The sequence below is a fragment of the Actinomadura sp. NPDC048955 genome, assembly GCF_040649435.1.
Classification (GTDB): domain Bacteria; phylum Actinomycetota; class Actinomycetes; order Streptosporangiales; family Streptosporangiaceae; genus Spirillospora; species Spirillospora luteofluorescens.
The window spans coordinates 1-56514 of the sequence record NZ_JBEZJI010000053.1 but is presented as its reverse complement, the minus strand read 5'-3'; the positions used below and the strand labels follow the sequence as shown (position 1 = coordinate 56514).

Below are 56514 nucleotides of genomic sequence, written 5' to 3'. Positions count from 1 at the left end.
ACGTTCGGTCGACCTCGTCGTAGGGCCTGACGCACGCCCCGTGGCGGTGGGCGCCCGCGCCGCCCGGGCGACGACCTTCCGGGTCGGCTCCGGCGGCGCGGTCTCGCACGCCGCGGATCGCGCGCTCCTGGACGGCGCCCCCTCCGGCTCCGGATTCGTCACCGTCGGCCTGAGCGACAGCGGCGACACCACCGACGCGCGATGGCACGCCGCCCGCGGAGACGGCACCGCCACCGTGGTCACCTGCGCCGACCTCCTCGCGTCCGAACAGGACACCGAGCCGGTCCACATCGCCCCCAACCTCACCGGCCACAGCGGCGGCCATCTGAGCGACGATCTCCTGCTCCTCGAAATGGAGGACGCCTATGACGAGATCGAGACCGAGCTCTTCGGCGCGGAGCGCTGGCGCCCGTCCAGCCACTGGCTGGTGAGCTCCGGAAGGCCGCTGGGGATGATCGCCTATCCCGACCAGAGCCACCCTGACGACCTCACCCCGGCCGTGCCGTTCAGAGACGGGACGTGGCTGACCCATGGACGTGACGTGCTCTACCGCTGGGGCCTCGACCGCTGAGCGAGGCGGGCCGTTCCGAAGCCGATCCGGCTCACACGGTCGACTCATCGCCCATCACTCCTGGACATTGCCAGGCTCTCGAATCCAGGTTTCCGTACACCGGCCGGCGTAGCCGCGGCCGACGCCGGAGGTCACGCCCGGTGGACGGGGTCTCGAACCGTCCGCCCATGGTCCGCATCTCATCCTGCATGTGCGGATTGTTCGGGATGGTGCGCTCGCCGTTCGCGGCCGACCCGGGTCGGGCGTCGGACGTGTTCGTCATGCTGGGCGCGCTCGCCGAGGAACGGGGGACCGGCTCGGCCGGCCTGGCGCTGCTCGGCGCCCAGCCGGGGCTCGGCGGGGCCGGCGGCGCGGGCTGCCGGGTGGTGAGCGGGCGCGGCGGGTTCTCGGGGGTCTGGCGGCCGGAGCTCCTGTCCGAGCTCGACCGCGCCGCCGTGGCCATCGGGCACACCCGCCGGGCGGCGCCGGGCTCCCCGGCCGAGATCATCGGGGTCGCCCAGGCCCTGGCCGGACGGGGCGCGCTGGCGTGGGTCGAGCGCGACCGCCCCACCGAGGTGCACCTGGCGCGCGGGGCGCTCAGCCCGCTGACCATGGCGGTGGACACCGACCAGAACATCTACTGGGCGTCCGAGCCGCGCTGGTTCCGGGAGGTCGAGCGGCACACCCGGGTCCGGTTCGCCACCGTCGTGCTGCTGCGCGAGGGCGCCTACCTGAAGGTCGGCATGGAGCGCCGCCCCGGGCGGCGCGACCTGCCCGAGGTCCTCGCGACGGCCTTCGCGCCCGCGGCGCGAGAGACCGGAACCGGCCCGCGCGCCGGGACGGGCTTCACCCCGGCCGGCGCCGAAGGGGACCGCGCCGGCCTGCTCCGGCGCGTGGTGGAGCGGGCGGGCGGCACCGGCGGTCTGCTGACCGTCGCCTGAACCGGCCCTCGGGGGAGCGGCGTGGCCCCCCGAGGGCTCCGGCTCGTCTCAGAGGCGCTCGACGACGTAGTCGACGCAGGCGGTCAGCGCCTCGACGTCGCCCGGGTCGATCGCGGGGAACATGCCGATGCGCAGCTGGTTGCGGCCCAGCTTGCGGTACGGCTCGGTGTCGACGATGCCGTTGGCGCGCAGCGTCTTGGCCACGGCGGCCGCGTCCACGTCGTCGTTGAAGTCGATCGTGCCGACGACCTGCGAACGCTGCGCCGGGTCGACCACGAACGGCGCCGTGTAGGACGTCTTCTCGGCCCACGTGTACAGCCGCTGGGACGAGTCGGCCGTGCGGGACGTCGTCCAGCCGAGGCCGCCCTGACCGTTCATCCACTCGATCTGCTCGGCGAACAGCAGCAGCGTGGCCACGGCCGGGGTGTTGTACGTCTGGTCCTTGGCGGAGTTGTCGACGACCGTCTTCAGGTTGAAGAACTCCGGGACGTACCGGTCGGACATGGCGATCTCGTCGATCCGCTCAAGCGCCGCCGGGGACGCGAGCGCGACCCACAGGCCGCCGTCGGCCGCGAAGCACTTCTGCGGCGCGAAGTAGTAGACGTCGGTCTCGGACACGTCCACGGGCAGGCCGCCCGCGCCGGACGTGGCGTCCACCAGGACGAGGCCGTCCCGCGCGGTCGTGCCCGCCGGGCGCCTGATCGGCATGGCGACGCCGGTCGAGGTCTCGTTGTGGGTGAGCGCGTAGACGTCCACGTCCTCCTCGGCGGACGCCTCGGGGTGCGTTCCGGGCGGGCTGGAGATGACGGTGGGGTCGCCCAGCCAGGGCGCGCCGGTGGTGACCTTGGCGAACTTGCTGGAGAACTCGCCGAAGGTCAGGTGCTGCGACCGCTGGCGGACGAGGCCGAACGCGGCCGCGTCCCAGAACGCCGTGGTGCCGCCGTTGCTGAGCAGGACCTCGTACCCCTCGGGCAGCGAGAAGAGCTCGGCCAGCCCCTCCCGGACGCGGCCGACGAGGGACTTCACCGGCTTCTGCCGGTGCGAGGTGCCCATGTAGGTCGAGCCGGACTCGGCGAGGGCGGCGAGCTGCTCGGGACGGACCTTGGAGGGACCGCACCCGAAACGGCCGTCGGCGGGCCTGAGATCGGCGGGAATGTCGATGGTGGGATTCGCGCTGTCGGTCACTCACCCGAGGCTATCTGACCTGCGGTGGAGATCGTGGGCCGAGTTCACATGCCGAGACGCCGGCGGCGCCAGGCCCAGGTCAGCAGGGCTACCAGGCCGACGGCGCAGGCGCCGCCGACGACGGCCGGAGGGTAGATCCAGGCGTCGCCCCTGGAGCGCGCCTCCACGGCCGTGGTGGCGGAGTCGTAGGTGAGGAACGCCAGGAAGAGCGCGGCGACCGCGACGGCGATCCGCCCGGCGACGGCGTTGGTGGCGCGGCGGCGCTCCTCGCGCTCCGCGTCGAACCGCCTCAGCGTCTGCGCCGCCTCCGCCGCCTCCGAAACGGGGACCGCGGGGCGGGCGACCGTGCCCGCCGCGGCGCCGGCCGCGGGGCCGATGTCGCCCTCGAGCGGTTCGTCGTCTCCGGCGGGGGCTTCTCTCATGGCGCCCATGATGACAAAGTGGCCGGGTTTCGGAAACCGGCGCATGATCAGTAAAAGGTTTCGATCCGATCGGCCTTTCGCCGCGTCCAAATCTGAAACGGGCACGGAAGGCGCGACTCGGGGGAGCGGCCGGGCAGAGGCGGGCGAGACACGGGAATGAGGCGTGGCGCATGGCGGGCGACGGCGACCGGATCCTGAGCGAGGATCGGCTGCGCGGGGTCCTCGACCTGTTCGAACGCCTTCGGGAGCGGCCGGCGTGGCGGTGGCGGGAGCGGCTGCGCCCCCTGCTCCTGCTGCTCGGGCCGGAGCGCGCCGCCTCCCACGCCGCCGAGATGCTCAAGTCCCGCTGCGAGGACGAGCGGGCCCCGGTGTCGCACATCGCTGCCGACACGCCCGCCTCCGACGTCGCGGGCGTGCTGCGCGAGGCCAAGCGCGAGCTGTCGCAGCCGAGCAGCCGCGCCCGGGGCGAGCCTGCGCTGCGGTTCCCGCTGCTGGAGATGGCGCTGTGGCTGCGCGACCTGCGGGAGATCCGGCTGGCCGGCGACCGCCCGCCGCCGCGCGGCGCGTCCTCGTCCGAGCGCGAGAACCACCTGCTCGTCCGGCGGCTGACGCACCCGCCGGTCGGGGACAACGAGAACGCGCGCCGCCGCGAGCTCAACCGGGTGATCCGGCGGCGCGGGCGGGACGTCCTGCGCGACCTCGAAGAGGTGCCCGGCAGGCGCGCCACCTTCTTATCGTTCCTGGAGCAGATCGCTCCCATCGGCATCGCGGTCGTCGCGCTGATCAGCGCCGGGACGGCGGCGGCGCTCGACCTCGCCTCCGCGGTGTTCGCGGCCGTCATCGGCCTGGCGTTCGTGACCGTCCAGATCGTCGCCCGGACGCGCGGCTGGTACGGGGTGCGGCGGTTCGGCTGGTTCCTGCGCCAGCCCTACGTCGACCGCGACTCCACCGGCTTCCTCGGGTTCGCGCTCGGCGTGTTCGACCCCCGCCCGGTCGAGCCGGACGACCACGGCGAGCAGCTCGACCTGCTGCTGGTCGCCGCGTTCCTGGAGGACCTGCGCCGCAACTACCGGCGCGACTACCGGCGGGCCGCGTGGGCTCGGGTCCGGTACCCGGTGCTGATCTTCGAGCACCTGTCCGCCGGGCATCCCGGGGTGGCGTTCGTGGAGCTGGCCGAGCGGGTCCGCGCCGACGGCCAGGCGAGCGGGCGGCTGCCCGGGTTCGACCCGCTCATCGTCGTCGCCGGGGTCGACCCGGACGCCCCCGCGGGCGCCGACCCGTCCGGGCCCCGGCTGCTGGAGCGGCTCGCGCGGGCCGTCCGGGTGGACGTGGCGTCGGACGAGCCGCAGAGCGTCATCGCCGCGCGCGGCCTGTGGGACCGCTACACCCGCGAGCAGCGGCGCCTCGGCGCCCTCGGCTCGCGCCGCGACCTGCGCGTGGACATCACCCGCGACCCCGGCGGCGACCTGCCGCCGGTGCGGCCGGTGCGGCGCCGCCCCCGGCTCGCCCATCCGGCGCTGCCGTGGATCGCCATGGTCGCGGTCGCCGCCGCGTCCGTCTCCGTCATCTCCGTGCAGGTGGAGCGGTACTGCTCGCCGTTCGACATCAGGCGGATGGAGAACGGCGAGTGCGTCGGGATCACCGACGGCTCGTACCGCTTCGGCAAGGACTCCGGCGGCAAGAACAACGACAACCGGCTCAACAAGGTCCTCCACCAGATCGAGTCGCTGAACGACCACGTCATGGAGTCCGGCACCCGGTACGCGACCGTGGTCTACCTCGGCCCGGTGACCGCCGACCCCGCGATCAAGAACAAGCGGATCGACCTGCTCGCGGGGGTGCAGGGCGAGCTGATCGGGCTGGCGATGGCGCAGAAGCGGTTCAACGACGCGGCCGAGGGAGACGACCTGCGGCTGCGGGTGCTGGTCGCCAACGCGGGCGCCAAGTTCCGCTACGCCGAGGACGTCGCCGGGCAGATCCGCGCGCGGGCGCTGAAGGACCGCACCATCGTCGCCGTGATCGGGTTCGAGCAGAGCCGCCGGCAGACCCAGCAGGCGATCAAGCTGCTGGCCAAGTCGGCGCTGCCCCTCATCGGCACCGCCAACAGCTTCGACGGGACGGCGCTGCTCGAAGGGGACGCGGGCTACTCGCCGTACTATTTCCGGCTCGCGTCCCCCAACGCCCGGACCGCCCGGCACGCCGCGTACTGGGCGCGGCGCGGCGACGTCGGCGGCAGGAAGGCGGATGACGCGGTCGTCATCTACGACGGCGACGAGGACGACGTCTACAGCGCGAACCTGGCGGCCGACTTCCAGCGGTCGTTCCGGCCGGGAAAGGCGCTGATGCGCCCGTACCGGGATCCGGGCGAGCTGAACAAGTCCGTCAGGGAGGTGTGCCAGAAGCGGCAGCCCGACCTGTTCTACTACGCGGGGCGGTCGGACGAGTTCCGCTCGTTCATCAATGTGCTGGAGCTGTTCTGCCCGAAGGAACCGAAGCCGCTGGTTCTCGCAGACGACGAGATCGCCAAGTACGTCAGCGACAACGCCGGCGAACTCGGCCGCAGGGGCACCTTCGACCTGTACTTCACGCCGCTGGCCGCGCGGGAGGCGTGGACGCGGCGCTGGATCGGCGACCAGCCCCTGCAGCCGTTCTACTCCGACTACGACCCGGCCCTGAAGGAGATGACCGACGACGACGCGTCCGGGCAGCGGCCGTCCATCACCCGCGCCGCCGTGAGCTACGACGCGGCGACCCTCCTGGCGACCGTGGCGAGCAGGGTGTACTGGCAGGAGAGGGCGCTGCCGTCGGCGGGCTCGGTGTTCGCCGCGCTCAACGACCCCGACCACGACGTCCTGCCCAAGGGAGCGAGCGGCGCGCTGCGGTTCGGTCCCCGCAGCGGCGGCCACCAGGTGGTCGACCGGCCGGTGATCCTCGCGACGATCCAGCGGGACGGGACGACGCAGGTCACGCAGGTGTGCGGCCGCCTCGTCCCCGGCGGCCCCGGCGGGGCCGACTGCCCGCCGGAGGACGAGGGGGCGGGCGCCCCGGAGAAGTGACCCGGGCACGGCAAAGGCCCCCGGTTCGACCGGGGGCCTCAGGCGCGTGGGGTGCGGGGGGCGGGCCGGATCAGCCGCCCTGGCGCTTGAGGACCTCCGCCGCGCCGGCGACCTCGTCGAGGGAGCGGCTGCCGGGGCCGGTGTAGCGGGCGCTCGGCCGGACGAGGCGGCCGGTGCGCTTCTGCTCCAGGATGTGCGCCGCCCACCCGGCGGTGCGGCCGCAGGTGAACATCGCGGGCATCATCGAGGTCGGGACCTCAGCGAAGTCGAGGATGACCGCGGCCCAGAACTCGACGTTCGTCTCGATCGGACGGTCCGGGCGGCGCTCGCGCAGTTCGGCCAGGGCCGCGTCCTCCAGGGCCTTGGCGGCCTCGAAGCGGGGCGCGCCCAGTTCCTTGGCGGTGCGGCGCAGCACGCGGGCGCGCGGGTCCTCGGCGCGGTACACGCGGTGCCCGAAGCCCATCAGCCGGTCGCCGGAGTCGAGGATGTCGGTGACGACCTTGCGGGCGTCGCCGAGCTGCTCGACCTTCTCGATCATCGGCAGGACGCGGGCGGGGGCGCCGCCGTGCAGGGGCCCCGACATGGCGCCGATCGCGCCGGACATGCTGGCCGCGACGTCCGCGCCGGTGGAGGCGATGACGCGCGCGGTGAAGGTGGAGGCGTTCATGCCGTGCTCGGCGGCCGAGACCCAGTACGCGTCGATGGCCCGGACGTGCTTGGGGTCGGGCTCACCGCGCCAGCGGACCATGAACCGCTCGGTGATGGTTCCGGACTCGTCGATCCGGTGCTGCGGGACCATCGGCTTGCCGACGCCCCGCGCGGACTGCGCCACGAACGACAGCGCCGTCACCGACACGCGGGCGAGGTCGGCGCGGGCCTCCTCGTCGGAGATGTCGAGCAGCGGCCTCATCCCGTACGCGGTGGCGAGGGTGGGGAGGGAGCTCTGCACGTCGACCCGCACGTCGCCGGAGGTGACCGGGAGCAGGTGCGGGTCGGCGGGGGCCAGGCCCGGGGTGAAGCTGTCGTCCACGAGGAGGCCCCAGGCGTCGCCGAAGGAGACACGCCCGACGAGTTCCTCGATGTCGACGCCCCGGTAGCGGAGGGCGCCGCCCTCCTTGTCCGGTTCCGCGATCTCCGTCTCGAAGGCGACGACTCCTTCGAGACCGGGTTTGAAGTCGGACATGTGTCGTCCTGCCTTTCGTCCCGTGTGATAAGGCGGTGCCGTGCCATTGAACCCTGCCCGCCTTACTGACCAGTACCCCGGGGTCCTGCAAGTTGCACAGGGCCCGGAAGTGAGAGGCTCTGACGCTGTGGATTCCCCAACGCCGGACCCCGCACGGCTCCGCAGATCCTACGAGGTGGGCGAATTGTCCGAGTCGGCGCTCCCCGCCGAACCGCTCGCCCTGTTCGCCGCCTGGTTCGCCGAGGTGCACGCCTCCGGGCTGGCCGAGCCGAACGCGATGATCCTCGCGACGGCCTCCGGCGACGGGGTCCCGAGCGCCCGGACGGTCCTGCTCAAGGGCTACGGGCCGCAGGGATTCCGGTTCTTCACGAACCTGACCTCCCACAAGGGCCGCGACCTCGCGGAGAACCCGCGCGCGGCGCTGGTGTTCCCGTGGCATCCCCTGTACCGGCAGGTGCGGGTCGCGGGACCGGTGCACGAGCTCCCGCGCGAGGAGACGGCCGCCTACTTCCGGACCCGCCCGTACGGGTCCCGGATCGGCGCGTGGGCGAGCGAGGACCAGTCGGGCGTCATCCCGGGGCGCGAGGTGCTGGAGCGCCGCTACGCCGACGCGGCCGAGCGCTGGCCGGATCCGGCCTCCGGAGAGGCCGGGGCGCCGGAGGGGGACACGGCCGGCGCCGTCCCGCTGCCGGACTTCTGGGGCGGCTACCGCGTCGTGCCCGAGTCGATCGAGTTCTGGCAGGGCCGCCGCGACCGGCTCCACGACCGGATCCGCTACCGGCGGGCGGCCCCCGGGGACGCGGAGGGATGGGCGGTGGAGAGACTGGCTCCGTGACACCGCCGGTTGGAACGGTCCGCCGCAGGCGCCTGCGGGGGCTCGCGATCGACACCCGGCCGCTGGGCCACCCGGCCTACCGGCGGCTGTGGCTGGGGCAGGGCGTGTCGTTCGTCGGGTTCCAGGTCACCGCCGTCGCCGTCCCCGTCCAGGTCTACGACATGACCCGCTCGTCGTTCTGGGTGGGCGCCCTCGGCGTCGCCAACCTCGTCCCGCTGATCGTGTTCGGGCTGTGGGGCGGCGCGGTGGCCGACCACATGGACCGCCGCAGGCTGCTGTTCATCTCGTCCTGCGTCATGTGGGCGGCGACGCTGCTGCTGCTCGTCCAGGCGCTGCTGGACGTCGGCAGCCTCGCGCTGATCATGGGCGTGGTGGCGGTCCAGGCGGTCGGGTTCGCGGTGTCCTCGCCCACCCGCAGCGCGATCATCCCCCGGCTGATCGACCGGCCGCTCGTCCCGGCCGCCAACACCCTCAACTTCACCGCGAGCCAGTTCGGGATGCTGTCCGGGCCGCTGTTCGCCGGCGTCCTGCTGGCCCACTGGCACTACGCGGCGGCCTACGCCCTCGACGCCGTGCTGTTCACCGTCGTGCTGTACGCGGCGCTCCGGCTCCCGCCGATCCCGCCGCTCGGCGACATCACCGGCACGCCCGGCCTGCGGTCGGTCTTCGACGGGCTCCGCTACCTGGCCACGCAGCCGGTGCTCCTGATGTCGTTCGCGGTGGACGTCATCGCGATGGCGGTCGCCATGCCGCGCGCCCTCTTCCCCGAGGCGGCCGAGACCCGGTTCGGCGGCGAAGGCGCGGTCGGCTACCTTTTCGCCGCGATCGCGGTCGGCGCGTTCCTCGGCGGGCTGTCGTCCGGCTGGATCGGGCGGATCCACCGGCAGGGGATCGCGCTCGTGGCGTCCATCGCCGTCTGGGGGCTCGCCGTCGCGGCCGCCGGGCTGGCCGGCCGCCTCTGGCTCGCGGTCGTCCTGCTCGCCGTCGGAGGCGCGGCCGACCTGGTGTCGTCGGTCTTCCGCCAGTCCATGCTCCAGACGTACGCCCCCGACCGGATGCGCGGACGGCTCCAGGGCGTCTTCACCGTCGTCGTCGCGGGCGGCCCCCGGCTCGGGGACGTCCGGGCGGGGGCGACCGCGAGCGCCGTGGGGGCGACCGCCTCCTGGGTCGGCGGGGGCCTGGCCTGCGCCGCGCTGGTCATCGCGGCGGGGTTCGCCGTCCCCGCACTCCTCCGCTACGACACCCGCACCGCCGAGACCGTCCATGCGGGGCCGGTGCCGGTGGAGGACTGAGCCGCCGTCAGCCGAGGGCCGAGGCGGCGATCCTCAGGTCGTTCAGCAGGCCCTGGTAGACGTCCTCGCGGTCCTCGGCGCGCAGAACGGCCGACGGATGGATCGTCGCGAGGAGGCGCGCGACGCCCTCGCCGGGCGGCTCGTCGGCGATCTCCCGCGCGGCGGCCGGGGTGCCGATCGTCTCCAGTCCGGGCATCGGGAGCAGCCGCCCGCGCTGCCGGGTCACCCGGAACGACGAGCCGAGCAGCGCCCTGCCCGCCGTCGCCCCCAGCGCCACGACGACGTCCGGGTCCAGGAGCCGCAGCTCCGCGAGGAGCCAGGGGCGGCACGCCCGCATCTCGCCGGCGTTCGGCGGCTCGTGGATGCGCCGCTTGCCGCCCGCCTGCCGCTTGAACTTGAAGTGCTTGACGGCGTTGGTGACGTAGACGTCGCCGCGCTCGATCCCGGCCTCCTCCAGCGCCCGGTCGAGGACGCGCCCCGCGGGGCCGACGAACGGACGTCCCGCGCGGTCCTCCTGGTCGCCGGGCTGCTCGCCGATGAGCAGCATCCGCCCGCCGGGGGAGCCCTCGCCGAAGACCGTCCGAGTGGCGTCCCGGTAGAGCCCGCAGCCCCGGCAGCCGGCCGCGGCACGGCGCAGCGCCTCCAGGTCGGCCCGCTCCTCGGGCGTCCCGGGCAGGAAAGGTTCCGCGTCAGGGGAAGGTTTCGCGTTCATCTCGCGTTTCCCCGTACCCGGCTTCAGGGGGATATTCGCAGGGCCCGGCGACGTGGGGTCCGAGCAAGTAGACTCTTGCCCATAAGACTGGAGGGAGCTGTGACCTCACACGGCCTGATCGATACCACGGAGATGTATCTCCGGACGGTCTTCGAGCTGGAGGAGGAGGGGATCATCCCCCTTCGCGCGCGCATCGCCGAGCGGCTCTCCCAGAGCGGTCCGACGGTGAGCCAGACGGTCGCGCGCATGGAGCGCGACGGGCTCCTGCGGGTCGAGGGCGACCGGCACCTCGAGCTGACCGACAGCGGGCGCGGTCTCGCCACGCGCGTCATGCGCAAGCACCGCCTCGCCGAATGCCTCCTGGTGAACGTCATCGGACTGCCCTGGGAGGACGTCCACATCGAGGCGTGCCGGTGGGAGCACGTGATGTCGGAGGACGTCGAGCGCCGCCTGGTCGCGCTGCTGGACAACCCGACCACCTGCCCGCACGGCAACCCGATCCCCGGTCTGGACGAGCTCGGCGGGCACGGCGACGACGCCGACGAGGCGCCGCTGGCGGTGATGACCGCGGTGGCGAGCCCCCAGGGCGCGGGCGCGGTGATCCGGCGGATCAGCGAGCAGGTGCAGAGCGACAGCGACCTGATGCTTAGACTCAAGCAGATAGGGATACAACCGGGACGAGAGGTGATTCTCCGGGCGACCGACGACGGGGTACGGGTGATCGGTGACGACGAGGACGACAGTCCCGCGACGGAACTCTCACGCGGCATCGCCGAGCACGTTTTCGTCAGTAGGCGCTGACACGGCCGGTGTGTGCACCCCCGCCTCGACGGTCTATACCGAAGATCTCCATAACATCGCGTCTTTCGGGCGTATCCCGGCGGCGGGTTCGTCGTTCAATACGACGAGGCAACCACGTAGGACGTCCGTGCCGCGACGCGCGGTGATCATCGGGGCGAGGATCGGGACTGGTATCGGGATGGGGAGATGAACCACTGGGGGGAAGCGCCTGACGAGGCGCACCTGCCGCCCGAGACCGTCCTCGCGCAGATGGAGATGGCGGTCATCGTCTGCGACCGCTTCAGCAACATCATCTACGGCAACTCCTTCGCCCGGCAGCTCTTCGGCTTCGGCGGCGACGCGATCATCGGCCACTCCATCCTGTCGCTCGGCATCGCCGAGGAGGACCACGAGCAGGCCACCGAGCTCGCCAAGCACGTCCTCAAGGGCGGCGTGTGGGAGGGCACCTTCTGCAACCTGCGCGCCGACGGCACCACCGTGTACACCCGCGCGCACGCCGTCCCGCTGCGGCACCCGTCCGGCGCCGTCGACGGAGTGGTGATCTTCGCGCGCGAGGCGCTGCGCTCCAACCAGCGCGAGCAGGACCGCTACGGCCTCATGGAGCGGATCGGGGAGCGGCTCGCCGGGTCCCTGGAGCTGGAGAGCACGCTGCGCCGGGTCGCCGACACGCTCGTCCCGCAGTTCGCCGACCACTGCTTCATCGACCTCTACAGCGGCGACCGCCTCTACCGGCGGGTGTCGCGGCACGCGGGCGGCTGGGAGCCGCCGCCCGGCACCTGGGCGGAGGTCGGCGAGCCCGTCTCCTACCCGCCCGGGCACTTCAGCGCCAAGGCGATGGACCGCCGCGACGCCGTCCTCGTCGAGGACATGATCCAGCACCGGTTCACCGCGCCGAGCGAGTCGTCCCAGCGGCTCGGCCACGAGATGGGCATCACCTCGGTGATCTCCGCGCCGCTGCTGGTGCGCGGCGAGATGCTCGGCGTGATGAGCCTGGCGCTGTCGAACCTGTCCAAGCGGCCCGACCCGCACTACGACGGCTTCGACCGCGACCTGCTCGGCGCGATCGCCAGCCGCGTCGCGCTGGCCGTCGACAACGCGCTGCTGTTCGAGGAGGAGCGCGAGACCGCGCTCGCCTTCCAGAAGCACCTGCTGCCCGGCGACCGGCCGCCCCCGCTCGACGGCCTGCAGATCGCCTGGCGGTACGAGCCGGCGCGGCCCCTGGAGTCGCACGGGCACGGCATCCAGACGCAGGTCGGCGGCGACTGGTACGACGTCATCCCGCTGTCGGCGGGACGCGTCGGCCTCGTCATCGGCGACGTCGAGGGGCGCGGGGCCCGCGCCGCCGCCGTGATGGGCCAGCTGCGCGCCGCGCTGCGCGCCTTCGCCCAGGACGACAAGCCGCCCGCCGACATCCTGCGCAAGCTCGACGAGTGGGTCCGCACGATGACGCGGCCCGAGCGGATGCGCTCCGGCTGGAACAGCGACGACCTCGTCCGCCCGCCGCTGGTGTCCTGCACCTACTTCGTCTACGACGCCTGGTCGCGGGTCCTGGAGTTCGCCAACGCCGGGCACGACCCGCCCCTGCTGGTCGTCGACGGCGAGGTCGGCGAGCTGGACTTCGAGAGCGAGGGCGGCATGCTCGGCCTGCGCGCCCCCGGCATGGGCGGCGAGCTGCTGTTCAACGAGGAGTCGGCCGAGCTGAAGCCGGGCTCCACCCTCGTCCTCTACACCGACGGCCTGATCGACCGGCGCTCCAAGGACGACGGCGACTACCACACGCGCGAGGAGGCGCGGGAGCTGGTCCGCGCCGCCGTCGCCGAGGTCGCGCGCGGCGGGGTCGAGGCGATCGCCAACGCCGCCTACGACGCGGTGCCCGGCGACATCGCCGACGACGTCGCGATCGTGGTGATCCGCACCGCCGCCGAGGAGCTGGCCGTGGAGGAGCGCACCTTCACCGCCGAGCCGATCATGGTGTCGGAGGCGCGCCGGATGGCCTCCGACGCGTTCGCGACCTGGGGCATGCTCGACGAGCAGGCCGAGCTCGCGTGCCTGCTGGTGTCGGAGGTCGTCACGAACGTCGTCCTGCACGCCACCGCCACGCCGTCGCCGCGCCGCGAGATGGTCGTCCCGGTCCCGGCCGGGCCGCCCGGACGCGGCGGCGAGCCGCTGGGCGCGCCGCCGCCGGTGCAGTTCAACACCGACTTCGGCGCCCTGGACGCCGATCCCTTCGAGGGCGGCGCGTTCGACGAGGACGACTGGAACCTCGGCGCCGACCTCGGCCGCCGCGAGCCGCCCACCAAGGAGTTCCGGCTCCGGCTGCGGCGCGGCGCGGACGCGATCTGGGTCGAGGTGTTCGACTCCGACATGCGGCTGCCGCGCATCCGCAGCGCCGGCGAGACCGACGAGGGCGGCCGCGGCCTCTACCTCGTCGACCAGCTCGCCACCCGGTGGGGCGCCCGCCCGACGTCCGACGGTAAGGCCGTCTGGTTCGAGCTGCCGCTGAACCCGGGGTGAGCCGGTGCGCGCCTGGGTGGTGGAGCGGCCGGCCCCGATCGAGACGGGGCCGCTGCGGCGCGCCGAGCGCGACGCGCCTGCCCCCGGCCCGGGCGAGCTGCTGGTCCGCGTGCTGGCCTGCGGCGTCTGCCGGACCGACCTGCACGTCGCCGAGGGCGACCTGCCCGTCCACCTGCCGGGAGTGACGCCGGGCCACGAGATCGTCGGGCTGGTCGAGTCGGCGGGCCCCGGCTGCCTGCACGGGCCCGGCGACCGCGTCGGCGTCGCATGGCTGCGCGGGACGTGCGGAGCGTGCCGGTTCTGCCGCCGGGGGGCCGAGAACCTGTGCCCGTCGTCGGTCTACACCGGCTGGGACGCGCACGGCGGCTACGCCGAGTACGCGCTGGCCGTCGACGCCTACACCTACGCGCTGCCCGCCGAGCTGGACGACGTGCGCGCCGCCCCGCTGCTGTGCGCCGGGATCATCGGGTACCGGGCGCTGCGCCGCGCGGCCCTGCCGCCGGGCGGGCGCCTCGGCATCTGGGGGTTCGGCGGCTCGGCGCACCTGGCCGCGCAGATCGCGCTCGCCGAGGGCGCCGACGTGCACGTGTTCACCCGCAGCCCCGCCGCCCGCGAGCTGGCCCGCGAGCTCGGCGCGTCCTGGGCCGGCGACTCCTTCGACGCCGCCCCCGCCCCGCTGGACTCGGCGATCGTCTTCGCGCCCGCGGGCGAGCTGGTGGCCGCCGCACTCGAACGCCTCGACCGCGGCGGGACGTGCGCGGTCGCGGGGATCCATCTGAGCGACGTGCCGCCTCTGGACTACCAGCGGCACCTGTTCCAGGAGCGGGAGGTCCGCTCGGTGACGGCGAACACGCGGGCGGACGGCGAGGAGTTCCTGAGGCTGGCCGCGCGCCTGGACGTCGCCGTCACGACGCACCCCTACCCGCTGGACGAGGCCGACCGCGCCCTCGCCGACCTCGCGGCGGACCGCTTCACCGGCGCCGCCGTCCTCGTCCCGTAGGGGCTCGGCTCCGCGGCGGCGCGGGCCCGGGGCCGGGCACGCCGCTGAGCTCGGCGTTCTTCGTGAGCCGTGCCTGTCGCCGCCTTCCGGCGGCGGCGCGGAACCCCTATTGACACTTCGTCTTCCATGCCGTTGGATCGCTCCATACTCACGAGTAGCCCAGATCGTTCCGGCCGGCTCGGGAGGCCCCCCGCCGCTTTCCCCCTGCGAGAGGACCCCTGTGTCGTCAACGTTCAAGCGGCTGGCCGTGCTGTCCCTGTCGGCGGGTCTCGCCGCCACCGCCCTGGCCGCCGCGCCCGCGGCGTCCGCCCGGACCGCCCCGAAGCCGAGCGCTCAGGCGGCCGCGGACGGGCCGCCCGCGACGCTGGACCTGTCGGACTGCCCCGACGTCCTGCCGGTCGGCGCGGACCCCGCGAACTGGTACTGCAACGTGCTGGTGACCAGCGGCGGCAGCATGAAGATCGGCAAGATCGACCAGCAGATCACCGCGCCGATGCGGATCACGATGCTGGCCGGCTACGACCCGAAGACCGGCGCTGAGATCTCCAAGTTCGTGAAGATGCGGAGCACGGCGATGAGCGTGGCCGGCGGCGCCCTCGGCATCCCCGGGACCGAGAGCGTCCCGCTGTTCGCGCTGAAGGTGAAGCCGCAGTACGCCGGGAAGATCGACCTCGACATCCCCAACCGCAAGACCCGGCTGGCGCTGAAGCTGAAGCTCGTCAACCAGCTGCTGGGCGACACGTGCCATGTCGGATCGAACGCGGCGCCGATCACCCTCGACCTGGACCTGAAGGAGATCACGGGGGCCTCGGGGCCGGACGGCACCTTCTGGGTCAAGATCAACTCGACCGACGACACGTTCGCGGTGCCGAAGACCAACGGGTGCGGGTTCGCCGCGCCGATCGCCGACCTCCGCGGCGGCCTCCCGTCCGCGTCGGGCGCGAACCACGCGCAGCTCATCTCGTACTTCGGCGGCAAGGGGTACTCCGAGATGTACCCGAAGATGGCCGTCCGCAGGAAGTGACGGCCGCACGCTGACGACGGGCCCGCGCCGAGCTCCCCGGCGCGGGCCTTCGTGCCGCTCCGCCGGTGCGCGCGCGGGTCGCGCTAGGAGATGGGTTCCGCGGCGACGTGCGCCCAGGACTGCGTGAACCAGAGCTCGCCGCCGATGACGCGCGGCTTGGCCCCGGTTCGGGGCCCGCCGTCCACCTCGTCGAGCATGGCCGCGCGGATGCGGTCGGCCGCGCCGTCGTCGCGGGCCCCGGCGAGCCACGGCTCGACGGGGCGCTCCACGGTGAACACGTCCAGCCGCCGGATGCTGCCGCCCACCGAGGTGATCATCTCGGTGAGCCGGGCGATCGACGGGGTGCCCGGATGGTCGGGGTCGCGCAGGCGCTCGATCCGGTCGCGCTCGGGCCCGGCGAGGTTGCCCCGGACGAGGTCGGCGACGACCACCCGCCCGCCCGGCCGGCACACCCGCAGCAACTCCCGCAGCACGTCGCCCGGATCACCCAGGTTGTAGAGCGAGAAGCGCGCCGTGACCAGGGAGAACGTGTTGTCCCGGTACGGCAGCGCGGTGGCGTCCGCCTTGATCGGGACGCGCGGGGCGGGGCGCGCGGGCCGCGGCCGCGGGTCCTCGCGCGTCATGGCGGCCGGGGGCCTGCGGCCCGCGCCGCCGCCGTCGCGCCGCTCGTCCGGGCCGCGCGCGCCGCCGGTGATGCGGACCGGGCCCGTCCCGAACTCCACCGTCTCCATCCGGCCCGGCCTGGCGGGGCCGGGCGGGGGCGCCACGGGCGTCGCGTCCACCGCGGTCACGTGGTGGACGTGCGGCCCGAGCGCGGCGGGCATCGGGCCGCGCCCGCGCGCGACGTCCAGGCACACGTCGCCGGAATGGGGTTCGACGAACTCCAGCAGGCGCCTCAGATGCGGGGCGATCGTGCCCCCGGTCTCCTGGACGGCGGTCGCCGGATGCGGCACGGGTGCTCTCCCTCGGCTCGGCCGGCTTCGCCGTACGGGGTCCCGTTCGCGTCCACCGTGCAGGCGCGTGCCGGGGGATCCCGCCCCGGTCGGGCGGGGCGCGTCGGCGCCGGCGGGCAGCGAACGGGCGTGAAGCCGGTTTCGCCAGTTATGACTCCCCGAAGGGCCGGGAGGTTCGGAATCGGCCCCGGAAATTCACTTGCCGTGCATGTCCGCCGGTCACTTCCGCAGGTGCTGGCCGAACAACGCCAGCACGACGATGACGAACACGATGATCACCGCGGACCGGCCCGGCATGGGCAGCCGGAGCCGCACCGCGGCCCAGCGCACGCAGAACGCCGCGAGCAGTGACACGACGATGAGTGTGAGGATGCCTTCCATGGCCACCTTCGTCCGGGGGAAGTGCCGCCTTCCTGAACCATAGACGTGTAAGGAGGGGGTTACCCGCCGGTTCGGAGCCGGGGGCGGGCCGATACCCTCACCTTCGTGGCAGATGCGAAGGAAACAGACGGCCGGGACAGGGTGGACGAGATGGCGACCAACCTGGCCCGCGGCCGGGTCGCGCTCGGGCTCGCGGCGCTCGCCGCTCCGAGGCTGACCGTGAAGCTGATGGGCCTCGGCGGCGCCGCCGACCCGGGCCGCGACTACGTGGCGCGGATGTTCGCCGCCCGGGAGATCGCGCTCGGCGCGGGCTACCTGCTCAGCGGCGACGAGTCCGGGCGCCGGCTGTGGGCCCGGATCGGCCTCGCCGTCGACTCGATCGACGTGATGAGCGGGCTGAAGACCCGCAAGGGCGTGCCGCTGTGGGTGACCGCGGGCGCGGTGGCGGTCGCCGGCGGGGCCGCCTCGATCGGCGCCGCGAAGGTCGCCCGCGACCTGGTGAGCTAGGGCCCGTCCCCTCGGGGCGCTCGCCTGGGCCGGGTGATCCCGACCGGCTCGTGGGTAGGCATCTCCCGCACGTACCCGGTACATGGGCGGCGGCAGGGGGCGACGGCATGACGGCGACGGCGGCGGCGCGGGACGAGCGGGCCATGCCGAAGGGCAGGGACCTCTACGTCGTCCTCGGCGCCCTCATGCTCGCCATGCTGCTGGCGGCGCTGGACCAGACGATCGTGTCCACCGCGCTGCCGACGATCGTCAGCGAGCTCGGCGGGCTCAACCACCTGTCGTGGGTCGTCACGGCGTACCTGCTGTCCTCGACGGCGTCCACGCCTCTGTGGGGCAAGCTCGGCGACCAGTACGGCCGCAAGCGGCTGTTCCAGGCGTCGATCGTCATCTTCCTGATCGGGTCGGCGCTGTGCGGCCTGGCGCAGGACATGACGCAGCTGATCGTGTTCCGCGCCCTGCAGGGCCTCGGCGGCGGCGGGCTGATGGTGCTCGCCGTCGCCATCGTCGGGGACGTGGTGCCGCCCCGCGAGCGCGGCCGCTACCAGGGCCTGTTCGGCGCGGTCTTCGGTGTGGCCAGCGTGTGCGGCCCGCTGCTCGGCGGCTGGTTCGTCGACAACCTGACCTGGCGCTGGGTGTTCTACATCAACCTGCCCATCGGGGTGGTGGCGCTGGCGGTGATCGCCGCCGTCCTGCACGCGACGGGCGAGCGGGAGCGCCACCGCATCGACTACCTCGGCACGCTGCTGATCGTCGGCTGGGCCGTCGGGCTGGTGCTGACGACCACCTGGGGCGGGACGCGCTACGCCTGGGCGTCCGCGCCGATCATCGGGCTGGCCGCCGGCTCGGTGGCGCTGATCGGCGTGTGGCTGCTGGTCGAGCGGCGCGCCGCCGAGCCGATCATGCCGCCGGCGCTGCTGCGCCACCCGGTCTTCGCGCTCGGCGCCGCGATCAGCTTCGCGGTCGGCTTCGCGATGTTCGGCGCGCTGACGTTCCTGCCGATCTTCCTTCAGGTGGTGCACGGGGTCTCGCCCACGCTGTCGGGCGTCTACCTGCTGCCGATGATGCTCGGCATGCTGCTCAGCTCGATCGGCTCCGGCCAGCTGATCACCCGGTTCGGCCGCTACAAGATCTACCCGATGGTCGGGACGCCGATCATCGCGCTGGCGCTCTACCTGTGCTCGGCGCTGGACGAGAACTCCACCACCCTGAGCATGAGCCTGCGGTTCGCGCTGCTCGGCTTCGGGCTCGGCCTGGTCATGCAGGTGCTCGTGATCGCCGTCCAGAACGCGGTGTCGTACCAGGACCTCGGCTCCGCGACGTCCGGTGTCACCTTCTTCCGGCAGATCGGCGGGTCGTTCGGCGTCGCGGTGTTCGGCTCGATCTTCAGCAACCAGCTCGCCGGCCATGTGGCGGACCTGGCGCGGGTCCTGCCGCCGGGGTTCGACCCGGCGGCCGTCCAGGGCAATCCGAGGCTGCTCGACCGGTACCCGGTGGCGGTGAAGGACGCCGTTCTGCACGCCTACGCGGAGTCGATCGACTCGGTGTTCTTCTGGGCGGTCCCCGTGGCGGCGGCCGCGTTCGTGCTGACCTGGTTCCTGCGCGAGGTCCCGCTGCGGGAGACCGCGCAGACGCCCGACTACGGGGAGGGCTTCGGCGCGGCGCCGACCGTCCGGTCGTCCAGGCATGAGATGGAGCGCGCCCTGAGCGAGCTGATGCGCCGGGACGCCAGGGCCTTCGAGATGTACGACCGGCTCGCCGCGTTCTCGGGCGTGTCCCTGCCCGCGGGCAGCGTCTGGGCGTTGTGCCGGATCGCCAAGGACGGGACGGTCACCGGCCAGGAACTCGCCGACCGGGCGGGGGTGCGGGTCGAGCAGGGACGCCCGTACGTCGACCGGCTCGTGGACGCCGGCTACGTCCAGCGGCGCGAGGGGGTCCTCGCCGTCACGCCGTCAGGGCGGGACGCCGCCGAGCGCCTGTTCGCCGCCCGGTGCGAGGGGCTCTCCCGGCATCTGGACGGCTGGGCTCCCGAGGAGCATCCTGAGCTCGCGGACGTCCTGTCGCGGCTGGCCGAGGCGTCCCTCGGCGACGAGGCGGACGGCGAGGTGCTCGGGCCCCGCCCGCGGCCCGCGGAGCGGGGGGCCTAGGGTCCCCGAGACCCACCTCACAGCGCGTTGCGCCGCGAGGATGTAATCTCATACTGACTAACCGAATCACACTCGGTTTCGGGACGGAACCCCAGATTTTGGAGGCGTAGTGGCCGAGGCGTACATCGTCGGCGCGGTCCGTACCCCCGTCGGTACCAAGAAGGGCGCCCTCAAGGACGTCCACCCCGCCGACCTCGGGGCGCACGTGCTCAAGGAGCTCGTCAACCGCACCGGGGTCGACCCCTCCGGGGTCGAAGACGTGATCATGGGCTGCGTCATGCAGGTCGGCCCGCAGTCGCTGGACATCGCGCGCACCGCGTGGCTGTCGGCCGGGCTGCCGGAGAGCGTGCCCGGCGTGACCATCGACCGCCAGTGCGGGTCGTCCCAGCAGGCGATCCACTTCGCCGCCCAGGGCGTGCTGTCGGGCACCCAGGACCTCGTCGTCGCCTCCGGCGTCGAGCAGATGGCGGTCGTCCCGATGGGCTCCTCCGTCGCCATGGCCCTGGAGAAGGGCATGCCCTTCCCCTACGGCGAGGGCTGGGCCGAGCGCTACGGCATGCAGGAGATCTCCCAGTTCCGCGGCGCCGAGCTGATGGCCGAGAAGTGGGGCTTCTCCCGCGAGGACCTGGAGAGGTTCGCGCTGGAGAGCCACCAGCGCGCCGCCAAGGCCATCGAGGCCGGCTACTTCGACCGCGAGATCGCCCCCATCGCCGGGCTGTCCAAGGACGAGGGCGCCCGCGCCGACACCACGCTGGAGAAGATGGCGGGGCTCAAGGCGCTGCGCGAGGGCGGCCGGATCACCGCCGCCGTCGCCTCGCAGATCTCCGTCGGCGCCTCCGCGGTGCTGATCGCCTCCGAGGAGGCCGTCAAGCGGTACAACCTCACCCCGCGCGCCCGCATCCACACCCTCGCGGTGTGCGGCTCCGACCCGGTCTACATGCTGACCGGCCCGATCCCCGCCACCGAGAAGGCCCTGGACCGCGCCGGGCTGAAGATCGACGACATCGACGTCTTCGAGGTCAACGAGGCGTTCGCCCCGGTTCCGATGGCGTGGGCGCACGACACCGGCGCCTCGCTGGACAGGACCAACCCCAACGGCGGCGCGATCGCCCTCGGGCACCCGCTCGGCGCGACCGGCGGCGTCCTGATGACCAAGCTGCTGCACGAGCTGGAGCGCACCGGCGGCCGCTACGGCCTGCAGACGATGTGCGAGGGCGGCGGCCAGGCCAACGCCACCATCATCGAGCGCATCTGAGTCATTCGAGGCACCGCCCCCCGGAGCCCGCTCCGGGGGGCGGTACCGTTCCGGAGGTGGCCGGGAACATGTACGAGACGATCCTGTATTCGGTGGACGAGCGGATCGCGCGGATCACGCTGAACCGCCCCGACGCCCGCAACGCGCTCAGCGACCAGATGATCGGCGAGCTGCTCGACGCGTTCGAGCGGGCCGGGACCGACACCGGAGTCCGGGTGATCGTCCTGACCGGCGCCGGGGACCGGGCGTTCTGCGCGGGCGCCGACCTCGGCGGCCTCGGCCGGGCGCAGGCCGACGGCCGGTCGATCGCCGACGCCGGCGCCGTCCGCGACAGCTCCGCCTACCGGCTCTTCACGGCCTTCCCCGGGCTCGGCAAGCCGATCATCGCGCGGCTGGCCGGGCACGCCGTCGCGGGCGGCCTCGGCCTCGCCGCCGCCTGCGACCTGGTCATCGCGGCCGACGACGTCAAGCTCGCCACGCCCGAGGTCAACGTCGGCCTCTGGCCCATGATGATCATGGCGATCATCAACCGGAACGTCGCCCCGAAGCACGCCTTCAAGCTCTACTACACCGGCGCCCGCGTCACCGCCGCCGAGGGCCGCGACATCGGCCTGGTCACCGAGGTCGTCCCGCGCGCCGAGCTGGACGCCCGCGTGGACGAGCTGGCCCGCGTGATCGCGTCCAAGAGTCCCGTGGGCCTGCGCCGCGGCCGCGACGCGTTCTTCGCCATCGAGGGCCGCCCCCTGGAGGACCAGGTCGCCCACCTGCTGTCCGAGCTGGTCGAGCTGACCGGCACCGAGGACGCCAAGGAGGGCATCACGGCCTTCCTGGAGAACCGCCCCCCGGACTTCCAGGGCCGCTGACCCGCCTAGGCCGGCGCGAGCTCGGCCAGCGCGAGGTGGAAGAGGACCTTCAGGTCGCGGGTGCGCCGGGAGAACGGCTCCTCCAGCAGGGCGGAGACCTCCTCGTCCCATGCGGCCGCGGCGAGCGTCAGGTCGCGGACGGCGCCGCCGTCGCCGGACATCAGGGCGAGCGCGAGATCGAGCGCGGGGCTCGGGCCGTCCACCCGGCCCCGGAACTCCCGGAACTCGGGTCGCGGCTCGGCGCCGGGACGGACGGCCGCCAAAACGATCAGCCAGGCGCGCTCCGTCGCGGGCAGGTCCGGCCAGAGGGCCAGCAGGCCGGGAAGGCGCTCGATGACCGCGCGGCAGGCGGCCGCCTCGTCCGAGTCGGGCTCGCCGGTCTCCGGGACGGGGTCGATCGTGGCGATGTAGGCCAGGTGGATCAGCAGGTGGAACCGGTACGCGGGGAACAGCCGCGGCGCGCGGACGAGCTGGACGAGGAACCCGATGGTCTCCGGAGTGCAGTCGTAGCAGGTGTCCTGGTGGACGACCGTGCTGAAGTACTCCTCGACGGCCTCCTCCCACCCCTCGTCGTTGGCGGCGAGGCCCCGCAGGATGTCCGGGACCTCGTCGGCCGGTCCGTAGGCCCCGGTCAGAGACGCCCAGTCGATGTCGTCCAGACCGTCCAGGACGATCGGCTCGCCCGTCGGGCCGCCGGACGGCTCCTGCCTGCCGAGGCCGTGGACGATGGCCGGCGCGGGCGTGCGGGCGGGCTCGCGGGACAGGACGGCCACCCGCAGGTCGCGGACGTCGCCGGCGCTCCGGTCGCAGACGCCCTCACCCTCGGGGAAGAAGCGGCGGGCGGTCTCGGGAAGGGCCATCGAGGACGAGAGGCGGCCGCCGAGCCCCTCGGCCAGCGCCGCGACGGCGCGGTGCTCGGCGGCCGCCCACCAGCGCTCGTCGTCGTCCGGATAGGGGCCCTCGTCGAGGCTGTCGACCCGCCACCCGGAGTCGGTCGTGGTGTCCGGGGCGACGCGCACGAGCGCGTGGCCGCGTCCGGCGAGCGCCCGGGCCCCCTCACGGGCGGCCGCCTCGTCCGGGACGAAGAGGCTGTAGGTGGTGGCATGCCGCGGAGCCGTGATCATCGGGCCAGCCTAAGGGTCGCTCTCCGACATTCCGGATGTGAGACTGCGCGGTGTGGAGATCGAGAAGGCCGTCCGGCGGATGGGACTGGCGGACACCTACAAGGACCGCCACTGGGACAGGGCCGTCAAGGTGACCGACAACGCCGTCCAGAAGGCGGAGCCGGAGTGGCTCGAACGGCTGCTGGCGGCGTTGCTGGAGGTCGGGGAGCCGACCTACCCGATGCGGTACGGCTTCGAGGTCGCGTTGCGGCGGCTGGCGAGCGCGCCCGGCGGCGCGGAGCGCACCGCGCGCGTCCGCGCCCTCGCGGCCGAGGGGCGGGCGTGGGGCGGCGACCTTCGCTACAGCCTGCCGGAGGTCGCGGAGTGGCTGGCCTGCGCCCAGCCCGCCGAGCATCTCCTCGCGGTGTTCGACGACGCCGGAGCGTCGGACGAACTCGCGGCCTGCCTCCTCCAGGAGACGGCCCTGCGCCACGACGCGGCGTCCGCCGCGGGGTTCGCCGGGAGGCTGCGGGACGCCGGGCATCCGCTGGCGAACCTGCCGCTTCGCCCGGTCGGGGCCGAGCGGCATCTCGGGCTGCCCCGGCATCCGGGCCCGGCCGAGCCCTGGCGCCCGCCCGGCGAGGGGGCGCCGGAGGCGCCGGGGGCCCCGGGTCTCGACATCGGGGTGGCGGCGGTCGACTGGCCCGACGCTCGGCAGGCGTTGAGCGCCTACCGCAACTGGCCGCCGGGCGCCGATGCCCTGGAGGCAGGGCTGTTCCGGCTGGACCGCCCGCTGGCCCCCGCCGACTTCGGCGCTTCGCTGCTCCGCCTCCTGCCGGCGGCCAGCACCGGTGCCACCACGGCCGGAGTGCGGCGGGCGACCACCGTCGACGTCCTGCGGACGCTGTTCGGCGGCGCCGCTTCCGGCGGTGCTTACGGGCCCCGCATGCACGGCGCCTATGCGCGCAAGGCGTCGTGGGAGTCGCTGGCGGCGTTGGCGGACGTCCAGGAGGCCGACCCGGCGGCGATCGAGCGAGGCGCCGACCGGTGCACATGGCTCTTCTACGGCTCGGACTGGCATCTCCGGGTCGTCCCGCCGCTGGACGTGGGCATCGCGACCCTGCGCCCCGATCGGCGGACGGTGGCCGTGCTGGCCGTCACCGACTCCGACTGATCTTGCGAGCCGCCAGGAAGGCGTCGATCTCGGCCTGCTGGGCGGCGTCGAAGGCGGCCCTGGGGAGAAAGGCGGCGGGCTGGTTGTTCACGTACAGCAGCCAGAACTCCGGGGTGGGGTACACGTGGGAGAACATGGTCCACCGCATCGCCGTGGTGGACTCGTCCGTCCGGCAGTCGTAGCCGCTGTCGGTCACCCGCACCGTCGTGGGGACGCAGAGGAACGAGAGCATCCGCCGCGCGCGCCTGCGAAGCCACCACGTCCCCACCAGGGGGCTCAGGACCGCCGCCACCAGCGCGCCGATGCCCATTCCCGGGTCGCCCGCGGCGAACCTGTACGCCGCGCCCCCGAGCAGGACGATGACGAGAACCGCGTACAGGACCGTGAGCTGCCGCTTGAAACCCTCGGTGAACGCCCGGGTCACCTCGTCCTCGGTGGGCTGGTACTTGACCGAGATGTCCACATTGCCGCCTTCGCTGTGAGTGTGGATCACCCTTTCCGGGCTCGCTCGCCGGCGCAACCGCACGTCAGCGGGCGGACGCGCGGGTCTCCGAAGGGGTGCGGCCGAAGCGGGCGCGGAAGTGGCGGGCGAAGTGGGCCTGGCTGGAGAAGCCCCAGCGGTAGGCGACGTCCGCGATGGTCGTGCGGGCGGTGCGGGGGGAGGCGAGGTCGTCGTGGGCCCGCTGGAGGCGGCGCTCCAGGATGTGCCTCGCCGGGGTGGTGCCGGCCGCCTCGAAGATCCGGCCGAGATGCCGCACCGACACCCCCAGCACGCCCGCGACCTGCCCGGGGGCGAGGCGGGGGTCGTGCAGGTGCCGCTCGACGTAGTCCTCGGCGACGATCAGCTGGGTCTGGTACGCGGCGGGCGCGGACCGTCCGCCCGACCGCTCCGTGGCGAGCATGCGCAGCAGGTCGAGGACGTTCCCGCGGGACTGCGCGCCCGGCTTCTCCAGGACGGACCGCAGCGCCACGACCAGTTCGCCCTCCCGGGCGGTCCCGCGCCCGAACAGCACGGGGGCGGGGACGCCGCCCGCCATGCACCGCTCGACGAACAGATCGCGGGGGACGTCCACGAGCAACTGCCGCATGGACGAGGAGAACCCGAACAGGTAGGGGCGGCGCGTGTCGTAGAGGACGAGGTCGCCCGCGGTCGCGGCGAGGCAGCCGTGCTCGTGCAGGAACACCGCCTCGCCCTCGACCAGCAGCGTCGCGAACACCGAGTCCTTCGGCGCCGACCTGGCCACCTGCGGGGTGCGCTCCACCGCGTGGGCGTTGCCGCTGATGTCGGCCAGCCGGACGTCCCCGAGCCGGAAGTTGGCCTGCCGGGCCAGCAGCCCGTCCTCGGAGTAGGAGGTGCACGACAGCCCGACCAGCGCCCTGCGGTTGTAGTCCTCCCAGAACTCGATGCGGTCGCGCGGGTCGACCTCCTCCGTGCTGGCCTCGGAGATCATCGGTGCCGGCATGGTCCGCTCCTTCTGCCGCGGGGCGCGTCCCCGCGACGGAGCCTACGTCGTGACGCGCGCCGTGCTCATCGGAAGCGCGCCGTGCTCATCGGAAGAGCGAGTCGATGAGGTCCGCGCCCAGCCCGACCTCGTCGTAGTGCCTGCGGCACATGTCGATGTAGTCGTGGACGTCGAAGAGGCCGTCGGGCTCGCCGTTCTCGTCCAGCCAGATCAGCGGGCCCTTGACGATGAACAGCGTCTTCATCGGCTCCTCGTGCTCGTAGGCGACGAGGGTGTGCCCCTCGCCGGGCGCCTCGTAGACGAAGTCGCCGGCCGTGGCCGTCCAGGGGCGCTCCAGGTATCCCCACTTGCCGGAGATCGTGTAGGCGAACACCTCGTGGGGGTGGTAGTGCCGGTTGACGAGCCCGGCCTCCTTGGACCGCAGGACGTCGGACCAGGTGTTGTCCTTCACGTTGATCCACAGCGGCCGCGACCCGACCGTGTCGGTGAACGGCACGTAGTACCGGTCGTCGTCGGTGGCGACCTTCGGCAGGTACACCTCCGGCAGCGCGTCCGGCTTCTGCGAGTTCTCGATCGGCCTGAGGTCCTTCCAGAACTCCGGACCGGGGGTCTCCGGCATGGGAACGGCTCCTCTCGCGGTGCGTCTTCTCTCGCGGTGCGTCTTCGCGAGTGAACCCCCTGCGCGGGCCCCCGGTCTTTCCTGTGGCGGACACCGCCCTTTGCGCATCGCGGACATCGCACGGGCCCGCGACCAGGCCGGACAGGTCCGTTCCAGCAATGTGCAACCGCAGGGTTGCGTCGCCGGGCACCCATGTGCAACCCTGAGGTTGCGTCAACTGGACGAACAGGAGAGAAGCCAGATGAGTGAGAACCGAATTGAACGTGAAACCCTGATCGCGGCATCCTTGGACCGGGTCTGGTCGCTGGTGGCCGACCCCGGGTTCTGGGTGGCCGACGTGCCCGGCCCGCCCGGAGGGGCCGCGGAGGGCGAGTCGATGGTGGTGAAGAACGCCGAGCACGGCGACTTCCCCGTGCGCGTGGAGAAGGTCGAGCCGCCGACCTACGTCGCCTACCGCTGGGTCAGCGCCTTCCCCGGGGAGGAACTGCGCGACGACAACAGCACCCTCGTGGAGTTCACGCTGACCCCCGAGGGCGGCAAGACGCGGCTGCGCGTCGTCGAGAGCGGCTTCGCCGCGCTGGCCGGATCGGACGACCTGCGCCGCAAGGCCATGGAGGACAACACCGGCGGCTGGCCCGAGGTGCTGGACGCCTTCAAGACCCGCGTCGAAGCCGCGTGACCGACACCCCCGACGACGACGGCGCCGCGCCGGTCGACAGCGTCCTCGCCGCGCTGGCCGATCCGACGCGGCGCCGCCTGCTCGACCTGCTCGCCGAACACGGCGAGGCCACCGCCACGACCCTCGCCGGGCGGCTCCCGGTCTCGCGGCAGGCGGTGGTCAAGCATCTGGTCGTCCTGGACGCGGCCGAGCTGGTCTCCAGCAGCCGGGTCGGACGCGAGGTGCGCTACGCGGTGCGGCCCGCCGCCCTGAACGCGACGGCGCGGTGGATGGCCTCCCTCGCGGCCGACTGGGACCGCCGCCTGGCGAACGTCAAGCGCATCGCCGAAGAAGCCGAGCGCGACGCCCGCTAGCCGCCCACGCCATCGGCCGCTCACGGCCGTCTCACGCCGGACGCCCTGACCGTCCTGCGCTTTCGAACCCCCTTGCGGAAAGGGCTCCTTGCCATGCCCACGGAAACGACCCCGCCCACGGAACTGACACCGCCCACGAAGACCGCGTCGCCCCCGCGTATCGGCGGCAGGCAGCGGCTGATCCTGCTCGTCCTGCTCGGCGCCGGGTTCACGCTGTCCGTCGACTTCTCCATCCTGAACGTCGCCCTTCCGATGGCGGGTGAGGGCGTCGGGCTGGGCGCCGACGGCCTGCCCTGGATCACCGCCGCGTACGCGCTGCCCGCGGCGGGCTTCACGCTGGTGTTCGGCCGGATGGCGGACCTGTTCGGCCGCCGCAGGCTGTTCCTCTCCGGGATGGCGCTGCTGACCGGCGCGTCGATGCTCGGCGGCTTCGCGGCCGGCCCCGAGACGCTCCTGACCGCCCGGGCCCTCCAGGGGTTCGCCACGGCGATGGCCACCCCGGCGGCGCTCTCCCTGATCACCAGCACGTTCGCGGAGGGCCCGCTGCGCGAGCGCGTCCTCGGCCTCAACGGCGCCCTGCTCTCCGCGGGCTTCACCGTCGGCGCCCTGGTCGGCGGCGCCCTCGTCAGCCTGCTGAGCTGGCGGGCGGCGTTCTTCATCAACGTCCCGGTCGCCGTGGCCGTGCTGGTGGCCACCCCCGCCCTGATCGGCGAGAGCGGCCGCCCCGCCCGGCTGCGGCTGGACCTGCCCGGCGCGGTGACCGTGACCGGCGGCCTGCTGGCCGCGATCTACGCGGTCATCGAGCGGAACGTCCCCGCGGCCGTCGCGGGCGTGCTGCTGCTGGGCGCCTTCTGGGTGATCGAACTGCGCTCGCCCGCGCCGCTCGCCCCGGTGCGCATCCTCCGCCGCCCCACGGTGAAGTGGGGCAACTACGCGGGCCTCGTGGTCTTCGCCATGGAGCCCGCCATGATCTTCCTGATGACGCTCTACCTGCAGAACGTCCTCGGCTTCTCGCCGCTGGAGACCGGCCTCGTCCTCGGTGTCCCGGGCCTGGCGTCCGTCGGCGCCGGAGTGATCGCCGGGCGCGTCATCGGGCGCTTCGGCGGCCGGGCCGTGCTGAGCTGCGGCCTGGCCGTGCAGGGCCTGGCGACCCTGCCCCTGGTGTTCCTCGGAACCGACCGGGCGGCGCTCGCGATCCTGATCCCCGCGCTGTTCGTCGGCTTCTTCGGGCACGTGACGTGCATCGTGGCGTACACCGTCACCGGCACCTCCGGGCTCCCGGACGAGGAGCAGGGCCTGGCGACCGGGCTGACGCTGATGACCCAGCAGGTGGCCATCACCATCGGCATCCCCATCCTCGGCTCGGTCGCCGCGACGCGGAGCGTGGAACTGACCGGCATCCACCTCGCCCTGGGCGTGGACGTGGCCGTGACCCTGGCCAGTGCGGTCCTCGTCTGGGCAGGCCTCCGCCCCCGCGGCTGACAGGGCCGGGCCGCGCGGAGGTGGGCTTTACCCGCCTGGGGGAAAGGGGCGGGTGTGGGGGACTGGTTCACGCGCGAGATCGCGGATGCCGGGCGGCTCCGGTTGTTCTGCTTCTTCGTGGCGTTCATCGCGGCCTTCCTGTTCATCCGGTTCAGCGTGCGGATGATCCGGCGGCAGGTGCGGTGGTGGCCCGGGAACGTGACGCCCGGCGGCCGGCACATCCACCACGTCGTGTTCGGGCTCGTGTTCATGTGCGTCGGCGGGGTGGGCGGTCTGGCGATCACCGACGACTCGTCCGGGTGGGCGGCGGGCGCCGCGGCCGTGTTCGGGGCGGGCACCGCGCTCGTCCTCGACGAGTTCGCCCTCGTCCTGCACCTCCAGGACGTCTACTGGAGCGAGCAGGGCCGGCTGTCGGTCGAGGTCGTCTTCATCATGATCGCGCTCTGCGGGCTGATGCTGCTGGGCCTGCGGCCGCTGGGCGTGGACGACGCCGCGGGGGACGGGTTGTGGGGCATCGCGGCCGTCCTGCTGTTCAACCTGTGCGTCGCGGTGATCGCCCTGCTCAAGGGCAAGGTCTGGACGGGCGTCATCGGCCTGTTCATCGGGCTCGTCGCGATCGTCGGGGCGATCCGGCTGGCCCGGCCGGACTCGCCGTGGGCCCGGCGCCGCTACGCGGAGGGGTCCCGCAAGGAGCGGCGGGCGCTGACCCGCGAGCGCCGGTACCGCCTCCCCGTCCAGCGCCTCGGGGACCGGCTGAGCGATCTGATCGCCGGCCGCCCGTCCAGCAAGGGCTAGGCCCACCGGGACCGGGAACGCGGGCCCGGGTTGCCGCGGCCCCGTGGACGCGGACGGTCACCGGTGCGGGATCGACCCGCAACCGACAAACAAGAACAGGAGAGACGCGCGATGAACCAAGATCAGGACAGGTTCAATCTCACCGGCCCGTCGGCGGTGGCCGTCCTCACCAAGCGCTTCAGGGACGCGCTGGAAGCCGCCTTCGGGGCGGAGTACCGGCGGGTGGACCCCGCCATCCGGCCCTCCCAGCACGCGGACCTTCAGGCCAACGTCGCGCTGGCGCTGGCCAAGGTCCTGAAGCGCAACCCCCGGGAAGTGGCTCGGGAGCTCGTGGACCGGCTCGACGTCGACGACGTCGTGTCGGCGGTCGAGATCAGCGGGCCCGGCTTCATCAACCTGACGCTGAGCGGCGAGTGGATCGCCGAGCAGCTCCAGCGGATCGCGGCCGACGAGCGCCTCCGGGTGCTCAGGGCCGTGCAGCCGCAGAAGGTCGTGGTGGAGTACTCCTCACCCAACGTCGCGAAGGTGATGCACGTCGGTCACCTGCGGACGACGATCGTGGGCGACGCCATCGCCCGGATCCTGGAGTTCCTGGGACACGAGGTGGTCCGGGACAACCACATCGGTGACTGGGGCACGCCGTTCGGCATGCTCATCGAGCACCTCCTCGACTTCGAGGGGGGCACCGATGCCGGGCTCCGCGCGTTCGTGAGCGACACGGGCGCCTTCTACAAGGCGGCCAACGCGAGGTTTAAGTCGGACGAGGAGTTCGCCGGACGGTCGCGGCGGCGGCTCGTCGCCCTCCAGCAGGGCGACGACGAGACGCTGCGGTACTGGCAGCGCCTCGTGGACGTCTCCTTGCGCTCCTACAACGCGTTGTACGAGCGGCTCGGCGTCAGGCTGACCGCCGACGAGGCCAAGGGAGAGAGCTACTACAACGGGCTCCTCCCCGAGATCGTCGACGAGCTGGAGCAGCGCCGCCTCGCGGTGCCCAGCGAGGGCGCCCTGTGCGTCTTCCTGCCGGACTTCAAGGGCAGGGACGGCAAGGCCAAGGCGGTCATCGTCCGTAAGAGCGATGGCGGGTACAACTACACCACCACCGATCTCGCCACGATCGCCTACCGGGTCGCCGTCCTGCGCGCCGACCGGGTGGTCTACGTGGTGGGCGACGAGCAGAAGGAGCACTTCGACCTGCTGTTCGCCGTCGCGGAGAAGGCGGACTTCCTGCTCGGGGGGACCGTGCTCGAACACGCCATGATCGGCATGGTGACCGACCCGGCGACCGGCGGCAAGCTGAAGAGCCGGTCCGGCGAGGCGGTCCCGCTGTCCGCGCTGCTGGACGGCGCGTACGCGCGGGCCGCCGCGAGGTTCGACGAGAGCGGGCGCGGCGAGCGGTTCGACGCCGAGACCCGTGAGGCGATCATCCGCGACGTCGCCATCGGCGCGGTGAAGTTCGCCGACCTGGTGGTGGCGCGGAGCAGCAAGTATCCGTTCGACCTTGAACGGATGGTCGCGTTCACCGGCAGGTCCGCCGGCTTCGTGCAGTACGCCGGCGTCCGGATGAAGTCCGTCCTGCGCAAGGCCGGGCTGACGCCGGAGTCGGCCTCGGCCCCGATCGTCATCGGGACCAAGGAGGAGCGGAACCTCGCGCTGCACCTGCTGGACTTCGGCGTCACGCTGGAGGCGGCGGGCGCGGCCGCGGAACCGCACCGGCTGGCGGGGTACCTCTACGACCTCGCCACGCTCTACACGGCCTTCTACGAGGCCTGCCCGGTGCTCAAGGAGGGCATCGACGAGGAGACCAGGGCGTCCCGCCTGGCCCTGTGCGCGGTCACGCTGCGCACGCTGGTCACCGGCCTGGACCTCCTCGGCGTCCCCGCACCCGACCGGATGTGAGCGACGCGCTGATCACCTGATCGCGTCCGCCCGGCGCTCCGGCGCCGGGCGGACGCGGCAGCGGGAGGCCCCGCCGGCCCCCCGCGGCACCTGACGGGCCGCACTCCGTGCCGGCCGCCTCCAGGCGGCCGGCACGGGCGTGCGGCCCGTCGTTCTTTGAACCAAGCGCTCGCTTGACGGCGGGCGGGGCCGACCGGCACGGTGAGGTCCCCGACCGAGAGGAGCGCCATGGCGCCGCTGGACGGACTCCGCGTCCTCGATCTGACGATGTGGCGGCCCGGGCCGTACGCGACGCAGCTGCTCGCCCAGCTCGGCGCCGACGTGATCAAGGTGGAGCCGCCCGGCGGGGAGCCGATGCGGATGTTCCGCGACCATTTCGACGTCCTCAACCGGCACAAGCGCGGCATCGCGCTCGACCTCAAGACCGCGGACGGGCTCGCGGCGCTCACCGAACTGGCCGGGGACGCCGAGGTCTTCGTCGAGGGGTTCAGGCCGGGCGTCGCCGAACGGCTGGGCGTGGGCCACCAGACCCTCAGGGCGCTCAACCCGCGGCTCGTCTACTGCTCCCTGTCCGGGTACGGGGCGGAGGGCCCGCTGAAGGACGTTCCCGGGCACGACGTCAACTACCGCGCGCACGCGGCCGCGCTCCCGCCCGACGCCGTGTCGCCGGAGGCCGACGAGCTTCCCCTCGCGGACATGGCGGCCGCGACGATGGCCGCCTTCGCGATCACCGCCGCCTGCCTCAAGGCCCGCGAGACGGGGGTCGGCGACCGCATCGACCTCGGCATGGCCGACGTCCTGGCGCACTGGGTCGGCACCGTCCCGGCGGCGACCCGGCGGTCGGGCGTGGGGCCGGTGCCCGGTTACGGCGTCTACCCCACCAAGGACGGCCAGAAGATCACTCTCGGCGTGGTGTCCGAGGAGAGGCTCTGGGCGGCGACGTGCCACGCGCTCGGCATCGGCGGGCACGCCGCCGTCCCGTTCGCCGAGCGGCTCCAGCGGATCGGCGAGCTGGACGGCGCGGTCGCCGCCGCGGTCGCCGGGCTCACCCGCGAGGAGGCCGTCGAGCGCCTCACGCGGGCGGGGGCCCCGGTGGCGCCCCTGCTGACCCGCGCCGAGATGCTCGAACTCGATCACTTCAGGTCGCGCAGGGTCCAGGAGGAGGGCCCGGTCCGGACGGCCGTCCACCCGCCGCTCGCCCAGGGGGCGGTCCCGGAGCTGGACGAGCACCGGGGCCAGAGTTGGCGTCTCACGAAGTGATATTCGGGTGGGATTGTCCGATCCCTTTGGCATGCTTGTGACGTGAACGCGCGCACGATGAGTCCCGTCCTGATCGGCAGGTCGGCCGAGCTGCGGCGGTTGCGGGACGCTCTCGCCGCCGCGCCGGGCGCCGTGCTGCTCGGCGGCGACGCCGGGCTCGGCAAGACCCGCCTGATCAGGGAGTTCACCCGGGACGCCGACGCCAGGACGCTGGTCGGCGGCTGCCTGGAGCTCGGTTCCGACGGCCTGCCCTTCGCGCCGTTCACCACCGTCCTGCGCGGGCTCGTCCGCGACATCGGCATCGAGGGCGTCGCCGGGCTCGTCCCGCGCGGCGACACCGGCGCCCTCGCGCGGCTGCTGCCCGAGTTCGGGGAGCCGGAGAGCGACGCCGCCTCCGGCGAGGAGCGGGCCCGGCTGTTCGAGGTCGTGCTGACGCTGCTGGAGCGGCTCGCCGAGCGCGGCCCGGTCGTGCTCGTCATCGAGGACGCCCACTGGGCGGACCGTTCCACCCGCGACCTGCTGGCCTTCCTGATCCGCAACCTCGGCGCGGCTCCGCTGCTGGTCGTCCTGACCTACCGGTCGGACGAGCTGCACCGCACCCATCCGCTGCGCCAGCTGCTCGCCGGGCTGGAGCGGCTCGAACGCGTCCGCCGGACGGAGATCGGCCGGCTGGCCCGCGCCGACGTCGCCGCGCTCGTCACCGAGCTGCTCGGCCAGACCCCGCCGCCCGGCCTCGTCGAGCGGATCGAGGCCCGCAGCGAGGGCAACCCCCTGTTCATCGAGGCGCTGCTCGACGACGACGGCACGCTGGCGTGCGAGCTGCCCGAGTCGCTGCGCGACCTGCTGCTGGCGGGCGTCCAGCGGCTCCCCGAGGAGACGCAGGACGTCCTGCGGGACGCCAGCGGCGGCAGCACCCGCATCGAGCACGCGCTGCTGGCGGCGGTGTCGCGGCTCGACGACGCGGCGCTGACCCGCGTCCTGCGGCCCGCCGTCGCCGCCAACGTCCTGGTCGTGGACGGCGACGGCTACGCGTTCCGGCACGCCCTGATCCGCGAGGCCGTCCACGACGACCTGCTGCCGGGCGAGTACACGCGCCTCCACACCCGCTACGCCGAGGCCCTGGAGAAGGAGCCCGGGCTCGTCCCGGCCGGGCGGCTCTGGGTCGAGCTGAGCTACCACTGGACGCAGGCCCACGACAGCACGTGGGCGCTGGTCGCGTCCTGGCGCGCCGCGAGGGAGGCCCGCAAGGCGGTCGCCTACGCCGAGTGCCTGGCGATGCTCGAACGCGTCCTCCAGCTGTGGGACAAGGTCCCGGACGCGGCGGAGCGCATCGGCGCCGACCACGTCTCGGTCCTGGAGGACGCCGCGAACGCCGCCGACCTGGCCGGCGAGTTCGACCGCGGCATCAAGCTGACCACCGCCGCGCTGAAGGAGGTCGAGGCCGCCGACGGCGAGCGCGACACCGCCCGCTGGGCGGCGCTGCTCGAACAGCGCGGCCGCATGCTCTACCACGTGGCGCGGCCCGGCTTCATCGAGGACCTGCGCGCCGCGGTGGACGCGCTGCCGGCCGACCCGCCGACCATCCTGCGCGCCCGGGCCCTGTCCACGCTGGGCAACTACGTGCGCATCACCACCTCCATGGACGAGGCTCGCGAGGCGGCGCTGGAGTCCCTGTCCATCGCGCGCGCCCTCGGCGACCCCGTCGCCGAGACCGAGGCGCTGATCACGCTGTTCTGCGCCCACACCGACTACGAGGACGAGGACCGCCTCACCGAGGTCGGGCAGACCGCCGAGCGCAGCGGCAACCACCGGGTGCTGCTGCGCTACTACGTGATCAAATCGCACTTCCTGGAGGGGGCCGGGCGGCACGAGGAGGCCGCCGCCGTCGCCGGGCACGGCGCGGAGCTGGCCCGCCAGTGGGGCGTGGCCCGCACGCAGGGCACGTTCCTGTCCATCAACGAGGCCGAGCCGCTGGTCTCGCTCGGCCGGTGGGACGAGGCCCTGGCGGTGATGAACCACGCCATGGAGCAGGACCCCGCCATCACGACCCGCACCTCGCTGCTCGTCCTGTCCGGCTGGGTGGCGCTCGTGCGCGGCGACACCGCGACGGCCAGGGCGCGGCTGGCCAGGTCACGCGAGATCATGAAGCTCAAGCTGAAGTGGATGAAGACGCAGGACTACTTCAGCACCCTCTGGCTGGAGGCGAACATCGCCTTCGCCGAGGGACGCCCCGAGGCCGCGCTGGCGGCGCTGGAGCCCGTCCTCGAACACAGCGGCATGCCGGACGACGCCCGCTACGCGTGGCCCGCGCTCATCGTCGGCGCGGCGGCCTGCGGCGAGCTCGGCGGCGCCGCCGAGGACCACCTGCGCCGCCTGGAGGAGCGCGCCGCCGCCCTGATGACGAGCGGCCCGCTCCAGCACGCGCACTGCCTCACGTTCGCCGCCGAGCTGTCCCGGGCGCGCGGCATCCTCGACCGGGCCGCCTGGGAGGAGGCCGCGGCCGCGTGGGAGGCGCTCGCCAGTCCGTACCACCGGGCGGGGGCCCTGTCCCGCGCGGCGGAGGCCGCGCTCGCGGCCGGCGACCACGAGGCCGCCGCGGCGGCCCTGCGCACGGCCGCCGAGCTCACCGAGGCGCTGGGCGCCCGGCCGCTCGCGGACCGGGTCGCCGACCTGCTGCGCCGCACCCGGATGCCGCGCCGCGGCGACGCCTCCGCGCCGCTCGGGCTGACGCCCCGCGAGTTCGAGGTGCTGCGCCTGGTCGCCGAGGGCCGCAGCAACCGCGACATCGCCGAGGCCCTGTTCATCTCGGTGAAGACGGCCAGCGTCCACGTGTCGAACATCCTCGGCAAGCTGGAGGTGGCGAGCCGCGGCGAGGCCGCCGCGACCGCGCACCGGATGGCCCTGTTCGCCACCCCGAAGGTCGGCGCCTGAGCCGCGCGCCCGGAGGCGCCTGATTCACGGCGGGGAACCTCCCCTCCCGGATTCCCCACCGCGAACCGTCGGACCACACGGGAACTTTCGTGGCTGGCCTTTCGGGGACGCGGCCCGCGGAAGCAGGCGGTGCTTCTCCGCCCGGAGAGGCGGACCGGGACCCCGTCCGGCCACTGCACAGTCTTGCGGTCCCGGGCCGGGACGGCGAGGCGGGACATACCGTTTCGGCGTCAAGAAAAAAGCGACGGGGACGGGCCACCGGTGGTGACCCGTCCCCGTCCGCGCGAGGAACGCGGCGCTAGCGCGGGACCCGCGCGACGCAGATGACCGTCTGGCCGAACGGCGGCTTGACGAAGCGTTCGATGGTGCGGGTGAGCGGCACCACCGTCCGGTCGTAGATCTTGACGAGCTTGGGGTCGGGGTAGCCGGCGCCGCCGCGGCGGACCGCGAACCACCAGGCGATCCCGCCCAGGAAGTTGATCGGCTTGAGCACCTCGGGGACGAGCCCGGCCTCCCGGACCGACGCCTCCAGCGTGGCCGGCGTGTACCGGGTGACGTGCCCGACCTTGCGGTCGAAGTCGCCGTAGAGCTGCATGTAGCCGGGCACCCAGATGACGATGCGGCCGCCGGGCTCGGTGACGGCGGCGAGGTCGCGCAGCGCCTGGACGTCGTCCTTGATGTGCTCCAGGACGTTCATCATCACGACGGTGTCGACCTTGCGCCGGATCGTGATGTCGGCGGGCAGGGCCAGGTCGATGACCTCGACGTCGTCGTTGCCCTCGTAGCGCTTGCGAAGCTCGCCGACGCAGTACGGGTCGTTGTCGCTGACGACGAGGTAGTCGAGGCGCCCGGCGAACTGCTCGGAGAAGTGCCCGAGCCCGGAGCCGACCTCCAGCATGGAGCGGCCGACGTGCGGGGCGACGGTCTGGTACTCGTACTCGCGGTAGTTGCGGGCCTCGTCCCCGCCCAGATGGTTCTCCAGCGCGCCCTCTCCGGCGGCGGGCTGGACGACGTCCCCGTCAGGGGCGGGCCCGGCGGCCGGTCCGGCCTTCTTCGGGCCGCTGCCGAGGAGGCTGAGGAGGGTGCCTGCGATGGACTTCTTCTGACCAGATGACTGCATTACTTCCCGCTCGCTGGGTGCGTTGGCGTTCGGCTTCTCGTTCGCCGGACCGTTCCCCCGCCCCGTCGGGACGGCTCGATCTCTGGCGCGAAGGTCGGGTCAGTCTACTCCCGCGCCGAAGCCGGACGCCCCGGGACGGCGGGACGCCCTCTCGCGGCGGCGGCCCGCCGGGCGTGTCGTGCCCGATCTCCCGCCGGGTCAGCCGATGGTCCGGTGCACGTCCTCCCGGCCGCTCGGGCCCGGCTCGGACGGCGCGATCCACGGCCCCGGGATGGACGGGTCCAGGACGCCCTCCTCCACCCAGGCGAAGTCGCCGGCGAGGACGGCCCGCGCGAGCTTGACGTCCATCGCGTCGGTGTTGCGCCACAGCCCCTCGAACAGCTCCTCGACGCGGACGCGCGCCTGGCGGCAGAACGCGTCGGCGAGCAGCAGGGCGGACTTGCCGGGCGCCGTGGCCGGCCCCATGCCGTTCGCGCCCGTGCTGCCGAGCGGCCCCTCCGCGGAGGCGTCGGCGTGGGCGCGGACGCAGACCGCGCTCATCGCGAACAGTTCGGCGCCGATGTCGACCATGCGGCCGAGGAACCCCTGCCGGTACTCCAGGCCTCCCTGCCAGCGTCCCGCCGCGTAGAAGGTCGACCGGGCCAGTTTGCGGGACGCCCGCTCGACGTAGCGCAGGTGCCGGGCCAGCGGGCCGAACTCGGCGTAGGCGTTCGGGCGGTGCCCGGCGCCGGTGACGAGCGTCGGCAGCCAGCGCGCGTAGAACCCGCCCGCCTTCGCCGCGGCCCGCGCCTTGCGCCCGGTGGAGGCGTCCGGGTCGATGATGTCCCCGGCCACCGACAGGTGCGCGTCGACGGCCTCGCGGGCGATCAGCAGATGCATGATCTCGCTGGAGCCCTCGAAGATCCGGTTGATCCGCAGGTCGCGGAGCAATTGCTCGGCGGGCACGCCCCGCTCGCCGCGCGCCGCCAGCGACTCGGCCGTCTCGTAGCCCCGGCCGCCGCGCAGCTGCACCAGCTCGTCGGCGACGCGGCATGCCATCTCCGACGACCACAGCTTGGCCAGGGCCGCCTCGATCCGGATGTCGTTGCGCTCGTCGTCGGCGAGCTGCCCGGACAGGTCGAGCATCGCCTCCATCGCGTACGCGGTCGCCGCGATGAACGCGATCTTGGTCGCGACGGCCTCGTGCTCGCCGACCGGCCGCCCCCACTGCACCCGCTCCCTCGACCACTGCCGCGCGATCCCGGCGGCCCACTTGCCGCCCGCCGCGCAGATCGCGGGCAGCGACAGCCGCCCGGTGTTGAGCGTGGTCAGCGCGATCTTCAGGCCCGCGCCCTCCGCGCCGATCAGGTTCGCCTTCGGGACGCGCACGTCGTGGAACCGCGTGACGCCGTTCTCGATGCCGCGCAGCCCCATGAACGCGTTGCGGTTCTCGACGGTGATGCCGGGCGTGGCCATGTCCACGATGAACGCGGAGATGCCGCCGCGGTGCCCGTCCGACTTCGGCACGCGCGCCATCACCACGACGAGGTCGGCGACGACGCCGTTGGTCGTCCACAGCTTGACGCCGTTGAGGACGTAGCCGTCGCCGTCCGGGACGGCGGTGGACCGCAGCCGCGCCGGGTCGGAGCCGACGTCGGGCTCGGTGAGCAGGAACGCGCTGACCTCCCGGGCGCAGCGCGGCAGCCAGGCGTCCTTCTGCTCCCGGGTCCCGAACATCTTGACCGGCTGCGGGACGCCGATCGACTGGTGCGCCGACAGCAGCGCGCCGAGCGCCGGGCTGACCGACCCTGCCACCATCAGCGCGCGGCCGTAGTAGAGCTGGCTGAGCCCGAGCCCCCCGTACTTCTCCGGGATCTTCATGCCGAGCGCGCCGAGGTCGCGCAGGCCCCGCACCACCTCGTCGGGGATGCGCGCCTCCCGCTCGATCCGCGCCGGGTCGACCTCGGCGGCGCAGAACGCGGAGAGCCGGGTGAGGAACTCCTCGCCCTTCGTCCGCTGCTCCCGCGACGGCCGGGGATGCGGATGGACCAGATCGAGGCGCAGGTCGCCGAGGAACAGCTGCTTGCCGAAGCTCGGCAGCCGCCATTCGGCCTCCCGGGCCTCCTCGGCCACCTTGCGGGCCGTCCGCTCGTCGACGTGCTCGTGGGTTCGCTGGCTCATGTGATCGAAGTTTCCACTGGTCGGAAGCGGAAACCTCCGGCCGGATCAGGCGATCGCCATGTCCTCGAACATGTCGCGCAGGATGAGGAGCCCCTTGGTCAGGGTCTCCCGGTCCGTGGCGAACGACAGCCGGACCGAGCCCTCACCGCCGAACTCGCTTCCCGGGCGGATCGCCACCCCTCGCTCGCGGGCGGTGGCGGCCACCTGCACCGACGTCAGCCGCGGGTCGTGCCCGACGAACGCGTAGAAGGTGCCGTCGGGGGCCCGCAGCCGGGTGCCGGGCACGCCGTCGAGCAGCCGCGTCACCAGCTCGCGTCGCTCCCTGTACTCGTCCAGCATCTGCCGCACGGTCTCCTGGGGCCCGGTGAGAGCCGCCAGCGCCGCGTGCTGCACCGCGGTGTTGAGCGGACCGGCCATGCGGGTGTGCACGACGGCGGCCGCGGCGACCACGTCGGGCGGTGCGACGAGGTATCCGATGCGCCAGCCCGTCATCGCGTACGTCTTGGAGAACGTCTGGACGTACAGCACCCGCTCGGCGAGGCCGGGGATGTCCAGGACGGAGGTGAATCGCCGGGGGTCGTAGACGATCTGGTCGTACGCCTCGTCGGCCAGGACCAGCAGGTCGTGCCGCTCGGCGATGTCCCGCAGCCCGGTCAGCTCGTCCGCCGAGTACACGACGCCGGTCGGGTTGCACGGGTTGCAGATCGCGACCATCCGGGCGCCGGGAGCGGCCGCGGCCACCGCGTCCAGGTCCAGGTGCAGGTCGTCGCGCTGCGGCACGAGGACGGGCTCGCCCCCGGCCATCCGCACCAGGTCGGCGTAGAGGGAGTAGGTCGGGACGGGGATGACGACCCGGTCGCCGGGGTCGACGCAGGCGAGGATCGCCGCGGCCAGGGCTCCGCTGCCGCCGTGGGTGACGAGGACCTGGTCCGCCGCCCGCGCCGGCCGGCCGGGGCCGCCGGCCTGCCGGGCCAGGGCCTCCCGGAGGTCGGGGGCGCCGTTCCAGGCCGCGTAGTGGGTGGCGCCCGCCTCGACCGCAGCGGCGTGCGCCGTGCGGATGTGCTCGGGCGTCGCGAAGTCCGGCTCGCCCGACGCCAGGGAGATCACGTCCGCCGGCGGGCGGGTGGAGGGCCGCAGGGAGTGCCGGAGGACCTCCCGCACGCGGTCCGATGAGGTGAAGACGGTCACGGGCGCTCCTGCTGGCTCATGGCTGACGTTTCCGGTGAGGTGGGGGAGAGGTCGCCGTAGATGTCGGGCCGCCGCTCGCGGGCGACGTCCACGGTGCGGCGGGCATCGGCCAGTGGCCGGTGGTGGAGGCGGGCGCGGACCACGGGATCCCGCGGGCCGTGGGCGCCGGTGAGGATCTGGCCCGTGGGCCCGGTGACCACGCTGAGGCCTGCGAAGTCCGCGCCGTGCTCGCTGCCCAGACGGTTGGCGAGCACGTAGTACGCGGTGCTCTCCCACGCGCGCGTCACCGCGCGGTGGGCGAGGATGTCCGCGGGGACGCCCGGGTCGGGGGCGTAGGCGAAGACGCAGACCAGGATCTCGGCGCCCGCCACGACCTGTAGGCGCGTGGCCTCGGGGAACCGCGAGTCGTGGCAGACGGACAGCCCGACGCGGCCGAGGCCGGTGTCCAGGACGTCGAACCGGTGCCCGGAAGCGAAGTACTTCGGCTCCTGGTCCCACAGGTGCACCTTGCGGTGCGCGCCGATGGTCTCGCCGTCCGGGCCGATGAGGAGGAGCGTGTTGTACAGCTCCTCGCCGCCCCCGCGTTCGGCCAGGCCGACGATGACGTGGGTTCCGGTCTCGCGTGCGACGCGGCCGAGCGTCTCGGTGGTGCGGCCGGGGATGGTGTCGGCGGCGGCGGCCAGCCGGCGCCGGAAGTCGTCGCCGTAGTCCGGCGGGAGGTAGCCGGTGGTGGCCAGTTCGGGGAAGACGACGAGGTCGGTGGGCCGGGCGGCCGCCTCCGCCCGCACGGCGGCGGCCATGGCCTCCAGGTTGCCGGCCAGGTCGAGCGGGCGCGGATCGAACTGGACGATCGCGACGTCGACGTGGTCCTTCATGCCGTGCCGCCTTTCACAGGATCGTCGAGAGGAACCCGCGGGTCCTCTCGTGCAGGGGGTCGGCGATCACGTCGCGCGCGGGGCCGACCTCGACGACGCGGCCCTCGTCCATGAAGACGAGGCTGTCGCCGGCCTCGCGGGCGAACCCGGTCTCGTGGGTGACGACGATCATCGTCATGCCGGTGCGGGCGAGGTCGCGGATCACCGCGAGGACCTCGCCGACGAGCTCGGGGTCCAGCGCGGAGGTGGGCTCGTCGAACAGCATCACCTTGGGGTCCATCGCGAGGGCGCGCGCGATCGCCACGCGCTGCTGCTGCCCTCCCGAGAGCTGCCGGGGATAGCTGCCGGCCTTGTTGGCGAGCCCCACGTCGGCGAGGAGCTTCCTGCCGGTGGCCTCCGCTTCGCCCGGCCTGACCCCCTTCACCCGGATCTGGGCGGCGGTGACGTTCTCCAGCACGGTCATGTGCGGGAAGAGGTTGAAGTGCTGGAAGACCATGCCGATCTGGGACCGCTGGCGGCAGACCTCCCTGCCGCCGAGGTGCTGGAGGCGTCCGCCCCTCCCCTCCCGGTAGCCGACGAGTTCCCCGTCGACCCGGATGCGCCCGGCGTCGATCGTCTCCAGGTTGTGGATGCAGCGCAGGAAGGTGCTCTTCCCGGACCCGGACGGCCCCATCACGCAGACCGTCTCGCCGCGTTCGACCGTCAGGGACACGCCGTTGAGGACGGGCGTGGCGCCGTAGGACTTGTGCACGTTGTCGGCGCGCACCATCGGTTGCTCCATGCGGCCCTCCTCCTAGAGCTTCCGCAGAACGGGCATGCGCCGCTTGAGGGCGGCGAAGCGGTCGATGCCGTCGTCGAGGTGACCGCGTGAGAAGTACCGCTCCACGTAGCGCTGGCCGATCGAGAGGACCGTGACGAGGACGAGGTACCAGATCGAGGCGACGATGAGCAGGGGGATCGTGCCGAAGGTGCGGTTGTAGATGGTCTGGGCTGAGTGCAGGAGTTCGGGCACCGCGATGACGCTCGCCAGGGCCGAGTACTTGAGCATGGCGATGATCTGGTTGCCGGTGGGAGGGACGATCGCCCGCATCGCCTGCGGGAGCACGATGCGCCGGACGACCTGGACGGGGGTGAAGCCGAGCGCCCTGGCGGCGACGGTCTGCCCCCGGTCGACCGAGAGGATGCCCGCGCGGACGATCTCGGCGTAGTACGCCGCCTCGTTGAGGCTCAGCCCGATCACGGCCGCGGTGAAGGACGTCATCACCCGGTTGCTGTCGACGGAGGCGAACTCCGGGCCCCCGAAGGGGATCCCCAGCTTGAAGTGCGGGTAGAGCGTCGCGATGTTGTACCAGAAGATCAGCTGGACCAGGACGGGCGTGCCCCGGAAGAACCAGACGTAGGCGCTCGAGGCGAGGTAGGCCGCCGAGTTGTTCGACAGGCGCATCACGCCGAGGACGATCCCCAGCGCGATCGCGATGAGCATCGACAGGGCGACGAGCTGCGCCGTGACGGCGGTGCCCTTGAGGATCTCGGGCGCGAAGAGGTACTGGCCGACGACGTCCCATTCGAACCCGGGATTGGTGAACAAAGCGTGGGTCAGCCACACCGCCACGAAGGCCACGAGCAGCCAGGCGATCCAGTTGCCCGGTTCCCGGGCGCGGCCGGCCTCGACCGGTGTCGCCTCGCTCGGATCGGGGGGCGGGACGATCTCGTGGGCGCGCGGGCGGTTCGGCCGCCCGCCCCCGGAGGCGGACGGCCGCGCGACGTCAGGACCCTGTTTCATTGCGGATCTCGCTCGTCTTGAGGGCCTGGTCGGTGACCTTCCACCTTTCGAGGATCTTCTGGTAGGTGCCGTCGTTCATCAGGGACAGCAGTGCGGCCTGCACGGCCTTTCCGACCTCGGGCTGCTTCTTGGAGTAGGCGATGCCCGAGAGGGTTCGGGACCCGGGAATCGTCTCCTTGCCCATCACCAGGCCGTTGCCCGAGGTGGCCGCCACGTACTCGCCCACCGCGCGGTTGGTGAGGAAGACGCCGCGCTTGTTGCCCACGGCGAGGATCGTGGCCGCGCTCTTGTCGAAGACGTGGATCGTCATCTTGGGCTTGCCCTTGGCGGCGCACTCCTTCTCGGAGTACTGCCGGGTGAAGTCGAGCGGCCCGGTCCCCTGGGTGCCCACGAAGGTCTTCCCGCACATGTCGCCCGGGGTGACCTGGGGGGAGTAGTCCTTGTGCTGGATGATCCCCAGCGTGTTCTGGATGTAGTCGACGAAGTTCACCGCCCGGAGCCGTTCGGGCGTGGTGACGAGCTGGCTGACCGCCACGTCGTAGCGGCCGTTCTGCACGCTGGGGATGATGGTGTCGGCGCCCAGGTCGGCGATGCTGGTCCTCAGGCCGAGTTTCCTGCCGATCGCCTGGACCATGAGGACGTCGATGCCCGTGGTCTGACCGCTGTCGTCCTTGTAGGAGAACGGCGGCCAGTCGAGCTCGCTCGCCACCTTCAGGGTGCCGGACTTCTTCATCGCCTCCGGCAGTTCGGCCTGCGCCTTCTTGTCGACGGCTATCGCGTCGATCTTGAGGGCCGCCCCGGTGTCGGGTCCCTTGCCGTCCTCGGCGGAGGTGACTCCGCAGGCCGTCAGGGCCACCGCCGCGGAGACGGCCAGGAGCAGCGCGCGGTCACGTCGTGGAGAGTGTCGCAGTACGTTCATGAGGTCCTCGTTCGGGTGGTGCTGTGTCCTCGGCGCCCGCCGTAGGAGGACGGCTCGGGCATGGTCCAGTCGTCCAGCAGGGACGGCTCGAGATCGAAGATCTCGATGTGCAGGGGGCGGCAGTGCTCGGTGGTGTCCTGCGCGCCCGGTCCCCAGCGGGGCTGGGACAGGTCGCCGCCGCGGCAGTTCGACAGCGCGCACAGCAGGGGGATCTCGGCCAGGAACTCGATGTGGTCGCCGGCCTTCGCGGGGGACGCCGCGGTGTAGTACTTCCCGTCGACCAGCCCCGTCAGCTGGAAGACGTTCAGCACGTCGTGCACGTCCATCTCGCCCAGCCCGAACGGCTCCACGGCGGAGACGAGGTTCGTGTGGCAGTGGTCGTCCACGTCCTCGCCGGTCAGCAGCTTCTTCATGTGCGGGTCGCAGCGGGAGCCGAGCAGGTCGTGGCAGCCGCCGCCGTACTCGTCGACGCCGTAGGCGACGCTGTCACCGGTGATCGTCAGCATCGGCCGCAGGTAGGGCAGGCAGGACCACAGGCGGTCGCCGGTCGTGACGTGCGTCCCCTGGATCTGGCGGGTCCGCGCGGCCCAGAACCGCTCGCGCGGGTTCTCCGCGTTGAAGAAGTTGAAGTCGCCGACCTGCGGGCCTTCGGGCGTCGACACCCGGCAGACCTGGCCCGCCTCGACGCGCCACGCCTTCCCCGTGCGGATGGGGAGGGTGAACTCCTCGACCAGGGTGCGCCGGTCGGTCGCCTTGCCGATCGCCTCGTACATCGCGGTGTCGGTGTACTTGTCCGGCAGGATGCCGGTCGGATAGATCGGCTCGGGGCGCTGAGAGGTGGTCATTCGCCGTCTCCGCTCGTGATGGTCATGACGAGATTGCCCATGTCGTCGACCCGGACTGATCCGGAGGGGCCGACGACGACCGTCGACTCGGTCTCCTCGATCAGCGCGGGCCCGCTGACGGTGCCGCCCGGGGCGAGGGCCGCCCGGCGGTACACCGGTGTGTCCGTGTAGTCGCCGATCTCCGCGAAGTACGCGGGGCGGGAGCCGACGGGGTCCGTGGAGTGCGCGGTGGCGCCGGTGGCCAGTTCCACGGTCTTCACCACGGGCGAGGAGAGCGCGCGCAGCCGCCAGGAGATGACCTGGGCGGGCATGTCCTTGAGGACCCGGTCGAACCGGGTGCGGTACTCGGTCTCGAAGGCCTCGACCAGGCCGGCCGTGTCGTGGCCGCGGACGACGTCCAGCGGGATCGGCACCGTCAGCTCGTATCCCTGGCCCACGTACCGCATGTCGGCCGCGGCCTCCAGCCTGACGTCCGCGGGGTCGACGTCCGCCTCGTCGAGCTGGGCGCGCGCCTGGCCCTCCAGGTCCTTCAGGACGGCGTCCACGGCGTCCCAGTCCGGTTCGTCGAGGGGGACGACCAGCGACGTCGTGCACTCGACGGCACGGGGCGCCACCAGCATGCCGATCGCGGACGCGACACCGGCCCCGCGCGGGAAGACGACCTCCCCGATGTGGAGGAGCCGGGCGACGTCGTAGGCGTGCACGGGCCCGGCCCCGCCGAAGGCGACCATCCGGTAGCGGCGCGGGTCGCGCCCCTGCTCGGAGATGTAGAGGCGGGCCGCGGTCGCCATGGCGTTGTTGACGACGTCGGCGATGCCGGCGGCCGTGGCGCGCCTGTCGGTGCGCAGGCCGGCGGCCAGCGCGTCGAGGGCCCGTCCCGCGGCGGCGGTGTCCAGCGTCATGGCGCCGCCGAGGAAGCTGTCCGGTGCGAGGTAGCCGAGCTCCAGGTCCGCGTCGGTGACGGTGGGCTCGGTGCCGCCCTTGCCGTAGCAGGCGGGGCCGGGGACGGCGCCGGAACTGCGCGGGCCGACCTTGAGCAGCCCGAGGTCGTCGATCCAGGCGATGCTGCCGCCGCCGGCGCCGATCTCGATGAGGTCGACGGTCGGGACCCGGACGGGGAACCCGCTGCCCCGCTTGAAGCGGTGGGCGCGGGCCACCTCCATCAGGTGGGTGCGCGCGGGCGCGCCGTCGTGGACCAGGGAGACCTTCGCGGTCGTCCCGCCCATGTCGAACGCGACCACGTCCTCGAACCCGCAGGTCGTCGCCATGTGGGCGGCGGCCATGGCGCCGGCGGCCGGTCCGGACTCGACCAGGGCGATCGGCCGTTCGGAGGCGGCGCGGGCCGTGGTGATGCCGCCGTCGGACAGCATGATCATCGGTGGGGTGCCGAGCCGGTCGGCGAGCCGCCGCAGGTACCGGGTGGCCAGCGGCTGCACGAAGGCGTTGGCGGCCGCGGTGGAGAACCGCTCGTACTCCCGGATCTCGGGCGCCACGTCGGCGGAGGCGCAGACCGTGAGCTCGGGGAACGCCTCCCGCAGGATCTCGGCCGCGCGCCGCTCGTGCACCCCGTTGCGGTAGGAGTTGATGAACCCGACGGCGACCGCCCGCACGCCCTGGTCGAGGAGCCGGCGGCCGGCCTCGCGCACCGCGTCCTCGTCGAGCGGCTCGACCTCGGAGCCGTCCGCCCCGATCCGCCCGTCCACCGTCAGCCTCAGGTGCCGGGGCACCAGCGCCTCGGCGCGGCGCAGGAACAGGTCGAAGGTGTCGTAGCGCAGCTCGTTGGCGATCTCCAGGACGTCGCGCCACCCGGTGGTGGTGATCAGTCCGGTCGGTGCGCCGCGGCGCTCGATCAGCGCGTTGGTGACGAGGGTCGTGCCGTGCACGACGAGCGGGGCCCCGCCGAGGGCGTTCAGTCCGTCGATGATGGCGTCGGTCGGGTCGTCCGGGGTGGTGGGGAGCTTGTGCACCTCCACCACGCCGCGGACGGGGTCGTGGACGGCGACGTCGGTGAACGTTCCGCCGACGTCGACTCCGGCGATTCTGGGTACCTGGTTCTCGTTCACAGTCCGTAGACCTCCCGGGCCGCGGTCTCCGAGACGAGTCCGGCATGGACGTCGGCCCGGACGGCGTCGCGGTCGCGCTCGGCCGGGTCGCCGTAGCCGCCGCCGCCCGGATAGTCGATGTTGATCCGGTCTCCCGGACGGATCCTGCTGCGTCCCTTGAGCGGGAAGCCGTCGCCGCGGCCGTTGACCGTCACCCGGGAGGCCCCGCCCGGGTGGCCGCCGAGGATGCCCTCGGGGCGGTTGCGGACGTGTTCCACGAAGAGGGAGAGCGTGCACTCGCCGGGGGCGAGCAGCTCGATCTCGACGTTCTGCCCGAGCCCGCCGCGGAACATGCCCGCGCCGCCGGAGTCGGGGAGGAGTTCCTTGCGCCGGATCCGCAGCGGAGCGGTGGCTTCCAGGGCCTCCATGGAGCCGGCCTCGATGTTGGAGGGGAAGCACGTCGTGGACAGGCCGTCGGCGACCGGGCGGGCCCCCATGCCTCCGTTGATGAACGGGATGGCGGTGAACTGCCTCCCGGACTCGTCGCGCGGGCCCGAGATCACGGCGCGCAGCGACGGTGCGCTGCCCGATTCGGCGATCACCCGGTCGGGGATGACGGGCGCCAGGGCCTTGTAGAGGGTGATGGCCAGGCAGTGGCCGACGAGCTGGCGGGCGTTGACCGGCGCGGGGTAGCGCGGGTTGAGGATCGAACCCTCGGGGGCCGAGACGGTGATGCAGCGGTAGGAGCCCTCGGCGCGCGGGGTGTTCGGGTCGAGCACGCACTTGAGCGGATAGCAGGTGTACGCGTCGGTGTAGGGCTTGACCACGTTGAGCGCTCGCGTCACCTCGGGAGAGGTGCCGGTGTAGTCGACCGTCATGGCGTCGCCCTGGACGGTGACGGCGACCTCCAGATGGACGGCCTCCCCGTCCATCGTCCCGTCGAGGTCGTGGGCGGCGCGGTAGGTCCCGTCGGGGATCGCGGCCACCGCCCGGCGCATCGACTGCTCGGAGAGCCGGCAGATCTCACCGGAGATCTCGTCGAGGGACTCGACGCCGGTCTCGTCGGCGAACTCGACCAGGCGCTGGGCGGCGGTCCTGCCGGCGGTGACCTGCGCCATCAGGTCCCCGACCACCTCGACCGGCATGCGCAGGTTCGCCCGCAGGATCCTCAGCAGCGTCTCGTTGAGTTCGCCCTGCTCGATGAGCAGCATCGGCGGGATGAACATGCCCTCCTCGTAGACCGAGCGGGTGTCGGCGGACCAGAGGGCGCCGCTGATGTCGGCCATGTGGGCGATGCTGCCGGTCCAGCCGAGGAGGCGGCCCTCCCGGAAGACCGGGGCGACGACCGTCACGTCGGGCAGGTGCCCGGAGGTGATCCAAGGGTTGTTCGTGCAGGCCACATCGCCGGGCCGCCACTGGTCGGCGGGGCGCCAGGCGAGCATCTCCGCGAGGGTCACGCCCATCGTCATGTTGAAACTCGGGATGCCGATGGTGTTCTCGGCGATCGCGTTGCCGCGGGCGTCGAAGACGACGCAGGCGAAGTCGTTGGACTCCGTGACGATGGGCGAGAAGGCCGTTCGTTTCAGCGTCGTCGCGGCCTCGTCGGCGATGGCGATCAGCCGGCTCCAGAGGATCTCCAATGTGATCGGATCGATGCGCGCAGAGGGCGCCAGCTCCTCATCGGCGGCGCCGATGTCGACTGCGGTCATAGCCCACTCCCTCCGTTGACCTGGGTAAAGGTGGGTGGCCCTATGGTTGGCGCGCCCCCGGCGCGCTGTCAACTATTCTGGCGAACAATTTTGTGCACCCAGATTGTTGACAATCCGTCGAGCACCTCACATGCTGAAGTCGGCCCGCCACTTGAGGCGCCCCGCCGCACCCCCGAAGAGTCCTCCCGGGTCGGCGGGCGAGGAGCCCCCAGAGATGAGGTAGAGCATGTCCACACGTCCGCCGGAGAGCCCGGCATCGCTTCTGGTCGTCAGCGCCCACGCCGGCGACTTCGTCTGGCGCGCGGGAGGCGCGATCGCGCTGGCCGCCGAACGGGGCGAGAGAGCCACCGTCGTCTGCCTGAGTTACGGCGAGCGCGGCGAGTCCGCCCGCGCCTGGCGTGAGGGCAGGCGGCTGGACGAGATCAAGGAGATCCGGCGCGCCGAGGCCGAGAACGCCGCGAAGGCCCTCGGCGCCGAGGTCGTCTTCCTCGACGCCGGCGACTACCCCCTGCGGGAGACCCCCGAGCTGGTCGACCGCCTCGTCCGCGTCTACCGCGACGTGGCCCCGAGCGTCGTCCTGACCCACACGCTCGCGGACCCCTACAACGGCGACCACCCGGCCGCCGCCCGCATGGCCCTGCAGGCGCGCGTCCTCGCCCAGGCGATCGGGTACGACGCGCCGGGCGACCCTCTCGGCGCCCCGCCGGTGTTCTGCTTCGAACCGCACCAGCCGGAGATGTGCGAGTTCCGCCCCGACGTCCTGCTCGACATCACGTCCACGTTCGAGCGCAAGCGCGCCGCGATGGAGTGCCTGCCCGCCCAGCAGCACATGTGGGACTACTACACCGATCTGGCCCGGCGGCGCGGCGTGCAGCTGAAGCGGAACGCGGGGCCGAACCTCGGCCTGCCGCACGCCACGATGGGCGAGGCCTACACGCGGCTCTACCCGCAGGTCACGGGGGCGCTGGCATGAGCGGCGGCCGGATCCGGGAGGAGTCCTGATGGAGAACGTGATCGTCACCGACCCGCCGCGCGCCCCGCTGGACCGGGTCGACGCGCTGGCCGCCCACGGCGTGGCCACCGTCCACGAGGCGCTGGGCCGCGCCGGGTACCTCGGGCCGGGCATCCGGCCGGTGCATCTCGGCTCGCGCATCGGCGGGACGGCCGTCACCGCGCTCTGCTGGCCCGGCGACAACCTCATGGTCCACGCCGCCGTCGAGCAGTGCCGCCCCGGCGACGTCCTGGTCGTCGCGACGACCTCGCACTGCGCGGACGGCCTGTTCGGGGAGCTCTTCGCCACGGCGCTGATGAAGCGGGGGGTGCGCGGGCTGGTCACCGCGACCGGGGTCCGCGACGTCGACGACCTGCACCGCCTCGGCTTCCCCGTGTGGTCCGCCGCGGTCAGCGCGCAGGGATCCGTCAAGGCCACGGGTGGGTGCGTCAACACGCCCGTCGTCATCGGCGGGCAGACGATCCGCCCGGGGGACGCCGTCCTGGCCGACGACGACGGGGTGGTGTGCGTCCCCCGGGCCGCGGTCGACCGGGCGCTGGAGGCGTCCCAGGCTCGCGCGGACAAGGAGGAGGCGGCACGCGCCGCCTTCCGGGAGGGCGAACTCGGCCTGGACCGGTACGGGTTGCGGGCCACGCTCGTCCGGCTCGGCGTCCGCTATGTCACCGCCCAGGAGTACGCCGCGGAGCGCGCGGCCGAGGACCGCGCGATCGGGAGCGCCTCGTGACGGCGGGAACGGCGGACGGCGGCGTGCCCTGCATGCTCATGCGCGGGGGCACGTCCAAGGGCGCGTACTTCCTCGCCGGCGACCTTCCCTCCGACCCCGCGGAACGGGACGATCTGCTGCTGCGCGTCATGGGCACGCCCGACCCCAGGCAGATCGACGGGCTGGGCGGGGCGACTTCCCTGACCAGCAAGGTCGCGGTCGTCTCGCGCTCCACCAGTCCCGGCGCCGACGTCGACTACCTCTTCCTCCAGGTGGGCGTGGACGAGGCCGTGGTGAGCGACCGGCAGAACTGCGGCAACCTCCTGGCGGGCGTGGGGCAGTTCGCCGTGGAGCGGGGGCTCGTTCCGGCCGGCGACCCCGAGACCGTGGTGCGCGTCCGCATGGTCAACTCCGGCAGCGTGGCCCGCACGCGCTTCCCCACCCCGGGAGGCGCCGTGCGGTACGCCGGCGGCACCGCGATCGCCGGCGTCCCGGGGACGGCGGCGCCGGTCGTGCTGGAGTTCGCCGACACCGTCGGGTCGGCGACCGGCCGGCTGCTCCCCACGGGCAGCGTGCGGGACGTGGTCGACGGGATTCCCGTCACCTGCGTCGACAACGGCATGCCGGTGGTCGTCGTCGCCGCCGCGTCGCTCGGCCTGAGCGGCCACGAGTCCCACGATGCGCTGGCCGCCGACCGGCGGCTGCTGGAACGCGTCGACCGGTTGCGGATCCGGGCCGGTGCGCTGATGGGGCTGGGGGACGTCACCTCGTCGTCCGTCCCGAAGACCACGCTGGTGGCCGAGCCGGGGGACGGCGGCATGCTCGCCACCCGGACGTTCATCCCCGTCAGCCCGCACACCGCGATCGGCGTGCTGGGCGCCATCTCCGCCGTGACCGCCGTGCGCCTGCCCGGCGCCGTCGGCCACGACCTCACCGCGTCCTGGCCGGCCGGTGGCACCCGCGTGGACGTCGAGCACCCGACGGGGCACCTGGTGATCGAGGTGGACGTCGACCCGGCCGCCGAGCCGCCGGCGGTACGGCGCAGCGGCGTCGTGCGGACGGCGCGCAAGCTGTTCGACGGGACGGCGTTCCCCCGCGGCTGAGGCGCCCGGCCGCCGGCGGCCTCACTCGGCCGGGAGCGGTCCCAGCGCCAGCTCGTCGCCCTCGCCGAGGGCCCTGATCACATCGAGGACGTGCTCGCGCATGGCCGCCTCGGCGGCCTCGGCGTCCCCGCCGGCGACGGTCGTGATGATCCGCAGATGCTGGGGCAGGGACTCTCCCGGCCGCCCGGGGCGCAGGGCCAGCCGGAAGCGGTGCCGGACCAGCTGCGCGTGCATGCCCTCCAGCATCTCCATCGCGACCGGCTGGGCCGCGATCTCCCGGATCCGGGCGTGCAGCCGCTCGTTCAGCTGCGAGTACCGGAGCGGGTCCCCGTCCCGGACGGCCGCCTCCATGCTCGCGCCGATCGCGCGCAACTCCCCGGCCTCGTCCTCGGTGACGTTCTGCGCGGCCTTGCGCGCGCACAGACCCTCCAGCACCATGCGGCACTCGTACATCGCGATCGCCTCGGCGACGGTGATCACGCGGACCCGGGCCCCGCGGTTCCTGATCCGCTCGACGAGTCTCTCGGCGGTGAGCTCCACCAGCGCCGTGCGGACGGCCGCCCGCTTCACCTGGAGCAGTTCGGCGAGATCGCCCTCCACCAGCCGCTGCCCCGGGGCCATCTCGCCCGCGAGGATCAGCGCGCGCAGCCGGTCGGCCGGGCTCTGGTCATCGGCGGCACGACCGCTCCCTCGGGACACCAACGGGGACTCCCCTCCGGATGCCCGCCGGGACTCGACGGGTGCCTATATTCGCACCAATATTAGCGCCATTTTCTCCGGCACCGAGGGCGCGGGGGTGGTTCGCGTCGCGGCCCGGGGCGTCCGGACCGCCGGGTCAGCGCGTGGCCAGGCCGTCCACCTCGGCCGCGAAGAGCTCCGCCGGGTCGAAGCCCATCCCGGCGAAATGGCCCGCGAGCTCCAGGGACAGGACGCCGTGGCAGCGGGTCCAGAACGTCAGGGCGCGGTGCAGGGCCGCGGGCGGCGCCGGATGATCGCCCGCCCAGTCGCGGTGGCCCTCCAGATGCGCTCCGAACGGCGTGGCGGGCTCCTCCGGGAAGGAGGCCGCGCAGGCGTCGAGCAGGATCGCCATGATCTCGTCCGAGACGGCCGTGGTGTCGTCCGGCGCGTGGTAGCCGGGCACGGGGGTGCCGTAGACGAGGAAGTACCGGTGAGGGTCTTCCAGGGCCCAGCTCCGCACCGCGTGCGCGAGGCCCGCCAGGCCGGCGCCCGCCTCGGACGCGGAGCGCAGCGTGCCGGCGAGGCTCCGGTACGCGTCCCGGACGAGCTCGGTGATCAGCTCGTCGCGCCCGGCGTAGTAGCGGTAGAGCGCGGGCCCGCTCATGCCCACCCGCTTGGCGATCGCGTTGAGGGAGAGCGCGGACGCGCCCGCCGCGGCGATCTGCTCCCACGCGCGTTCCTTGATCTCCGCACGCACCTGCGCCCGGTAGCGCTCGCGCGGGCTCCCGGTCTCCGCCGCCGCCATGACGGGCCCCTCTCCGCCGCCGAAGCTACACCGCCAAGAATTAGTTAGAAGGTATCACTGAACCCGTTGACGCCCGGCGGCCCGTGCGGTTATAACTTCTAACGAAAGCAGGAGCTTCTATCGAAAGGAACGCCATGTCCAGTCGTCCCTTCCCGGTCCCGTCCGGCCGGCGGACGCGCGCGACCGTGATCACGCTCTCGCTCGCCGCCGCCGGACTGCTCGCGGGAACCGTCATTGCCGCCCACGCCGCTCCGGTCCACGCCGCTGCCCGCCATGGCGGGGCTCGGCCTGACGGGGCCAAGCCGCAGTGCCGCGGGGAGGGCGTCGACCCCGCCGCCCGCATCCGCTACCGGACCGACATCCTGATCAAGGCGCCGCTGAGCACCGTCTTCGAGCTCCAGACGGACGTGGAGCGCTGGCCGGACTGGCAGCGGCCCGTCCTGTCCATGGAGCGCCTCGACCCGGGCCCCCTCCGCAGAGGGTCGCGGTTCCGGTGGACCACGCCCGCGCCCCCCACCCCGACGACGCCCGCCACGACGCTGACGATCACCTCCACCGTCCGGCAGCTCCGGCACGGCGGCTGCATCCTGTGGAGCGGCCCCGCGATCGGCGACGGGGTCCGCATCGACGAGGGCGTCCACCTGTGGACCTTCACCAGGGTCAGGGGAGGCGTCCGCGTGCACACCGAGGAGACCTGGACCGGCGACCAGGTCGAAGCGGACGTCCCCCTGGCCACCGAGATCCTCGGGCAGGGGCTGCGCGCCTGGCTGGACGACCTGAAGGCCGCCGCCGAGGCCCGCGCCGGCCACCGCCGGTGACGAAGCGCCGCCGGTGACGAGGCGCCGCCGCTACTGGGCCGCGAGCTCGGTGGTGGCGCGCCCGCCGTTCCAGAGCTCGGCGACGTGATAGGCGAAACGGTCGTACAACCCGTCTTCTTGCTGCCGCTTTATGTGGAACATGGGGGAGTCATGGCCCACGAGAAAGGCGAGATGCGGCGTGACCAGCATTTCGTCGTCGAAGACGAAGACGCTCATGGCGATGTGCTCGTCACCGAAGCGCATGTCGATGCCGGGGGTTTTCAGGATCTTGGCCAGCTCGTCGAGAGTGACCTTGATCCGCGTGCTCACGGTGAGCGGAACGGATTCGAGTTCCTCGCGGCGCCGGGTGGTCTCGCTTTCGGGATCTCCGAGCAGGAATCGGATCTCGCAACCGCGTTCGGCCTTGCGGCGCAGCGCGGCCCCGAGATTGGGGATCTCCAGCCAGAGGAAGTAGTTGGTGTAGCCGGCGAAGGTCAGTTCCCTGGTCGCTCCGCTGATGAGGCGGCGCCAGACGGCTCTGGGGCAGGCGGAGCGGTAGGGGTACACCGCGACGACCTCGCGGTCCGCTCCGATCTTCATGTTCTTGCGGATGGCGTCGGGCCACAACATGCCCTCATCAACTCCCAAGGCGTCCGAGGCCGCCCAGCGGTGACGCGGGTGTGGCGTGCGACCTTCCTCGGCCACCCACCGGGCCACCGTCTTCGCGTCCACCTGACATGCTTCGGCGAGATCCCGCTCCGTCAGTCTCGCACGGGTCATGGCCTGTCGTAGCGCGTCATTGGTCACGCCTGCAACCCCTCTAACGGACGGGCGGGACGTTCTCAAAATTAACTCGAAAACGTTCTGGACGTCCCGGGAACGGTGTTCATTCGTCCACTCTCCGTGACCGATCCTCGAGTTTCGAGACGAGGCGGGCCCGGACGCGGGAGATCACCCCGGCCGGACCCTTGACCGGAAGGGCAATTCCGGCCATGGCGGATATCGCGGGCGAACTGCTGGAGAAACCGGCGGAGGCGTTACCGGAGGGGCGGGGCCGCGCCGGGGCGGCCGGGTGAGCGCCCGCGCCGTCGCCGACCACGGGCTGGACACGGCGTTCCTGGCGGCGTGGACGGCCCCGGCCCAGGTCCGGATGCAGCTGTCGCTGCGGCTCGCCTCCTGGGGCATGGCTGGCATCACCGGGGACGTGGCGCTGATCGCCAGCGAGCTGGTGACGAACGCGGTCCGGCACGCGGGCGACGGAGAGATCCGCGTCCGGTTCACCCGGGAGGCGCGCGGGGTCCTCCTGGAGGTGTGGGACGCCTGCGACCGGCGGCCGGTGTGCAGGCGTCCGGCGCCGTCCGCGGACGCCCCGCCGCGGACCCCGGCCCCCGACCCGGGCTACGACTACGGCATGGGCGGCCGCGGCCTGCTGATCGTCGAGGAGCTGGCGGCGCAGTGCGGCGTGGTCCCCACCGAGCCGCGCGGCAAATGGGTCTGGGCCCGGGTCGCCCTGTGAGGAGTTCCGGGCGCGGGCGTGCAACCTTTCGCGGGGGCCGGCGCATCAGGAAGGTGTGGAGCAGTCGAGGAGCGCGCGGTCGGCGAGCCGTGACGAGGAGTTCACCGCCTACGTGACGTCGCGGATGGCGTGGTTACGCAGGGTCGCGTACCTGCTGTGCCAGGACTGGCACCGGGCGGACGACCTCGTCCAGTCCGCGATCACGCGCCTGTACCTGCACTGGCGGAAGGCGTCGGCGGCCGAGAACCTCGACGGCTACGCGCGGACGGTGCTGGTCAGGGTGTTCCTCGCCGAGCAGCGCGGCGGCTGGCGGCAGCGGGTCCGGGTCGTCGACCGGATGCCGGACGAGGCCGCCGAGTCCGCCGACCACGCGGGCCGGATCGACCTGCGGTCGGCGCTGGCGGCGCTGCCTCCGAGGCAGCGGGCCGCCGTGGTGCTGCGGTTCTACTGCGACCTGTCGATCGAGCAGGCCGCCGGCGTCCTGGACTGCTCGGCCGGGACGGTCAAGAGCCAGACCGCGCGCGGTCTGGACGCGCTGCGGCGCGCACTGGAGCCGGCATGGGATCTCGCGGAAGGGGAGAAGCCGGCATGAACGACCTCAAGGAGAGCCTGGAACGCCTCGCGGACGCCCCCGCCCCCGCCTCGGCCGTGGACGTCGCGGCGGCGGTGGCGCGGGCCCGGCGGATCCGGCGGACGAGGAGGGCGGCCGCCGCCGTCGTCGCCGTGGGCGTCACCGCGGCCGTCGCGGTGGTCGCGCTGCTCCCGTCGTCCGGTGACCGTTCGAGCGGGGTGGTGGTCACGGCCAAGTATCCGAGCCCGCTGGTGGAGAAGGCCGCCTTCGGGTGGCTGCCCCCCGGCTACGCGCGGACGCGGGTCACGCAGGACGAGCAGCGTGCGACGGTGTTCACGGCGTCCGCCGGGCGCGGGCCGGGGAGCATGGCGATCGAGTTGAGCGTGCTCCCGCCGGGGGTGCGGCCGGGCGTCCCGCGGCTGCCGGGAGGACGCAAGGGGCGCCTGACGAGGGCGGCGCCGGTCAACGGGCGCCCCGCCTACTGGTCGATCAAGCCCGGCGGCCCGGGGTCGGCCCAGGTGGCGGCGGAGTTCCGGTGGGAGTACCGCCCGAAGACCTGGGCGCTGCTGTCGGTCAACGACCGCGCCGTCGCCGACTCGGCGACCGTCCAGCGCATCGCGGCGGGGGTGGGCTTCGACGGCGGACGGCCGGCGGCGTTCCCCGTGCGCGTCACCGGGCTCCCGGGCGGGTTGAAGATCACGAGGGTCTGGGCCGGCACGCTTCCGGACGCCATGTTCTCCTTCGCCGTCCCCGGGCGGGACGGCGAGCTGATCATCTCCCTGACCCCGGCCCGTCCGCGCGGCCGGTCCTCCGACGCCAACACGACCGTCGACGGGCATCCGGCGTTCGACACGCGGCTGCCGCACCCCGGGCCGACGATCGGCCGGGTGCCCGCGTCGAAGTCGCAGATCCTCAATGTCTACGGGGTGCGGGGGTTCGACGTCGGCCTCCAGGCGACCGGGGAGCCGCTGCGCCGCCTCCAGGCCGGGGGCGGACTGACGGGCCTGTACCGCCGGACCACTCCGCTCGGCGCCGACCCGGCCCGCTGGACGACCGAACCGTTGCGCTGAGCGCCCGTTTTGTGCCTGGGGCGTCGTTCGGCGATGCTTGGGGAGTGTCAACGGAGACTCTGAACAGCGCCGCCGAGCTGCGCGCCTTCCTGCACGGCCTGCCGGGTGTGGACCAGGTCGGTGCGGAGGAGCGGGCGGCGCGGCTCGCCACCCGGTCGGTCAAGACGTCGGCGAAGGCCGAGGCGATCGATCTGGCGATCTCGATGGTGGATCTGACCACGTTGGAGGGTGCGGACACGGCGGGG

The 56514-nt window shown here is 73.0% G+C and carries 51 protein-coding genes and 1 pseudogene (1 of these 52 only partly in view); 29 read left to right on the top strand and 23 right to left on the bottom strand.

The window, feature by feature from the left end:
- Positions 1-571 carry the 3' portion of a hypothetical protein gene (locus tag AB0C84_RS35355; RefSeq protein WP_361074809.1) on the top strand. 515 nt of this gene lie to the left of the window's left edge, so the window shows 571 of its 1086 coding nt (coding positions 516-1086); its start codon lies off the left edge, out of view; its stop codon occupies positions 569-571.
- 167 nt (positions 572-738) lie between these two features.
- Positions 739-1491: a hypothetical protein gene (locus AB0C84_RS35350; RefSeq protein ID WP_258944709.1), complete on the top strand. Its 753-nt coding sequence runs from the start codon at positions 739-741 to the stop codon at positions 1489-1491.
- Positions 1492-1539: 48 nt separating this feature from the next.
- Here AB0C84_RS35350 and serC read toward each other — a convergent pair whose 3' ends face one another.
- Positions 1540-2676 carry a phosphoserine transaminase gene (gene serC / locus AB0C84_RS35345; protein WP_258944708.1) on the bottom strand — a complete coding sequence of 379 codons (1137 nt, stop codon included), beginning with the start codon at positions 2674-2676 and terminating at the stop codon, positions 1540-1542.
- A 44-nt stretch (positions 2677-2720) separates the two neighbouring features.
- Positions 2721-3098 (bottom strand): hypothetical protein, encoded by a 378-nt coding sequence (locus AB0C84_RS35340; protein WP_361074806.1) that lies wholly within the window; start codon positions 3096-3098, stop codon positions 2721-2723.
- Between the two features lie 170 nt (positions 3099-3268).
- Between AB0C84_RS35340 and AB0C84_RS35335 the strand changes: the two genes are divergently transcribed.
- Positions 3269-6154 carry an ABC transporter substrate-binding protein gene (locus AB0C84_RS35335; protein WP_361074804.1) on the top strand — a complete coding sequence of 962 codons (2886 nt, stop codon included), beginning with the start codon at positions 3269-3271 and terminating at the stop codon, positions 6152-6154.
- Between the two features lie 70 nt (positions 6155-6224).
- Here the strand turns inward: AB0C84_RS35335 and AB0C84_RS35330 are convergent, their stop codons facing one another.
- Entirely contained in the window at positions 6225-7337 is a 1113-nt protein-coding gene (locus AB0C84_RS35330; protein ID WP_258944705.1) for a citrate synthase 2, read from the bottom strand.
- Positions 7338-7512: 175 nt separating this feature from the next.
- Between AB0C84_RS35330 and pdxH the strand changes: the two genes are divergently transcribed.
- Together pdxH and AB0C84_RS35320 are read left to right on the top strand one after the other, a co-directional pair.
- A complete protein-coding gene (pdxH, locus tag AB0C84_RS35325; protein ID WP_361074802.1) occupies positions 7513-8172 on the top strand; it encodes a pyridoxamine 5'-phosphate oxidase in 660 nt (219 codons plus the stop codon).
- Positions 8169-9464 carry an MFS transporter gene (locus tag AB0C84_RS35320; protein ID WP_361074797.1) on the top strand — a complete coding sequence of 432 codons (1296 nt, stop codon included), beginning with the start codon at positions 8169-8171 and terminating at the stop codon, positions 9462-9464. Before pdxH ends, AB0C84_RS35320 begins: the two co-directional genes overlap by 4 nt.
- A gap of 7 nt (positions 9465-9471) precedes the next feature.
- Here AB0C84_RS35320 and AB0C84_RS35315 read toward each other — a convergent pair whose 3' ends face one another.
- Positions 9472-10176 (bottom strand): UdgX family uracil-DNA binding protein, encoded by a 705-nt coding sequence (locus AB0C84_RS35315; RefSeq protein WP_361074795.1) that lies wholly within the window; start codon positions 10174-10176, stop codon positions 9472-9474.
- A gap of 99 nt (positions 10177-10275) precedes the next feature.
- Here AB0C84_RS35315 and AB0C84_RS35310 point away from each other — a divergent pair, with 99 nt between their 5' ends.
- The 4 genes from AB0C84_RS35310 to AB0C84_RS35295 all read left to right on the top strand — a co-directional run bounded on the left by AB0C84_RS35310 (position 10276) and on the right by AB0C84_RS35295 (position 15515).
- The gene (locus tag AB0C84_RS35310; protein WP_179844219.1) at positions 10276-10977 is read left to right on the top strand and encodes a metal-dependent transcriptional regulator; all 702 of its coding nucleotides are present in this window, start codon (positions 10276-10278) and stop codon (positions 10975-10977) included.
- A 186-nt stretch (positions 10978-11163) separates the two neighbouring features.
- Entirely contained in the window at positions 11164-13491 is a 2328-nt protein-coding gene (locus AB0C84_RS35305) for a SpoIIE family protein phosphatase (RefSeq protein ID WP_258944701.1), read from the top strand.
- A gap of 4 nt (positions 13492-13495) precedes the next feature.
- Positions 13496-14491 (top strand): zinc-dependent alcohol dehydrogenase family protein, encoded by a 996-nt coding sequence (locus AB0C84_RS35300; protein WP_361074793.1) that lies wholly within the window; start codon positions 13496-13498, stop codon positions 14489-14491.
- Positions 14492-14711: 220 nt separating this feature from the next.
- Positions 14712-15515 carry a hypothetical protein gene (locus AB0C84_RS35295; RefSeq protein ID WP_361074791.1) on the top strand — a complete coding sequence of 268 codons (804 nt, stop codon included), beginning with the start codon at positions 14712-14714 and terminating at the stop codon, positions 15513-15515.
- Positions 15516-15598: 83 nt separating this feature from the next.
- On the opposite strand, the gene AB0C84_RS35290 is transcribed toward AB0C84_RS35295, so the two are convergent.
- Both AB0C84_RS35290 and AB0C84_RS35285 read right to left on the bottom strand, forming a co-directional pair.
- Positions 15599-16468, bottom strand: a complete 870-nt coding sequence (locus AB0C84_RS35290) for a methyltransferase domain-containing protein (RefSeq protein ID WP_361074789.1) — start codon at positions 16466-16468, stop codon at positions 15599-15601.
- 219 nt (positions 16469-16687) lie between these two features.
- Positions 16688-16849 (bottom strand): hypothetical protein, encoded by a 162-nt coding sequence (locus tag AB0C84_RS35285; RefSeq protein WP_361074787.1) that lies wholly within the window; start codon positions 16847-16849, stop codon positions 16688-16690.
- 105 nt (positions 16850-16954) lie between these two features.
- Here AB0C84_RS35285 and AB0C84_RS35280 point away from each other — a divergent pair, with 105 nt between their 5' ends.
- The 4 genes from AB0C84_RS35280 (at position 16955) to AB0C84_RS35265 (ending at position 21618) form a co-directional block, all read left to right on the top strand.
- Positions 16955-17356 (top strand): hypothetical protein, encoded by a 402-nt coding sequence (locus tag AB0C84_RS35280; protein ID WP_258944698.1) that lies wholly within the window; start codon positions 16955-16957, stop codon positions 17354-17356.
- A 107-nt stretch (positions 17357-17463) separates the two neighbouring features.
- Positions 17464-19500, top strand: coding sequence for an MDR family MFS transporter (locus AB0C84_RS35275; RefSeq protein ID WP_361074785.1), 2037 nt, complete (start codon positions 17464-17466; stop codon positions 19498-19500).
- A 109-nt stretch (positions 19501-19609) separates the two neighbouring features.
- Positions 19610-20755, top strand: coding sequence for an acetyl-CoA C-acetyltransferase (locus tag AB0C84_RS35270; RefSeq protein ID WP_258944696.1), 1146 nt, complete (start codon positions 19610-19612; stop codon positions 20753-20755).
- 56 nt (positions 20756-20811) lie between these two features.
- Positions 20812-21618 carry an enoyl-CoA hydratase-related protein gene (locus AB0C84_RS35265; RefSeq protein ID WP_361074782.1) on the top strand — a complete coding sequence of 269 codons (807 nt, stop codon included), beginning with the start codon at positions 20812-20814 and terminating at the stop codon, positions 21616-21618.
- Positions 21619-21623: 5 nt separating this feature from the next.
- Here the strand turns inward: AB0C84_RS35265 and AB0C84_RS35260 are convergent, their stop codons facing one another.
- Positions 21624-22742 carry a hypothetical protein gene (locus AB0C84_RS35260; protein ID WP_361074780.1) on the bottom strand — a complete coding sequence of 373 codons (1119 nt, stop codon included), beginning with the start codon at positions 22740-22742 and terminating at the stop codon, positions 21624-21626.
- Between the two features lie 37 nt (positions 22743-22779).
- Here AB0C84_RS35260 and AB0C84_RS35255 point away from each other — a divergent pair, with 37 nt between their 5' ends.
- Entirely contained in the window at positions 22780-23895 is a 1116-nt protein-coding gene (locus AB0C84_RS35255) for a DUF6183 family protein (RefSeq protein ID WP_361074778.1), read from the top strand.
- Here AB0C84_RS35255 and AB0C84_RS35250 read toward each other — a convergent pair.
- The 3 genes from AB0C84_RS35250 to AB0C84_RS35240 form a co-directional block, all read right to left on the bottom strand.
- Positions 23879-24358 carry a YcxB family protein gene (locus AB0C84_RS35250; RefSeq protein ID WP_339156618.1) on the bottom strand — a complete coding sequence of 160 codons (480 nt, stop codon included), beginning with the start codon at positions 24356-24358 and terminating at the stop codon, positions 23879-23881. The genes AB0C84_RS35255 and AB0C84_RS35250 overlap by 17 nt on opposite strands.
- Positions 24359-24422: 64 nt before the next feature.
- Positions 24423-25358, bottom strand: coding sequence for a helix-turn-helix domain-containing protein (locus AB0C84_RS35245; protein ID WP_361074776.1), 936 nt, complete (start codon positions 25356-25358; stop codon positions 24423-24425).
- A gap of 85 nt (positions 25359-25443) precedes the next feature.
- Complete coding sequence (locus tag AB0C84_RS35240; protein WP_339156620.1) at positions 25444-25977, bottom strand: 2,4'-dihydroxyacetophenone dioxygenase family protein; 534 nt, start codon at positions 25975-25977, stop codon at positions 25444-25446.
- A gap of 241 nt (positions 25978-26218) precedes the next feature.
- Here AB0C84_RS35240 and AB0C84_RS35235 point away from each other — a divergent pair, with 241 nt between their 5' ends.
- The 7 genes from AB0C84_RS35235 (at position 26219) to AB0C84_RS35205 (ending at position 35373) form a co-directional block, all read left to right on the top strand.
- The gene (locus tag AB0C84_RS35235; RefSeq protein WP_361074774.1) at positions 26219-26656 is read left to right on the top strand and encodes an SRPBCC domain-containing protein; all 438 of its coding nucleotides are present in this window, start codon (positions 26219-26221) and stop codon (positions 26654-26656) included.
- On the top strand, positions 26653-27009 hold the full coding sequence (locus AB0C84_RS35230; protein ID WP_361074772.1) for a metalloregulator ArsR/SmtB family transcription factor: 357 nt from the start codon (positions 26653-26655) through the stop codon (positions 27007-27009). Before AB0C84_RS35235 ends, AB0C84_RS35230 begins: the two co-directional genes overlap by 4 nt.
- A gap of 93 nt (positions 27010-27102) precedes the next feature.
- Positions 27103-28491: an MFS transporter gene (locus AB0C84_RS35225; RefSeq protein ID WP_361074770.1), complete on the top strand. Its 1389-nt coding sequence runs from the start codon at positions 27103-27105 to the stop codon at positions 28489-28491.
- A gap of 54 nt (positions 28492-28545) precedes the next feature.
- The gene (locus tag AB0C84_RS35220; RefSeq protein WP_179844204.1) at positions 28546-29286 is read left to right on the top strand and encodes a hypothetical protein; all 741 of its coding nucleotides are present in this window, start codon (positions 28546-28548) and stop codon (positions 29284-29286) included.
- A gap of 111 nt (positions 29287-29397) precedes the next feature.
- Positions 29398-31182: an arginine--tRNA ligase gene (gene argS, locus AB0C84_RS35215; protein WP_361074768.1), complete on the top strand. Its 1785-nt coding sequence runs from the start codon at positions 29398-29400 to the stop codon at positions 31180-31182.
- A gap of 228 nt (positions 31183-31410) precedes the next feature.
- Entirely contained in the window at positions 31411-32442 is a 1032-nt protein-coding gene (locus tag AB0C84_RS35210) for a CoA transferase (protein ID WP_361074766.1), read from the top strand.
- A 42-nt stretch (positions 32443-32484) separates the two neighbouring features.
- On the top strand, positions 32485-35373 hold the full coding sequence (locus tag AB0C84_RS35205) for an AAA family ATPase (protein ID WP_361074764.1): 2889 nt from the start codon (positions 32485-32487) through the stop codon (positions 35371-35373).
- A 298-nt stretch (positions 35374-35671) separates the two neighbouring features.
- Here the strand turns inward: AB0C84_RS35205 and AB0C84_RS35200 are convergent, their stop codons facing one another.
- From AB0C84_RS35200 to AB0C84_RS35155, 10 genes are all read right to left on the bottom strand, one after another.
- A complete protein-coding gene (locus tag AB0C84_RS35200; RefSeq protein ID WP_361074762.1) occupies positions 35672-36493 on the bottom strand; it encodes a methyltransferase domain-containing protein in 822 nt (273 codons plus the stop codon).
- A 198-nt stretch (positions 36494-36691) separates the two neighbouring features.
- A complete protein-coding gene (locus tag AB0C84_RS35195) occupies positions 36692-38653 on the bottom strand; it encodes an acyl-CoA dehydrogenase family protein (protein ID WP_361074760.1) in 1962 nt (653 codons plus the stop codon).
- 45 nt (positions 38654-38698) lie between these two features.
- Positions 38699-39841 carry an aminotransferase class I/II-fold pyridoxal phosphate-dependent enzyme gene (locus tag AB0C84_RS35190; protein WP_361074758.1) on the bottom strand — a complete coding sequence of 381 codons (1143 nt, stop codon included), beginning with the start codon at positions 39839-39841 and terminating at the stop codon, positions 38699-38701.
- On the bottom strand, positions 39838-40716 hold the full coding sequence (locus AB0C84_RS35185; protein WP_361074756.1) for a carbon-nitrogen hydrolase family protein: 879 nt from the start codon (positions 40714-40716) through the stop codon (positions 39838-39840). The genes AB0C84_RS35190 and AB0C84_RS35185 overlap by 4 nt, the downstream gene beginning before the upstream one ends.
- 13 nt (positions 40717-40729) lie before the next feature.
- Positions 40730-41485 carry an amino acid ABC transporter ATP-binding protein gene (locus AB0C84_RS35180; RefSeq protein ID WP_258944725.1) on the bottom strand — a complete coding sequence of 252 codons (756 nt, stop codon included), beginning with the start codon at positions 41483-41485 and terminating at the stop codon, positions 40730-40732.
- Positions 41486-41509: 24 nt separating this feature from the next.
- Complete coding sequence (locus AB0C84_RS35175; RefSeq protein ID WP_361074754.1) at positions 41510-42499, bottom strand: amino acid ABC transporter permease; 990 nt, start codon at positions 42497-42499, stop codon at positions 41510-41512.
- Positions 42483-43418: a transporter substrate-binding domain-containing protein gene (locus AB0C84_RS35170; RefSeq protein WP_361074752.1), complete on the bottom strand. Its 936-nt coding sequence runs from the start codon at positions 43416-43418 to the stop codon at positions 42483-42485. Before AB0C84_RS35170 ends, AB0C84_RS35175 begins: the two co-directional genes overlap by 17 nt.
- Positions 43415-44191 (bottom strand): urea carboxylase-associated family protein, encoded by a 777-nt coding sequence (locus AB0C84_RS35165; protein WP_361074821.1) that lies wholly within the window; start codon positions 44189-44191, stop codon positions 43415-43417. The genes AB0C84_RS35170 and AB0C84_RS35165 overlap by 4 nt, the downstream gene beginning before the upstream one ends.
- 68 nt (positions 44192-44259) lie before the next feature.
- On the bottom strand, positions 44260-46326 hold the full coding sequence (locus AB0C84_RS35160) for a hydantoinase/oxoprolinase family protein (RefSeq protein WP_361074750.1): 2067 nt from the start codon (positions 46324-46326) through the stop codon (positions 44260-44262).
- A complete protein-coding gene (locus tag AB0C84_RS35155) occupies positions 46323-48014 on the bottom strand; it encodes a hydantoinase B/oxoprolinase family protein (protein ID WP_361074748.1) in 1692 nt (563 codons plus the stop codon). Before AB0C84_RS35155 ends, AB0C84_RS35160 begins: the two co-directional genes overlap by 4 nt.
- Positions 48015-48240: 226 nt before the next feature.
- Between AB0C84_RS35155 and AB0C84_RS35150 the strand changes: the two genes are divergently transcribed.
- The 3 genes from AB0C84_RS35150 to AB0C84_RS35140 are packed head-to-tail and all read left to right on the top strand — an operon-like array spanning position 48241 to position 50832.
- The gene (locus AB0C84_RS35150) at positions 48241-48987 is read left to right on the top strand and encodes a PIG-L deacetylase family protein (protein WP_179844193.1); all 747 of its coding nucleotides are present in this window, start codon (positions 48241-48243) and stop codon (positions 48985-48987) included.
- Between the two features lie 28 nt (positions 48988-49015).
- Positions 49016-49750 carry a 4-carboxy-4-hydroxy-2-oxoadipate aldolase/oxaloacetate decarboxylase gene (locus AB0C84_RS35145; RefSeq protein WP_361074746.1) on the top strand — a complete coding sequence of 245 codons (735 nt, stop codon included), beginning with the start codon at positions 49016-49018 and terminating at the stop codon, positions 49748-49750.
- Positions 49747-50832 carry a 4-oxalomesaconate tautomerase gene (locus tag AB0C84_RS35140; RefSeq protein WP_361074744.1) on the top strand — a complete coding sequence of 362 codons (1086 nt, stop codon included), beginning with the start codon at positions 49747-49749 and terminating at the stop codon, positions 50830-50832. The genes AB0C84_RS35145 and AB0C84_RS35140 overlap by 4 nt, the downstream gene beginning before the upstream one ends.
- A 21-nt stretch (positions 50833-50853) precedes the next feature.
- Here AB0C84_RS35140 and AB0C84_RS35135 read toward each other — a convergent pair whose 3' ends face one another.
- Positions 50854-51531: a GntR family transcriptional regulator gene (locus AB0C84_RS35135; RefSeq protein WP_258944674.1), complete on the bottom strand. Its 678-nt coding sequence runs from the start codon at positions 51529-51531 to the stop codon at positions 50854-50856.
- 136 nt (positions 51532-51667) lie between these two features.
- Complete coding sequence (locus AB0C84_RS35130) at positions 51668-52315, bottom strand: TetR/AcrR family transcriptional regulator (protein ID WP_361074742.1); 648 nt, start codon at positions 52313-52315, stop codon at positions 51668-51670.
- Between the two features lie 134 nt (positions 52316-52449).
- On the opposite strand from AB0C84_RS35130, the gene AB0C84_RS35125 reads away from it, so the two are divergent.
- Complete coding sequence (locus AB0C84_RS35125) at positions 52450-53133, top strand: SRPBCC family protein (protein WP_361074740.1); 684 nt, start codon at positions 52450-52452, stop codon at positions 53131-53133.
- Positions 53134-53163: 30 nt separating this feature from the next.
- Here AB0C84_RS35125 and AB0C84_RS35120 read toward each other — a convergent pair whose 3' ends face one another.
- The gene (locus AB0C84_RS35120) at positions 53164-53919 is read right to left on the bottom strand and encodes an XRE family transcriptional regulator (protein ID WP_361074738.1); all 756 of its coding nucleotides are present in this window, start codon (positions 53917-53919) and stop codon (positions 53164-53166) included.
- Positions 53920-54184: 265 nt separating this feature from the next.
- Here AB0C84_RS35120 and AB0C84_RS35115 point away from each other — a divergent pair, with 265 nt between their 5' ends.
- The 4 genes and pseudogenes from AB0C84_RS35115 to AB0C84_RS35100 form a co-directional block, all read left to right on the top strand.
- Positions 54185-54628: an ATP-binding protein gene (locus AB0C84_RS35115; RefSeq protein WP_361074736.1), complete on the top strand. Its 444-nt coding sequence runs from the start codon at positions 54185-54187 to the stop codon at positions 54626-54628.
- A 55-nt stretch (positions 54629-54683) separates the two neighbouring features.
- Entirely contained in the window at positions 54684-55220 is a 537-nt protein-coding gene (locus tag AB0C84_RS35110; protein WP_312879238.1) for a SigE family RNA polymerase sigma factor, read from the top strand.
- Positions 55217-56269, top strand: a complete 1053-nt coding sequence (locus tag AB0C84_RS35105; RefSeq protein ID WP_361074734.1) for a hypothetical protein — start codon at positions 55217-55219, stop codon at positions 56267-56269. Before AB0C84_RS35110 ends, AB0C84_RS35105 begins: the two co-directional genes overlap by 4 nt.
- Before the next feature lie 44 nt (positions 56270-56313).
- Positions 56314-56514 (top strand): annotated as a pseudogene (locus AB0C84_RS35100) (deoxyribose-phosphate aldolase); the annotation flags it as partial.

Excerpts from the sequence above, each read along its gene's own strand:
- AB0C84_RS35170 (WP_361074752.1), bottom strand. The coding sequence starts at position 43,418 with ATGAACGTACTGCGACACTCTCCACGACGTGACCGCGCGCTGCTCCTG.
- AB0C84_RS35305 (WP_258944701.1), top strand. The coding sequence starts at position 11,164 with ATGAACCACTGGGGGGAAGCGCCTGACGAGGCGCACCTGCCGCCCGAG.
- AB0C84_RS35285 (WP_361074787.1), bottom strand. The coding sequence starts at position 16,849 with ATGGAAGGCATCCTCACACTCATCGTCGTGTCACTGCTCGCGGCGTTC.
- AB0C84_RS35105 (WP_361074734.1), top strand. The coding sequence starts at position 55,217 with ATGAACGACCTCAAGGAGAGCCTGGAACGCCTCGCGGACGCCCCCGCC.
- AB0C84_RS35350 (WP_258944709.1), top strand. The coding sequence starts at position 739 with ATGGTCCGCATCTCATCCTGCATGTGCGGATTGTTCGGGATGGTGCGC.
- AB0C84_RS35175 (WP_361074754.1), bottom strand. The coding sequence starts at position 42,499 with ATGAAACAGGGTCCTGACGTCGCGCGGCCGTCCGCCTCCGGGGGCGGG.
- AB0C84_RS35315 (WP_361074795.1), bottom strand. The coding sequence starts at position 10,176 with ATGAACGCGAAACCTTCCCCTGACGCGGAACCTTTCCTGCCCGGGACG.
- AB0C84_RS35240 (WP_339156620.1), bottom strand. The coding sequence starts at position 25,977 with ATGCCGGAGACCCCCGGTCCGGAGTTCTGGAAGGACCTCAGGCCGATC.
- AB0C84_RS35155 (WP_361074748.1), bottom strand. The coding sequence starts at position 48,014 with ATGACCGCAGTCGACATCGGCGCCGCCGATGAGGAGCTGGCGCCCTCT.
- AB0C84_RS35235 (WP_361074774.1), top strand. The coding sequence starts at position 26,219 with ATGAGTGAGAACCGAATTGAACGTGAAACCCTGATCGCGGCATCCTTG.
- AB0C84_RS35340 (WP_361074806.1), bottom strand. The coding sequence starts at position 3,098 with ATGAGAGAAGCCCCCGCCGGAGACGACGAACCGCTCGAGGGCGACATC.
- AB0C84_RS35185 (WP_361074756.1), bottom strand. The coding sequence starts at position 40,716 with ATGAAGGACCACGTCGACGTCGCGATCGTCCAGTTCGATCCGCGCCCG.
- AB0C84_RS35150 (WP_179844193.1), top strand. The coding sequence starts at position 48,241 with ATGTCCACACGTCCGCCGGAGAGCCCGGCATCGCTTCTGGTCGTCAGC.
- argS (WP_361074768.1), top strand. The coding sequence starts at position 29,398 with ATGAACCAAGATCAGGACAGGTTCAATCTCACCGGCCCGTCGGCGGTG.
- AB0C84_RS35195 (WP_361074760.1), bottom strand. The coding sequence starts at position 38,653 with ATGAGCCAGCGAACCCACGAGCACGTCGACGAGCGGACGGCCCGCAAG.
- AB0C84_RS35165 (WP_361074821.1), bottom strand. The coding sequence starts at position 44,191 with ATGTACGAGGCGATCGGCAAGGCGACCGACCGGCGCACCCTGGTCGAG.
- AB0C84_RS35275 (WP_361074785.1), top strand. The coding sequence starts at position 17,464 with ATGACGGCGACGGCGGCGGCGCGGGACGAGCGGGCCATGCCGAAGGGC.
- AB0C84_RS35210 (WP_361074766.1), top strand. The coding sequence starts at position 31,411 with ATGGCGCCGCTGGACGGACTCCGCGTCCTCGATCTGACGATGTGGCGG.
- AB0C84_RS35225 (WP_361074770.1), top strand. The coding sequence starts at position 27,103 with ATGCCCACGGAAACGACCCCGCCCACGGAACTGACACCGCCCACGAAG.
- AB0C84_RS35245 (WP_361074776.1), bottom strand. The coding sequence starts at position 25,358 with ATGCCGGCACCGATGATCTCCGAGGCCAGCACGGAGGAGGTCGACCCG.
- AB0C84_RS35330 (WP_258944705.1), bottom strand. The coding sequence starts at position 7,337 with ATGTCCGACTTCAAACCCGGTCTCGAAGGAGTCGTCGCCTTCGAGACG.
- AB0C84_RS35200 (WP_361074762.1), bottom strand. The coding sequence starts at position 36,493 with ATGCAGTCATCTGGTCAGAAGAAGTCCATCGCAGGCACCCTCCTCAGC.
- AB0C84_RS35260 (WP_361074780.1), bottom strand. The coding sequence starts at position 22,742 with ATGATCACGGCTCCGCGGCATGCCACCACCTACAGCCTCTTCGTCCCG.
- AB0C84_RS35125 (WP_361074740.1), top strand. The coding sequence starts at position 52,450 with ATGTCCAGTCGTCCCTTCCCGGTCCCGTCCGGCCGGCGGACGCGCGCG.
- AB0C84_RS35145 (WP_361074746.1), top strand. The coding sequence starts at position 49,016 with ATGGAGAACGTGATCGTCACCGACCCGCCGCGCGCCCCGCTGGACCGG.
- AB0C84_RS35335 (WP_361074804.1), top strand. The coding sequence starts at position 3,269 with ATGGCGGGCGACGGCGACCGGATCCTGAGCGAGGATCGGCTGCGCGGG.
- AB0C84_RS35130 (WP_361074742.1), bottom strand. The coding sequence starts at position 52,315 with ATGGCGGCGGCGGAGACCGGGAGCCCGCGCGAGCGCTACCGGGCGCAG.
- AB0C84_RS35180 (WP_258944725.1), bottom strand. The coding sequence starts at position 41,485 with ATGGTGCGCGCCGACAACGTGCACAAGTCCTACGGCGCCACGCCCGTC.